This is a genomic window from Nitrospiraceae bacterium (genome assembly GCA_019637075.1).
Lineage (GTDB): Bacteria > Nitrospirota > Nitrospiria > Nitrospirales > Nitrospiraceae > JAHBWI01.
Genome location: JAHBWI010000003.1, coordinates 576,714 through 634,384, shown reverse-complemented (window position 1 = coordinate 634,384; position 57,671 = coordinate 576,714). Strand labels below are relative to the sequence as shown.

The 57,671-nt window shown below is 58.7% G+C and carries 52 protein-coding genes, 2 tRNA genes and 1 pseudogene (2 of these 55 cut by a window edge); 24 read left to right on the top strand and 31 right to left on the bottom strand.

Annotation, left to right across the window (positions count from 1 at the left end):
• The 6 genes from KF814_11005 to KF814_10980 form a co-directional block, all read left to right on the top strand.
• A protein-coding gene (locus KF814_11005) for a ferredoxin oxidoreductase (GenBank protein MBX3236672.1) crosses the window boundary here: on the top strand, positions 1–196 show its end. Its footprint begins 1,016 nt before the window's first position; only the last 196 of its 1,212 coding nucleotides appear in the window; its start codon lies off the left edge, out of view; it ends in the stop codon at positions 194–196.
• 57 nt (positions 197–253) lie between these two features.
• Complete coding sequence (locus KF814_11000; GenBank protein MBX3236671.1) at positions 254–1,156, top strand: ferredoxin oxidoreductase; 903 nt, start codon at positions 254–256, stop codon at positions 1,154–1,156.
• Between the two features lie 17 nt (positions 1,157–1,173).
• On the top strand, positions 1,174–1,881 hold the full coding sequence (locus tag KF814_10995) for a 2-oxoacid:acceptor oxidoreductase family protein (GenBank protein MBX3236670.1): 708 nt from the start codon (positions 1,174–1,176) through the stop codon (positions 1,879–1,881).
• Positions 1,882–1,906: 25 nt separating this feature from the next.
• Complete coding sequence (locus tag KF814_10990) at positions 1,907–2,185, top strand: pyruvate ferredoxin oxidoreductase (protein MBX3236669.1); 279 nt, start codon at positions 1,907–1,909, stop codon at positions 2,183–2,185.
• A gap of 85 nt (positions 2,186–2,270) precedes the next feature.
• A complete protein-coding gene (locus KF814_10985; GenBank protein ID MBX3236668.1) occupies positions 2,271–2,540 on the top strand; it encodes a hypothetical protein in 270 nt (89 codons plus the stop codon).
• Between the two features lie 64 nt (positions 2,541–2,604).
• Positions 2,605–2,680 (top strand) — tRNA-Asn (locus KF814_10980).
• On the opposite strand, the gene KF814_10975 is transcribed toward KF814_10980, so the two are convergent.
• The 4 genes and pseudogenes from KF814_10975 to KF814_10960 form a co-directional block, all read right to left on the bottom strand.
• A complete protein-coding gene (locus tag KF814_10975) occupies positions 2,639–3,307 on the bottom strand; it encodes a hypothetical protein (protein ID MBX3236667.1) in 669 nt (222 codons plus the stop codon). The two genes, KF814_10980 and KF814_10975, sit on opposite strands and share 42 nt — an antisense overlap.
• A gap of 402 nt (positions 3,308–3,709) precedes the next feature.
• Positions 3,710–4,285 (bottom strand): annotated as a pseudogene (locus tag KF814_10970) (recombinase family protein).
• On the bottom strand, positions 4,183–4,752 hold the full coding sequence (locus tag KF814_10965) for an ImmA/IrrE family metallo-endopeptidase (GenBank protein ID MBX3236666.1): 570 nt from the start codon (positions 4,750–4,752) through the stop codon (positions 4,183–4,185). Before KF814_10965 ends, KF814_10970 begins: the two are co-directional and overlap by 103 nt.
• Positions 4,749–5,159, bottom strand: coding sequence for a helix-turn-helix domain-containing protein (locus KF814_10960; GenBank protein ID MBX3236665.1), 411 nt, complete (start codon positions 5,157–5,159; stop codon positions 4,749–4,751). Before KF814_10960 ends, KF814_10965 begins: the two co-directional genes overlap by 4 nt.
• A gap of 140 nt (positions 5,160–5,299) precedes the next feature.
• Between KF814_10960 and KF814_10955 the strand changes: the two genes are divergently transcribed.
• From KF814_10955 to KF814_10935, 5 genes are all read left to right on the top strand, one after another.
• Positions 5,300–5,464: a helix-turn-helix domain-containing protein gene (locus KF814_10955; protein MBX3236664.1), complete on the top strand. Its 165-nt coding sequence runs from the start codon at positions 5,300–5,302 to the stop codon at positions 5,462–5,464.
• A 215-nt stretch (positions 5,465–5,679) separates the two neighbouring features.
• On the top strand, positions 5,680–6,399 hold the full coding sequence (locus tag KF814_10950; GenBank protein ID MBX3236663.1) for a hypothetical protein: 720 nt from the start codon (positions 5,680–5,682) through the stop codon (positions 6,397–6,399).
• A gap of 295 nt (positions 6,400–6,694) precedes the next feature.
• Entirely contained in the window at positions 6,695–7,636 is a 942-nt protein-coding gene (locus tag KF814_10945) for a chlorite dismutase family protein (protein MBX3236662.1), read from the top strand.
• A gap of 283 nt (positions 7,637–7,919) precedes the next feature.
• Entirely contained in the window at positions 7,920–8,717 is a 798-nt protein-coding gene (locus KF814_10940) for a hypothetical protein (GenBank protein ID MBX3236661.1), read from the top strand.
• A 627-nt stretch (positions 8,718–9,344) separates the two neighbouring features.
• Complete coding sequence (locus tag KF814_10935) at positions 9,345–9,995, top strand: hypothetical protein (protein ID MBX3236660.1); 651 nt, start codon at positions 9,345–9,347, stop codon at positions 9,993–9,995.
• A 1,015-nt stretch (positions 9,996–11,010) separates the two neighbouring features.
• Here KF814_10935 and KF814_10930 read toward each other — a convergent pair.
• A complete protein-coding gene (locus tag KF814_10930; protein ID MBX3236659.1) occupies positions 11,011–11,658 on the bottom strand; it encodes a class II aldolase/adducin family protein in 648 nt (215 codons plus the stop codon).
• A 169-nt stretch (positions 11,659–11,827) separates the two neighbouring features.
• On the opposite strand from KF814_10930, the gene KF814_10925 reads away from it, so the two are divergent.
• Positions 11,828–12,766 (top strand): alpha/beta fold hydrolase, encoded by a 939-nt coding sequence (locus tag KF814_10925; GenBank protein ID MBX3236658.1) that lies wholly within the window; start codon positions 11,828–11,830, stop codon positions 12,764–12,766.
• Positions 12,767–12,820: 54 nt separating this feature from the next.
• Here KF814_10925 and KF814_10920 read toward each other — a convergent pair whose 3' ends face one another.
• Both KF814_10920 and KF814_10915 read right to left on the bottom strand, forming a co-directional pair.
• Positions 12,821–15,826 carry a GAF domain-containing protein gene (locus tag KF814_10920; GenBank protein ID MBX3236657.1) on the bottom strand — a complete coding sequence of 1,002 codons (3,006 nt, stop codon included), beginning with the start codon at positions 15,824–15,826 and terminating at the stop codon, positions 12,821–12,823.
• Positions 15,827–16,104: 278 nt separating this feature from the next.
• Complete coding sequence (locus KF814_10915) at positions 16,105–17,391, bottom strand: iron-containing redox enzyme family protein (protein MBX3236656.1); 1,287 nt, start codon at positions 17,389–17,391, stop codon at positions 16,105–16,107.
• Between the two features lie 451 nt (positions 17,392–17,842).
• Between KF814_10915 and KF814_10910 the strand changes: the two genes are divergently transcribed.
• Both KF814_10910 and KF814_10905 read left to right on the top strand, forming a co-directional pair.
• Positions 17,843–18,352 (top strand): hypothetical protein, encoded by a 510-nt coding sequence (locus KF814_10910; GenBank protein MBX3236655.1) that lies wholly within the window; start codon positions 17,843–17,845, stop codon positions 18,350–18,352.
• A gap of 26 nt (positions 18,353–18,378) precedes the next feature.
• A complete protein-coding gene (locus KF814_10905) occupies positions 18,379–19,365 on the top strand; it encodes a hypothetical protein (protein MBX3236654.1) in 987 nt (328 codons plus the stop codon).
• On the opposite strand, the gene KF814_10900 is transcribed toward KF814_10905, so the two are convergent.
• The 9 genes from KF814_10900 to KF814_10860 form a co-directional block, all read right to left on the bottom strand.
• Positions 19,355–20,857: a proteasome accessory factor PafA2 family protein gene (locus KF814_10900; protein ID MBX3236653.1), complete on the bottom strand. Its 1,503-nt coding sequence runs from the start codon at positions 20,855–20,857 to the stop codon at positions 19,355–19,357. The two genes, KF814_10905 and KF814_10900, sit on opposite strands and share 11 nt — an antisense overlap.
• A gap of 24 nt (positions 20,858–20,881) precedes the next feature.
• A complete protein-coding gene (locus KF814_10895) occupies positions 20,882–21,694 on the bottom strand; it encodes a hypothetical protein (protein ID MBX3236652.1) in 813 nt (270 codons plus the stop codon).
• Positions 21,687–22,460: a proteasome subunit alpha gene (locus KF814_10890; GenBank protein MBX3236651.1), complete on the bottom strand. Its 774-nt coding sequence runs from the start codon at positions 22,458–22,460 to the stop codon at positions 21,687–21,689. The genes KF814_10895 and KF814_10890 overlap by 8 nt, the downstream gene beginning before the upstream one ends.
• 113 nt (positions 22,461–22,573) lie before the next feature.
• Complete coding sequence (locus tag KF814_10885) at positions 22,574–22,768, bottom strand: ubiquitin-like protein UBact (protein MBX3236650.1); 195 nt, start codon at positions 22,766–22,768, stop codon at positions 22,574–22,576.
• On the bottom strand, positions 22,765–24,291 hold the full coding sequence (locus KF814_10880; protein ID MBX3236649.1) for a proteasome accessory factor PafA2 family protein: 1,527 nt from the start codon (positions 24,289–24,291) through the stop codon (positions 22,765–22,767). Before KF814_10880 ends, KF814_10885 begins: the two co-directional genes overlap by 4 nt.
• Before the next feature lie 4 nt (positions 24,292–24,295).
• Positions 24,296–26,056 carry an AAA family ATPase gene (locus KF814_10875; protein MBX3236648.1) on the bottom strand — a complete coding sequence of 587 codons (1,761 nt, stop codon included), beginning with the start codon at positions 26,054–26,056 and terminating at the stop codon, positions 24,296–24,298.
• A gap of 78 nt (positions 26,057–26,134) precedes the next feature.
• Positions 26,135–27,250, bottom strand: coding sequence for a trypsin-like peptidase domain-containing protein (locus KF814_10870; protein ID MBX3236647.1), 1,116 nt, complete (start codon positions 27,248–27,250; stop codon positions 26,135–26,137).
• A gap of 4 nt (positions 27,251–27,254) precedes the next feature.
• A complete protein-coding gene (locus tag KF814_10865; protein ID MBX3236646.1) occupies positions 27,255–27,656 on the bottom strand; it encodes a secondary thiamine-phosphate synthase enzyme YjbQ in 402 nt (133 codons plus the stop codon).
• 25 nt (positions 27,657–27,681) lie between these two features.
• Positions 27,682–28,554, bottom strand: coding sequence for a hypothetical protein (locus KF814_10860; GenBank protein ID MBX3236645.1), 873 nt, complete (start codon positions 28,552–28,554; stop codon positions 27,682–27,684).
• A gap of 152 nt (positions 28,555–28,706) precedes the next feature.
• On the opposite strand from KF814_10860, the gene KF814_10855 reads away from it, so the two are divergent.
• From KF814_10855 to KF814_10845, 3 genes are read left to right on the top strand one after another with little or no spacing between them, the layout of a single operon-like run.
• The gene (locus KF814_10855; protein MBX3236644.1) at positions 28,707–29,321 is read left to right on the top strand and encodes a hypothetical protein; all 615 of its coding nucleotides are present in this window, start codon (positions 28,707–28,709) and stop codon (positions 29,319–29,321) included.
• A gap of 2 nt (positions 29,322–29,323) precedes the next feature.
• Positions 29,324–29,761, top strand: coding sequence for an HIT family protein (locus KF814_10850; protein MBX3236643.1), 438 nt, complete (start codon positions 29,324–29,326; stop codon positions 29,759–29,761).
• A complete protein-coding gene (locus KF814_10845; protein MBX3236642.1) occupies positions 29,754–30,452 on the top strand; it encodes a hypothetical protein in 699 nt (232 codons plus the stop codon). Before KF814_10850 ends, KF814_10845 begins: the two co-directional genes overlap by 8 nt.
• A 24-nt stretch (positions 30,453–30,476) precedes the next feature.
• On the opposite strand, the gene KF814_10840 is transcribed toward KF814_10845, so the two are convergent.
• Entirely contained in the window at positions 30,477–32,108 is a 1,632-nt protein-coding gene (locus KF814_10840; protein MBX3236641.1) for a GMC family oxidoreductase, read from the bottom strand.
• Positions 32,109–32,739: 631 nt separating this feature from the next.
• Entirely contained in the window at positions 32,740–32,913 is a 174-nt protein-coding gene (locus KF814_10835) for a hypothetical protein (GenBank protein ID MBX3236640.1), read from the bottom strand.
• Between the two features lie 11 nt (positions 32,914–32,924).
• Between KF814_10835 and KF814_10830 the strand changes: the two genes are divergently transcribed.
• Positions 32,925–33,983, top strand: a complete 1,059-nt coding sequence (locus tag KF814_10830) for a tetratricopeptide repeat protein (protein MBX3236639.1) — start codon at positions 32,925–32,927, stop codon at positions 33,981–33,983.
• Positions 33,984–33,995: 12 nt separating this feature from the next.
• Entirely contained in the window at positions 33,996–36,659 is a 2,664-nt protein-coding gene (locus KF814_10825; protein ID MBX3236638.1) for a sigma 54-interacting transcriptional regulator, read from the top strand.
• Between the two features lie 29 nt (positions 36,660–36,688).
• Here KF814_10825 and KF814_10820 read toward each other — a convergent pair whose 3' ends face one another.
• Positions 36,689–37,588 carry a hypothetical protein gene (locus KF814_10820; GenBank protein MBX3236637.1) on the bottom strand — a complete coding sequence of 300 codons (900 nt, stop codon included), beginning with the start codon at positions 37,586–37,588 and terminating at the stop codon, positions 36,689–36,691.
• A gap of 501 nt (positions 37,589–38,089) precedes the next feature.
• On the opposite strand from KF814_10820, the gene KF814_10815 reads away from it, so the two are divergent.
• From KF814_10815 to KF814_10805, 3 genes are all read left to right on the top strand, one after another.
• Positions 38,090–38,914 carry an OmpA family protein gene (locus KF814_10815; protein ID MBX3236636.1) on the top strand — a complete coding sequence of 275 codons (825 nt, stop codon included), beginning with the start codon at positions 38,090–38,092 and terminating at the stop codon, positions 38,912–38,914.
• 95 nt (positions 38,915–39,009) lie between these two features.
• Complete coding sequence (locus tag KF814_10810) at positions 39,010–41,169, top strand: marine proteobacterial sortase target protein (GenBank protein MBX3236635.1); 2,160 nt, start codon at positions 39,010–39,012, stop codon at positions 41,167–41,169.
• Positions 41,151–41,723: a class GN sortase gene (locus KF814_10805; GenBank protein MBX3236634.1), complete on the top strand. Its 573-nt coding sequence runs from the start codon at positions 41,151–41,153 to the stop codon at positions 41,721–41,723. Before KF814_10810 ends, KF814_10805 begins: the two co-directional genes overlap by 19 nt.
• A gap of 3 nt (positions 41,724–41,726) precedes the next feature.
• Here KF814_10805 and KF814_10800 read toward each other — a convergent pair whose 3' ends face one another.
• The 3 genes from KF814_10800 to KF814_10790 all read right to left on the bottom strand — a co-directional run bounded on the left by KF814_10800 (position 41,727) and on the right by KF814_10790 (position 46,862).
• A complete protein-coding gene (locus KF814_10800; protein MBX3236633.1) occupies positions 41,727–44,843 on the bottom strand; it encodes an efflux RND transporter permease subunit in 3,117 nt (1,038 codons plus the stop codon).
• Between the two features lie 153 nt (positions 44,844–44,996).
• Positions 44,997–45,323, bottom strand: a complete 327-nt coding sequence (locus tag KF814_10795) for a hypothetical protein (protein MBX3236632.1) — start codon at positions 45,321–45,323, stop codon at positions 44,997–44,999.
• Positions 45,324–45,533: 210 nt separating this feature from the next.
• Positions 45,534–46,862 (bottom strand): SGNH/GDSL hydrolase family protein, encoded by a 1,329-nt coding sequence (locus KF814_10790; protein MBX3236631.1) that lies wholly within the window; start codon positions 46,860–46,862, stop codon positions 45,534–45,536.
• A 388-nt stretch (positions 46,863–47,250) separates the two neighbouring features.
• Here KF814_10790 and KF814_10785 point away from each other — a divergent pair, with 388 nt between their 5' ends.
• A complete protein-coding gene (locus KF814_10785; protein MBX3236630.1) occupies positions 47,251–47,793 on the top strand; it encodes a DUF3015 domain-containing protein in 543 nt (180 codons plus the stop codon).
• Between the two features lie 166 nt (positions 47,794–47,959).
• Here the strand turns inward: KF814_10785 and KF814_10780 are convergent, their stop codons facing one another.
• The 3 genes from KF814_10780 to KF814_10770 all read right to left on the bottom strand — a co-directional run bounded on the left by KF814_10780 (position 47,960) and on the right by KF814_10770 (position 51,278).
• A complete protein-coding gene (locus KF814_10780; GenBank protein MBX3236629.1) occupies positions 47,960–48,319 on the bottom strand; it encodes a hypothetical protein in 360 nt (119 codons plus the stop codon).
• Positions 48,320–49,125: 806 nt separating this feature from the next.
• Positions 49,126–49,201, bottom strand: a tRNA-Thr gene (locus KF814_10775).
• 94 nt (positions 49,202–49,295) lie between these two features.
• The gene (locus tag KF814_10770; protein ID MBX3236628.1) at positions 49,296–51,278 is read right to left on the bottom strand and encodes a hypothetical protein; all 1,983 of its coding nucleotides are present in this window, start codon (positions 51,276–51,278) and stop codon (positions 49,296–49,298) included.
• A gap of 93 nt (positions 51,279–51,371) precedes the next feature.
• On the opposite strand from KF814_10770, the gene ubiA reads away from it, so the two are divergent.
• On the top strand, positions 51,372–52,274 hold the full coding sequence (ubiA, locus tag KF814_10765; GenBank protein ID MBX3236627.1) for a 4-hydroxybenzoate octaprenyltransferase: 903 nt from the start codon (positions 51,372–51,374) through the stop codon (positions 52,272–52,274).
• Here ubiA and KF814_10760 read toward each other — a convergent pair.
• The 6 genes from KF814_10760 to KF814_10735 form a co-directional block, all read right to left on the bottom strand.
• Entirely contained in the window at positions 52,271–53,287 is a 1,017-nt protein-coding gene (locus KF814_10760) for a cytochrome c (protein MBX3236626.1), read from the bottom strand. The genes ubiA and KF814_10760 overlap by 4 nt on opposite strands.
• A gap of 5 nt (positions 53,288–53,292) precedes the next feature.
• The gene (locus KF814_10755) at positions 53,293–54,081 is read right to left on the bottom strand and encodes a hypothetical protein (GenBank protein ID MBX3236625.1); all 789 of its coding nucleotides are present in this window, start codon (positions 54,079–54,081) and stop codon (positions 53,293–53,295) included.
• A gap of 79 nt (positions 54,082–54,160) precedes the next feature.
• Entirely contained in the window at positions 54,161–54,886 is a 726-nt protein-coding gene (locus tag KF814_10750) for a cytochrome c (protein MBX3236624.1), read from the bottom strand.
• A 29-nt stretch (positions 54,887–54,915) separates the two neighbouring features.
• Positions 54,916–55,530: a cytochrome c gene (locus tag KF814_10745; GenBank protein MBX3236623.1), complete on the bottom strand. Its 615-nt coding sequence runs from the start codon at positions 55,528–55,530 to the stop codon at positions 54,916–54,918.
• A gap of 76 nt (positions 55,531–55,606) precedes the next feature.
• Positions 55,607–57,460: a cytochrome ubiquinol oxidase subunit I gene (locus tag KF814_10740; GenBank protein ID MBX3236622.1), complete on the bottom strand. Its 1,854-nt coding sequence runs from the start codon at positions 57,458–57,460 to the stop codon at positions 55,607–55,609.
• A 28-nt stretch (positions 57,461–57,488) separates the two neighbouring features.
• Positions 57,489–57,671, bottom strand: partial view of a hypothetical protein gene (locus tag KF814_10735; GenBank protein MBX3236621.1) — the final stretch only. Its footprint extends 819 nt past the window's final position; only the last 183 of its 1,002 coding nucleotides appear in the window; its start codon lies beyond the right edge, outside the window — the gene reads right to left on this strand; the stop codon is at positions 57,489–57,491.

Genomic DNA, 57,671 nt, shown 5'->3' with positions numbered 1-57,671 from the left:
GCACATCTTCGTGCCGGAGTTCAACGTCACTGGCTGGTTGGCGAAGGAAATCAAGGCTACGATTCCAAACAGCGAGCGAGTCCACGCCGGCCCGCACGTGTGCGGCGGGATGACCATGCCGCCGGAAATCATCGTATCGGAAATCAAGACGACTCTCGGTATGCGCTCGGAGTCCCTGGCCGGACGCGGCAGCTGAGTTCACAGTAACTGACGAGAATTATCTGGGCAATAGACGCGCCTTGAGGAGGCATACATGAGCAAAGAGCGAATCAAGATTTCGCCTGACCTATATGACATCATGCCGTCGGACTATCAGGACCTGGTTCAGCATGCCACCTATGGCAAGGAAGACCGGGGCTGGAAGGACATCGGAAGCTCGAAGGAGTTGATCGAGCAGCATTCGCTGTGTGCCGGCTGCCCCGAATCCATGGCCTTCCGCTACATTCTGGCTTCCCTCCCGAATCCTGAAGATACGGTGATGGTTGGTTCCACGGGTTGCACCAGCTTGGTGTTTCCAATGGTTGCCGTCCACAATATCCATTCTCTCTTCGGCAACCAGAACGCTATCGCATCGGGCCTGAAGCGCGCCCTCTCGGTTCGCTTTCCGGACCGCGTGAAGGACGTCGTGGTGCTTGCCGGCGACGGCGCTACCGTCGACATCGGGTTGGACATGACGCTCCAAGCCTGGTTCCGTCAGGAAAAGTTCACCACCATCTGCTTCGACAACGAGCTGTACGCCAACACCGGCGGCCAAGAGAGTGGTCTGATGCAGAAGGGATTCGTGGCGAAGATGGCGCCGGTCGGTAAGCTATTCGACAAGGTGCGCCTGCCTGAAATCGCCCGTGAGTCCGGATGCCACTATGTCGTCAACTGCACCGTCAGCAAGCCGTCGCTGGTGGAAAAAGTCATTCGCAACGCCGTGTTGATCGCCCGAGAAATCGGCCCGACCTATCTCCAGCTGTACACCCCCTGCATTCTCGAAATCGGGAAGAACAGCATGGAAGGCCTGCAGGAGATGCGTGATTCGGAAAAGCCGACCGAACGTTTTGCGTACAAGGAATTCGTGAGCGAGCCGGCCAAGCAGTTCTTGGCCGAATTGGCGGCGAAGGACAAGGAACGGAAAGCCGCTGCCAAGCAGCTGGCCGGCAAAGCCTAAGGAGTTGGAGGTCGTTCATGATTAAGAAGAGACTGAATATTCGTATGTCCGGGCTCGGGGGGCAGGGAGCCGTGACGGCCGCCCACGTAATGGCTATGGCCGCAAACCGCGACGGGAAGTTCTCGATCTCCAATCCCTTCTTCGGAGCGGAAAAGCGGATGGCCCCGGCCGAAAGCTATTGCCGTATTGGGATCGAACGCATTTATGACCGCGGCGAATTGGTCTTCCCCGACGTCATCCAAGTATTTCACCCTCAGGTCATTACGATGGGCAAGAGCTATACGATGCCCTTCTACTCGGGCGTCAAAGAAGGCGGCGTAGTCATTATCAATTCCGCGCAGCAATTGCTCTCGGAAGAGGACATCCAGCGTCTCAAGGACTTGAACGTAGCGGTGTTCTACATTGCCGGAACCGAACTCGCGATCGAGATCGCCGGAACGGAATTGTCTACCAACATGACGATGATCGGATCTGTTGCCGGCATCACGAAATGCGTGTCCATGGAAGCATTGGACGGCGCGCTTCAAGAACGATTCGGCAAGAAGTTCGTTGCATCCGGTGGTACGGCGTCCCTCGACGAGGCGATCAAGAAGAAGTTCGCCAAGAAGGAGATGCTGCTCCAAAAGAACCTCGCCACCGTCAAGCGGGCCTATGAAATCGCGAGTGAATGGGCGGAAAAGAACAAGGTGGAATTGAGAGTCGGCAATCCGGCAGTCGCAGCCTAAGCGGGCAGAAAAGGAATAGAGCCGCATGTATAACGTTGCGCAAGTCATCGATGAAAAGTGCACCGCCAAGAAGGGGTGCCGCCTCTGCATCATGTATTGCCCGGAGGCGAATTGCTTGGATCTCAACAGCGCAAAGATGGTAGCGGAAGTAAACATCGATCGCTGTAAGGGCTGTGAGCTCTGCGTGGTCGTCTGCAACGCCGCTAAGCATCAGGCCATCGTCATGCAGGCAGTGAGTGCGACCGGAGAGCTCATGAGCCGCAAGGGAGAATCGGCCGGATTGGGACAGGCATACCAAGGTTAGTCACCCGCCTAGCGGGGACCGATGCAAGAAACCCCATGGCGCCTGCGCTATGGGGTTTTTTGTTGGGCAGATGAAGGGACATACAATGGAACAAGAAGACAACGTGCTCGACGAACTCCTGCGAGACATCGCCGGCCTGCTGCAGGAATACCCACGGGCAATCGAACGTCGCGCAGCGGCGATTCATGCGGGGGGGAAAGATCCAGATCTGGCGCAGAAGTTGATCAAAGCGGCGGACACGATGCGCGACAGCGGAAACCTCTACCTGACATGGGCCAAACACTTCGCCGCACTCGCCGAGGGGAACACCGATGCCAGCTCGGGCGAGGACGAAACCGAAGATTTCGATGTATAAAAAAGACTCCCCCTTCTGCTCTCAGTTTTGTTAGAATGACGACTCTTCCGATCTGCACATTCGTTCCCCGGTAGCTCAGTTGGTAGAGCAGCCGGCTGTTAACCGGCTGGTCGCAGGTTCGAGTCCTGCCCGGGGAGCCAACCTTGGCGCTGCTGCGAACTCGTTCCCACCTCAGCCAACTCAAAGATATTAAAGACCAACTTGTCGGGATAGACAAATATATCTCTGATGAGGCATCGGAGGACCTCTACCTGTTCCTTGGGTAGCAAAGCCGCAAAGACCTTCTGAAAGTCCTGAAGATTCCGCAAGACGATTTCCGCATCATATTCTCTGGTAGCCTCTTCTTGGATCTGTCGCTGTATGGCCTGATATTGAGCCTCCAACCCCTGCTGTTCCTTTTGCTGACGAAGCATCTCCTGCTCGAGTCGCTGAACCGATACCGTCCCCTGCCCCACGCCTCGGACTAAACGATCAATTTCCCGTTCTAGCTTGTCGATGCCTGCCCTTAACCGAATGGCTTCTCGCTCCAGGGGACGCACCTTTTCCTTTTGAACTCGATTCAAGTCCTCGACCGTCGTCTTCACCCATGCAGCCTGCTCGTTTAGGCTTGCGAGGTACTCGATCACCTGACGCTCGATATCATTCGCATTGAGATTTTTGACGGTACAGACTGCATTGTTGTGGTGCATGGTCTTGGTGCAGCGGTAATAGGCGATCCGATTGATCGAGTTATCCTTGCGGCGTTTCTGAGTGTAGTGCGGAGTCATGACAGACCGGCAGACACTACATTTAAGCAACCCCTTGAGAAGGAAGGTGCGCTGGATCTTGGTTTCCGCTCGCGTATGCTCGCGTGTGAGGGATTGAACCTTGTGGTACAGGGCCTCTTCGATTAATGCTTCGTGTTCGCCCGTATAGAGTTGCTCATTGAACTGAATTTGCCCGCAATACACCGGATTTCGCAAAATATAATCCAATGACATCTTGCCCCAAGGCTTGCCGGTTCTATTCCTCCACCCTCGGCGTTGGAGCTCGGTACGGAGTCGAGTCAGTGACGGATCTTGAGCGAAGTACTGAAACATGAATTGGACACACCGCGCTTCCTCGGGATGTTTAAGTAGCCGCTTGTCTTCGTTGCAGTAGCCGAACGGAACATTCCCGCCATTCCACAGACCCTTGGTCGCTCTTTGTTGCATTTTGTCTCGAGTTCGATCGGCGGTCATCTCTCGCTCAAATTGGGCGAAGTCGAGCAGAATATTTCGGAGTAATCGTCCCATGGGATGGTGCGTATCCAGGCTCTGAGTAATGGACACAAATTTGGCGCCATGCCGGTCGAACAAATCCATGAGGACGTGGAAGTCCTTCACGCATCTGGTCAAACGGTCAATTTTGTACGCCAGAACACAAGAAATCCGGCCCGTTCGGATGTCGTGCAAGAGTTCCTTTAGGGCCGGTCGGTTCATGGTGTCAGCCGAAAAACCTGCATCTTCATACACTCGATAAATGACGTACTGGTCCTGACTCTTACAGTAGGCTTCGAGCTTCTCTCGCTGAGTTTCCAGTGAACTGTATTCCGTATCAACTTGATTCCGGGTGGAGACTCTGGTGTAGAGGCCACAGATTGTTGGACTGGAACTAGCCGGCATTAGATGGCTCCTTTCACCATAGGAGACAACAGTGTCCGTTCGATCAATTGAGCCAGCATAATTCTCAGGCGATACCCGGAAAAATATAGGATTACGCGCCATGCACGGCGGGTCATGTTCCGATTCGTTATCACGTACTTGATTCCATCGGTCACCACTCGTTCTGGTGGGAGTGATTCCATCATGCACAAAATGGCATAGGTGTCCGCTTCGACATCTACGTCTCCCCCGGGGACATACGACATGAAAACTTCTCGGCCTGTGGCGGCTGTCAAATGAAGCTGGATATGGGCCATTTCGTGAGCTAAGACGAATTGCCGGTTAAACGGGGTTAAGTCTGATCGGAGCAGAATGACCGGTTGGCCGTCCACGTAGGTGGCCATGCCCTCTACACCTGAGTTGAGAGGCATCTCGGCGACCTCAATCCCATAATACAGGGCGAGTTCGTCGAGTTGATTCAACCGTGGCAAGGTTTGGTTAGCAGTGAGCGCTTGGAGTTTGTGAATAAACCGCTGAGGCTTCCTTAGCCAGTGGATGAAAGACAATACGCTCTCACCGAGTCTCCTCATGCGCGCCCCCTCTTGCGTTTCATATTGTGGATGACCGCCTGGAGTTGTTTCATCGCTTCCTTCAGATCGGCGTCTGAAACGGCCTCATGTGCGCTCAATAACGCTGGTAAGAGCATATCCGGAACGCGCTTGGCTTCGACTAACAACCGTTCCGGCGGAGCGATTTGAAGCGCATCTGCCAGCCTCAGAATAAGGGCATCATCAGGAGGCAAGCCACGTTCTCCTGATAACAACCGGGACAGGTAGGCTGGGGACACCCCTACCTCGCTGGCGACGGTTCTGAGGCTCAGGTTGACTCTGTCCATTTGCCTTTTAATGAGGTCACGGAAGCCCTGGGGGACCTGGGGCGCTTCTCGATGTAGATCACGCTTTGTCATGGTGTCGTACGTAACGCAAATGTTGCCCATTTGTCAACATATACTTGCGGGGCATCATTGACCTTTGGGCAACATGCGTATACCTTCCTCGCATGGAGAATACACTGGTCAGCAACCACATCAAGACATGGCGAGCACGCAAGGGCGCTCGTGGAATCAACAGGGCGGCGTTGGCACGCAGAATGGGCGTGAGTCGTTCGTACATCACGAAAATCGAGCAAGGGAAAAATCTTCCCACCTTGGCTCTGGCTTTGCGACTGTCGCGGTACTTCGGGTGCACCGTGAATGACCTCTTTGAGGTTCGCGTGGGCAGCATGACAGAGAAATTATTTTAGTCAAACGTTGCCCAATGGGCATTTTATGATTATCGACATGCAGTTCATCCCTCTGGATTTAGCTTTACGCGAGGAGCGGTGTCAGACCCTTCGCGCCCTTTTGCTCCAGGGTGCCCGACGATCCGCCGAAATATCGGAGGCCTTAATAGTGAGCATCGGACCCAAGGATGCCGGCCTGCCGATGTCCCCACAGGCTACTCCTCTACAGGATCACCATGGATGAACAAAACGTAACCGAATCGCCTGTCCCCTCATCGAAACCAGAATGGTCGCGCAAACAAAAGCGAGGCTATCAGCGGGTCCGTTCACTCCTATGGTTTTGGGAAGCTCATCAGTTTCAAGTGCTGTGGGTGACTTTGTCCACGGCGGAAGGAGGACAAGCGGACAAGTTAACCTATCATCACAAGCAACTGCGGCAACGGATTGAGCGCCAGCTTGGGTATCGAGGATTGGAGTACTACCAAGTGCGCACGGAAGAGGGGCACGGCGTCTTGCATATTTTCTGGGCCTGGCGCGTACCAGATGGTGAGCGCCCCCGTCGGTTCTGGATCTCGCAGGAATGGCTCTCCACGCAATGGAAAGGGCTCCATGGGGCTCCTGTGGTGTGGATCAAGGCCTATAAGGCGGGCCATCGCTCCCGCAATCGACTGAGCCGCTATGTCATCAGCCAGTATGTCCAGGATCAGTCGGGGTACGTCAATATGTGCTGGTCCTGGAAACGCTCGCTCGGGTTTCCGATGAGCGCCGTCTGGGAAGACATGCGCAAACACTGGGCCACTCGTAACGCATTTCGTCGCATCCGTGGCGAACTCGAAATTCCTCGGTTGGTACTTTTAAAGACCTGGGAAGATCTGCTCGCTGGGCAAGCCATCTGGTTGGATGGGTTCATTGTGCAATTGATTCTCGGTAAAGGCCTAATTTTCGATAAGCCATGAGAGATCATCCCTGCATCAGGAAGGCTAACGGAGCGTCGTGTTGCGGACGGCCTGGTCTTGTCTATGATCGAGCCCGGAGGGGCTGGTTGTGCGCTGAACACAGCCAAGATCTGTTATGCGAGTTCTGTCAGGCCGATCGGATGTGGGCGCGGATCTGCTACCAAGGTGAAGGTATTGCGCGCGAGGTCTTACTCTGCCAGTCGTGTGCCGGAATTACCACTCGTCGTTCACGATAAGTCTTCCTCGTTTACCAGTCCCCTGTCGTCCATGTCTATGGTCGAGAGGGGGGTTTTAGTTGTGTTTCTCCCGGTATACCGACGGCGATGCGCCAGGTTGGCCGCCACAGTTCATTTCAGCGCCCGATACTGTCTTCTTGCTTGCTGGAGAGGCATTTTCCCCTTATGATGGCGTTGGTTATGCAGTGCATGAGGCAACAGGAAAGGGGATGTCAATGCGCTATCTCTACTTGCTGATCGTTTGCTCATTGTTCGTGTGTGGGACGCTGGGTCAGGCACAGGCAGAAGCTGACCGCGACAAGCTCTTAAAGGAACCGGGCATCTATGCGACCTTTGCGGTGTACAAGGCTTCGGAACAGTGGTGGCAAATGGACTCGCCGGCGCGAGCGGCGGCGTGCGCAGAGATTAAGAAGATAGTGGAACGATATGCCGATCGTGTAACAGTCGATGTGCATCTCCTGCGCGGGTTATCTGAACGTGCGGATATCCTCTTCCGAGTGCACTCGAAAGAGATGATCCACAACCAAAATTTTCTGTTAGACCTGATGAGTAGTCAGCTTGGAAAGCAGCTGAAAAGTGTGGATACATTCAACGGAATCACGAAAACGCTGAACTACGTGCCTACTTTCCCTGATGAGCTGAAGACCGAACTGAAGACGCCGCCGCCGCAGGCGAGCACCTATGTCATAGTCGTCCCTATTCGCAAGGATGCTAAATGGTGGAACAGCGGGCAGGGTGTGCGATCAGACATGATGAAAGAGCACACCGACGCGACTGTGGCCTACTTGAAGACGGTCAAGCGCAAGCTGTATCACTCTAGCGGCCTCGATGATTGGGACTTCATCACCTATTTTGAAACCTCGAAGCTTGATGATTTCAATAATCTGGTGACAGGATTGCTGAAGGTGAAAGAGAATCAGCACAATCAGGTGTTTGGCGATCCCTTATTGCTTGGAACCATCCGCCCTTTTGACGAGATCTTGGACATCCTTAGTCGCTAGTCAACCTCTTTCAGTCCCTCGTTTTTTTACCCATCACAGCTGTGCCGAGGATGCAAGGCCGATCCGGGCCGAAAGGGCCGGACGGCCTGGGGGCTCGGGGGCGCAGCCCCCGCTTCACTTGATATATATGGTCAGAGTAGCACGGCGGCATAGAGCTTGGGGAAGGTAAGGAGAATACTAACACAAGCGCGAACCACTGGGAGGACACGTTGACAACGCCAGCGTAGAATGCTGGAATTGTGTCGAAGGCATATGGTGAAACAGAAGTTAAGTATCACACGGCATGAATACGACGGAGTATTTCAGCATAGTAAATGAGTTTTTTGGATGGGGAGATCCCGGCTCCCAGGAGACTCCAGGAATTTGGTTCATTGGAATAGAGGAAGGTGGTGCTTGGCCAAATGCCGAACTGCTTAGGGACAAAGGCTTGACGTCGGCAGGCTTGACGCCTGAGGCTACATTAACCTTGTCCCAAAGCCACATCAAAATCTATCAAGCCCGATATGAGGGTAAGGCATTTCTAGAGACAACGCCTGAAATAAAAAATAGATGGAAAAATAGCCGCTGGCAAGGGCCACGACGGATATCAAGGATCGTTTCTGAGCTGAGTCGGCGATTCGAAGAATGTCGTGACCATAACCCCGATGAACCTTGGGAATATTATGAAGTCAATATGCTTTGGGAGAAGGGTAGCTCCGTTTGCCAAGCTAACCTCTATCCCATTGGAAGGCCAAAATTACGAGGTTGGTTTCCGCATTACACACAGCTTTTTGGCCTTCATCAAGAGGAGTGGGAAAGGAACAAAATACAGATCTGTGGCCCGCGGCTTGAAAAACTGAGGGAATTGTGGAGAACTCATCAGCCACAAGCCACAATTTGTTTCGGGCTCTCATATCAACAACATTTCAAGCAGTCCCTGTTCCCACCCCCCGATTTTAAATGGGCACCAGCGGATGGTAATCGTATTCACCGATGCGAGAAAGAGCATATACTAATTGTTCACCATCTCTCGAGAGTAAGTAATAAAGTGCTCAGCTCAGTAAGAGATATTCTCAAAGACTGGCACGTAGTAATACCATGACTAACTATCTGGTTGAGAAGCGTTCCCTCCGTTAGGAGGTCGGTTCTTTTGATTCTTCGTTGGGAACATCGATAGCTGATACCGCTTTGAGCGCCAAGGACGCTCGTTGCAACAGTCTCTTCTGATTGTCTGTTTGTTCAGCAGCACTCGATCCCCACGCGATAAGATACTCTACAGCTTCACGGAGGAGCAAAATATCAAGTCTTTGACTCATACCCGCGTTACAGCAATTCATATGCCTTGCGTTCCATGATTCGGTATAGACAAAGAGGTAGACAATTTATAGACCAAACCGCCTCAATCTCGCTCGTTGGTGTGGCAATTCGGTCAACTAAGTTTGGAGACAAAGGAAGAAGCGAATCCCAGGCGGTTTAAGCCGGCTCACGTTCTCTATTTTTTTTATCCACTCGTCGCTCTCGATATTCGACATTGGTGTGAAGAAGTGGTCGCATATATGAGGCTCAATCGATAGGGAAACGATCAAAATGCTCGAAATAAGTAAGTGCCCGGGCATTGAGGTCCAAAACGGTCTTGCGTTGGCGTGAACGCTTGTAAGCGCCGAGCTTTCATTCGGAAACAGCCAGTTTCGGATCCAACCCCGGTGATGCACTATGGAGAGCATGACAAATGATTGAACATCCAGACGCTACATGGCTGTTCGCAGGCCGTGATCCCTTGGTCACGGATAAGCGGAGTATGTTACGGGAAGGGCAACACTCTGAGCACTGGTGGACCGCTCTGTTCAGCATATTGCTTCTTCACCTCGCGTCGCAGCCCACTCCACCTAAGATCGCCCTGCGGCGCCACATTCCCTTAGAACCAAGATTTCAATATCCTGAGACAGGTAGTTTGGATTATCATGGCATGAGCCTCTCATCTATTCTTGTGGAGGCAAGGCTACTTGAAGCAGTCGCCCTCAAATTATTCAACATTTCAGAGTGGCCCCTCGACTTTCAAACTCTCGAAGTCGACTTGGCTATTTCGCTTCCCGAACGAAATCGCGTTATCCTGATTGAAAACAAGACGGAGCGAAGCCGCACCAACAGCCTAGATCGATACGAGCAAGCGGTGAAATATCTGCGCGGTTTTGGTAAAAATGCGGACCTTTATGTCCTCATCTCCGGTGGTCATTGGAATGATGAGATTTGGGGGGCAATCGCTCGAAACAACCTGGAGATAATCTTATGGGAAGATGTGTTGCGCCTCCTCCACGCGATCCCCCTCTTCCGAGATGTCTTTCATAACGACTTACCTGCTTATTTCGCAGCGTACCCGTAAAACTGGAAACTGGACAAAGGTTACCTATTTAAGCAAAGGGAGTGGGAATCCTGCTCGTCCTGTGCACAGCTGCATCTCAGCCCCCATTGCCCTACTAGAGCCAAAGTTCGCGTTTCGTGCAAATCTTTGGGCAAGTCCGCCTGAGCAAACCTTAAGGGAAACTTATCTGCTATCCAGAGCGAGCCGTAGATTCAAGTGAAATGAGCTGGGTAGAGGTCCAAAACCAAATCGATGATTGCCGTCGGTGCGAACAAGGCCCGGTGCCCTACCTTCATGTGCCGTTGGGAGCCAAGCGACATCCCCTGTATTCGCCCCCTAATCCAACTCAAATCTTGTTTGTTAGCGTGGCTCCGCCTTGGGGTGGCGATTATTTCTGGGATGAAAGTACGGCTGACAAAATGCGTCAAGGTCTCTTCGAGGCTTTGCTTTGCGTCACTGGCAGAAAGTTTACTTCAGTGAGAGACTTCCACTCCGCCGAGTACTTTCTTGTCCCCGCTGCCAAATGTCCGTCGCACAAGGGGAATAAGGATCACGCTCCCCACGGGATGGCTATTGGCAACTGTGCACAGCATCTCAGATCTGAGATACAAATCGCACAGCCTAAACGAATCCTAGCGCTGGGATTATTAGCGATGAAGGCGGTTTCTAAAACTTTCGAATTGAACATCCCATCAAGGATTGAAGAGATTTGTCGACGTGTTTGGTGGGTAAAGACGGAGAGTTCTATGATTCCAATTGCTGGCACATATTTCCCGGGGAACAAAAGACACCAGGGGTTTGACAGAATTCCGGAGTCAATTAGTGAACTTCTTGCACTAGAACCTAAGCAATCGGGTTAGCGTTGTTTGGGGTTAGGTCGTCAACTTGCATGTTCATATACCAAGGTAGGGCAAATGTGGCTGTGAAGGAGCTTATGCACTGCGTGGTAAAGCAAACTTAATGGTCCGACTGGGGTACAGACCGGGGAGCCAATCAGATCCCTCCTGCCCGTCAGAAGATCATGCTGCAGCAGCCTTCAAGCCGCTTGCACTTCCCCCTGGTTTCCGTTTCGCCTCTTGACGATCCCGCTTTTTAGGACGATCTCGCAGATATGGTCGAGTCGCTCGATGTGTTCGTAGGCTGCCCAGGGATCCTGTGCGACCGCGCAGACGCCATGGTTCGTTTGCCCCACGATGTCGAACGCCAAGGTTCCATCGTGACGTAAGCCCAAACACTCTGTCGTGACATCCGCAAGTTCACGAGACAGGGCCGGCAGAAACGGCACCGTCGGTCCGACACGTGTATAGCGAGAGATTTCAGGAAATTCCTGACTGATGCGTTGTAAGTCCAGCCCCGCGTAAATCGCTGCAACGACATGGGTTGCATGGACGTGAACCACGGTACGAGTCTTCGGTGTACGTTGTTGCAGATTCCAATGCATCCACAACTCCCCCGAAGGCTTCTGTTGATCTCCCACTTTTGGCATCGAGGCTCCGGTCGCCGCATCCTGGATGATTTCCAGTTTTACGATATGCTCGGGATGCACAATAGTCTTCCTCCATCCGGACGGCGTGATATAGAGATACTTTCCACCACGCTTTCGCATGCTGATATTACCGTCCCTGGTCGTGATCCATCTGCGCTCGTAGCACCGCCGCATCACATCCCCAATCGCCGTCAACATGCTGCCTCCCTTTGTATAAGCCCCCGCTATGTATCGGCTCTTTCGGGCCGACGCTTAAGCATGATTCAGTGGCAGGCTGCTGTCCTCAAACAGGGAGATTGTATATAGTGTGCCGATGATCGACCCCTCCGGCTTCATTCCCGCCCCTGCCCTCAGAAACCGGCACGCAATGACGATACTCCCCAAGTTTTGGCCGAGGGGAAACGTGCTCGCCTCGGTGCCGACGGAACGACGGGTCTTTCAGGTCACCCCCGAGACCGGAATTCTGGGCTATTGCCATTGGCAGGCCGACCATCTTCGGGTTCCGACGATACTGCTCCTCCATGGCCTCGAAGGTTCCAGCGAGTCTCACTATATGACGGCACTCGCGGCCAAGGGGTGGCGGGCAGGAGTAAACGTCATCCGGCTCAACCAACGCACCTGCGGAGGATCCGAGGCCCTGACACCAGGACTCTACAACAGCGGGCTGAGCCAAGATTTTCGACGAGTGATTGAAATCTTAACCGAGGAAGACAGACTGAACCGCTTATGGTTCGTCGGCTATTCGATGGGTGGAAATCTCGCGTTAAAGATGGCCGGAGAAGCACGGGCATCTCTTCGGGCTCTCTTGGGCGTGATTGCCGTTTGCCCCAATATCGATCCAACCCAATGTGTCGCAGCCCTGGAGGAACCGCAGAATCGGCTATACCATGATTATTTTCTCAACCGCTTGAAGGCACGCGTCCGTCGGAAAGCCGCCATGGATTCGGGAAAATGGAATCTTGACTCGATGGAGGAGATCGACACGATCCGGACGTTTGATGATGTCTACACCGCGCCGGACGGCGGCTATCGTGACGTCACGGACTACTACGATCGATCGGGGGCCAGGCATGTCCTGTCAGACGTCCTAGTACCGACCGTGATCCTGACGGCTCAAGATGACCCCTTCATCCCCTTTTCGATGTTCTCGGTTCCTGCGATCACGGGCAATCCGTTGATCACCGTGAGCGCGACAAGGTTTGGCGGACACTGTGGGTTTTTTCAACGGAGCCGGCCTGGAGAAGATCGCTTCTGGGCAGAGAACCGGATCATTGAACTTATCTCCGCCGACACGCGTCGGTTGTAGCCGAAGTCGAGAGGGCGGTCTTGGAAAATTTCGATCCGGTCGGACTGAGGAGGGTTAGGGCGTGACCGGCTTGCTGATGGGGTCTGCTTTTCCGAAATCTAGATCCGGCGCCAGGGACGGCCCCGCCAAAATCCCGGACACCGGCATTTTTTGTTCTGCCTCGAACCCAGGCTGACGAGCTTGCCAGTCGTTCACAGGTGGGTTGGCCGGCAAGTTGACCATGAACGTAGTGCCATGACCGATTTCGCTCGACACCTCGATGTACCCGCCATGTTCTTGGATGATTTGGTGCGCGATGGTCAAACCAAGGCCGGTCCCCTCCCGCTCGCCGCTTTCATGCTTGGTCGTATAAAAGGGATCGAAAATATGTTCGAGGTCACGAGGTGAGATACCCGGCCCACTGTCCTCCACCTCAATTTGGACCCACGGCTCGTTCACCTGTTTCATCAATTTCCTGGTCTTGACCGTCAGCCTCCCGCCCTGGTCCCCCATGGCTTCCATCGCATTGATAAAGAGGTTGAGCAGCACCTGCTTGATCTGCTGGCGGTCCAACCGAACATACGACAGATCCGGCGCGAGATCCTTCTGAATCGTGATCGCCTTGCTACTGGCCTTGACCTCGATGAAGTACAGGCAGGAGGCCACGACATCGTTGAGATTCTCCTGGGTGAGTTTGGGCGTCATGTACCGGGCATAGTCGAGGATTTCATGCACCAAGCGCTCGATGCGTTCTACGTCTTCGCACACCACCTGACTGAACTGCTCCATGAATTCGACATCGTCCCGGCGATCAGGCGCCAGCTGCACGAACGTCTTGATGGACGTCAGCGGATTCCTGATCTCATGCGCAAACCCGCCGGCCATGGTTTCCAAGGACCGGAGCCGGTCTGTGCGGCGCATCAGAAGCTGCGACCGCCTGAGGTCTTCGTACAGCAAGGCATTGTCGATCGCAATTGCCGCATGCTGAGCCAACGTCTTCAGCAAACTCAACTCTTCGGAGGAATACATACCTTGATTTGTTCGGCGGCCCAGGTTGCAAAATCCGACCAGCCGCTCCTTGCTGACGAGCGGAATGCAGACTTCCGATTCCAGACTCTGCAACCGATCCAATAGGCGAAGATACTCCTCGTCGACCTTTTCGTATTCAATCTCCTCCCGTACGAGAGCCGTATCAGTCCGGATCAGCGCCTTGGGAAGTTCGCCGTCCATCTTGATGGAGGACACCAACCGATCCCTCGAATTGAATCCGTAGGAAGCCGCCAAGGCATAGATCCCCTGTTCCTTATCGAGCACATAGACCGAAGCAGTCCTGATGTTCATGACGCGAGCCAGCGTCTGCACGATTTCTTTCGTCAGCGATTTGAGTTCGAGGATCGAGACCAGTGATTTGGAGAACTGCACCAGCGTATCGTAGGCGTCATAGCGTTCCCGAAACAGGGTCTGCCCAATGGCACGTTCGACCCCCTTCTGCAAATTCGCCAACCCGCCGGCGACGATCACAAATAGGGCGAACAGCACGCCCGCCAAGAGATAGTACAACGTCCCCGTAAACATCTTGATCGTCAGCAAGATCACCAGATACGCGGGAATGAGCCCGAGCAGCTTGATCGACAACATCACCTTCGGCCGGTTAGGGACGAAAGAGACGTCCATAAGTTCGTACCTGGCGATCGTGTAGGCCACGACCGTGACGGATAGGCCTGCCATGAGATAGCCGAGGGGATAGATGCCCAGCCCGTAATTTTGCAGCAGATCGATGGAGGCGGTGAACCCAAGCGATAGGGCGGCCAAGGTATATTTCAGTTGCGAGGCCAGAAGCGGCGTCGTCCCCGCGTACAGCCGATAGCCTTCGTAGAGCCGGTACAGCGTCAACGCGCCGGTACCCAGGAGATAGGCCGCAAACACCGGGTGCAACATCCCGGCCTTGGGGTAACGACCCCAATAGTACACATAGTGGCCGTCCAGCAGCAGATCGGTCATCGTCAACATGAAAAACAGTAATCCGATTGCATAGTGCCAACGCACCAGACGGTCCTGCCTGGCCATCCCCACGAGACTTTGGGCAAAGTGATAGGCCAAAGCGGGTACGAACACGACACCCGTATAGATCACCCTTGTCCAGAACTGAGCCTCATCCTCGTGCGAAGCCGAGAAGAGCATGAAACAGCCGAATAGCCATAGACAGGACGCCCCGCACAGCGCGCTGAAGGTCACGTTGGGTAACGCGCGGGGGTTGTTGCTGAAGACCCAGAGACCGCAGATCAAGAACAGGGTGCCGGCCAGCAGGGGCGGCGTCGAATGCCCCGTCGCGCGGTTACTCAATACGGCTCCGATCGAGGTCGCCACCACGATGATGCCCAGCACGATCGCATAGGCCAGCCCCTTGTTGAGGACGACGCTGATGTCCATCAACCGGTAACGCACGATCGCGTAGGTCATGATGACCGGATACAGGACGATCGCGAAGTTTCCATAGGGATAGAGGTCGATCGAAAAGATTGGAAGGTAGTCGAGCGCGCCGAAGATATACCCGATGGAGGTAGCGAGCAGGAAATACGAGACCTGGGTCCGCTTCTGTCCGGTCCGGTGGCTTCCGGTCGCAATCAACAAGAGATGGCTGTAGGCGACCGTGGCAAGCCACCACAACACGAAATACGGAAATACGAAGCCCGGCGTGGCGTAGTAAAAGGAGAACACCGGTCGGACGTCGTTAAAAAAGAAATCGGTGAACGCCAGGGGGACGAACAGCACCCCATGAATGTAAGTAGCCGTGAAAAACCTCGTCCGCGGCAATTCACAAAACGCATGGACGAAATGCGCGAAGAGGACGGGAATCCACACCACGCCGCAGGCAAACGCCAACCTCCAGGCCAGCAACGCATCAGACGGCGTGCGGGCAAGGCCGATCCACATGCTGCCCCATCCCCACACCGCCACCGACAGCGTGAAGTAAAACCAGAGACGGTTGACCGCACGCTCCCGCCCCTTCAAATACACGAAGTATCCGAAGGCAAGGGATGTCAGGCCCGTCAACAATCCTGACAGAGCGAAAGCGTTCATGAATTGAGCCTCACATCACGGGAGGGGGTAGGCGAGAACTCAACAGCGGCAGGAGCACGCAGACGCTGGAACCGTTGGACTCGGCTCCAGGTCCGCCGGGAACGGACAACAGGGCCTGTTGCACTCGAGGACGAGCGAAACAGTGAGCTCGGACGTATCCTCTCAGTTCCCACTAGGGAACAAGCCATGAGCATACTGAGATGATTGTACGGCTTTCGCGCGAGGAACTCAAAGGGAGCCACAGATCGCGCCGCCCCGAAGGCAAGGCCGGCGCAGCCTCACCCCACCCTTGCGCGAGCCTGCGAGCGGCCGGCCCTTCTTCCCGGCAGCGGCTCTCCCTGGGCAAAATGGTCGTAACAGACGTCCAACGCCAGGCAGAGATACTCGAGGCTCCTGCGCGCCGCAAAGATCACGCGCTCTTCCAAGTCCCGGGTGGTGTACAACTTCATCACTTCCAGCGCTTGGAGCGGATGCACCTCGTCGTAACGCGCATGATTCTCCATCCATGCGTAGGCCCGTTTGTCCAGGCTGATGCCCGGCATCTCTCCATACCGAGGAAATCCCTTCACGGTCAATTTCGCAATTCCTTGTGTCACTCCCTCGATCGCATAATTGGTTGCCGCCACCGCTTCCGCCAATGATCCTTGCGTATTGATCGACCAGAGCCAATGCGTCAAGGCTTCGACTTCCAACAGCGGCTCGACCGCAAAAATCTCCGCTTCAGGAATCCCGAACCCCTGCGCCATATGGACCCACTGCGCGGCATGCCGCTTTTCAATACGGATGTTGTCGATCATGAACGTGCGCGTCTTGTGATCCGACGCCCGGGCAATCGTCAGCGCAATCCATTTGGGGAAAGTCTCGATGAAAGGATAAAGCTGAAGCAGCCAACCCTTCATTTGCGGCAGCGAGAGCGTCGCCGTGGAGGCTTCTTGGACCAAGCGGGTCTCGAGGACGGCCTCCCAGTAAGGCTTGAGCTCCCGCTTCATCTCCATCACCCACACTGGGTCGGCCCCGCCTTCCGTGGCCCGCATCTTCGGCGATGGTTCGCGCCGCGCGGGGGCATGCGTCACGGTCGTCTGTTCCAGTAGTCGAGTGGCCTCCTCCGCCAGACTGTCGTGCGTCCCGTGGATCGTCAGCAAGGCGTCCTTCTTCATCAGCGCATCTTGAAGCACTTCCTCCAGGGCTGACTGCAACATCCGCCGCTCGAACTCGCGCACCGCCGCCAGCTGAATCTCGACAACGAACTTGTGTGAATGATCCGGTCCGGCCGGGATGCAGGAAATCACCTGCCCCGACACGTTGAGGTAACACACGCCGGTCCCGACACGAAACTGAAGCGACAGGGGCGCGCCCGATCGCATGAGACAGTTCGTGGCAAACCGGATCCGCTCCGGGCTGACCGAGATGGTCACACCCTCAAACTCAGGCGCGCCACCTTGAACCCGCACGACGACAGGAATCCCGATCAGGACCGGATTCGGCCTAGCCGCTTCACTGCCTTCGTCGGCCTGAACCTCTCCGAGCTTCCCTTTTGGATAGACCGCATTTCCCTTTTTGGGCATGGCGCCCCTCCTTCGGTGAGAACCGGCAGCCTCACGAGCGGTGGCGGGAATACAACCACTGACGAGCGTCGTGGTCTACGCCGGCAGGTTGAACATGATTGCGATCTGTAAAAAAAAGATGACCCGCTACAAGAATGATCTTCCCCGCGGGGAGGATCACATTACAGGCCCGCACTGATGAGTCCGCAATGAATGTTAGCGCGAGAGACGCACATCACGGCCGACTACGTCGCGCGATGGGCTGCATGAAAGTTGTGGTGACCATGGAACTGGCCCACGCAGGGATGACGAATCGTCTCGGATACGATGTCCTTACTTAATCGAATGGAATTCGATTGTCAATGAACGAACGGCTCTATTGACTCAAATACAACCTTCTCCCACAGGAAAACACCTAGATCATCACGGCCCCGATCGTCCCAGGCCGGACGGCTCTAGGGAGATCCAGGCAGTGTGCAACTCCGAAACCGACACGCCTCACGCCGAGTCACTCTACACGCAGGATTGTCTTTCCCTGCAGCCCTGTGCTATCCAGCTCAGCAAGATGGCCTCGCGTTCACAGACACCAGCGACAGCTGGCGCCAAGCTCCTCCGGTTCGGGATCCTTTTCCTGCTGTTGACGGAGCTCGGCGGTTGCGCCAGTGCCCCTCCGGTGACGGAGGGCTATCCGATTCAATCTGCCATGCCGGGCAAGACCACAGCCCAGCTGCTGTCCTGTGCCGGTACTCCGACGCGTCAGTCGACCGAAGGTGAGATCACGCTGCTCCGGTACTATCGGGAAGCGCCGATGCTCGAGGAATCGGTGGTGGGGTCGAAAGGCAGCCATGCCGGGATCCATCACGGTTGCTGGGCCACAGTCGTGTTACGGGACGATCGCATTGAGGCGGTGCGCTACCGATTCGTCCCCAACTCCGTCGACGCATCCAACGATTGCGAAGAAATATTTGCCAATTGCCAGTAGCAGGAAGGCGAGGAACGCGGCCCGTCATGGCGACAATCGACTGCCGTAAGCCGGGGTGCAGTGGCGGCTCGTCAGGCCCTGTTGAGCCGGCTCAACACATCGGTGTGAGCACGCCACTGCAAGCCTGGATCCTCACACTGAGCTTTGCCGTCCTAACCGCCCTTCCGTTGATCCCCGGCTCTGCCTTCGGCTTGGAAAAATACGGTCGCCCACTTCCTTCGATGGAAGAAACCGACCATGAGGAGCGGGAAGAAGAAGAGAGTTTATTCGGTGGATATCTGCTGACCGCCGCATTCGTCAGAAACCCCACCTTCGCCGCCAGACCAGACAATTCCGGCCTCGTCGGCATGCGCCACATGCTGCATCTCGAGACCGATCTCTACAAACAATATCTCACGTTTTATACCGATCAGAATTTTTTCTCGGACCGGACCAACGGCTGGATCAGGCTGTCGGAGTGGGACGGCACCTACGCCTTTACCGGCATCATCGATCGTTTCTCATGGCGCCTTCAATACGAACGGGACGCCCCGCTTGATCGAAGCGGAATCATCCAGTCCTATGCGGACGCGCTGGTCACTGCGCGCTTCCAGGCTGTGCAGGACTCCTCCTGGTGGCGGAAGACCTTCCCCAACCAAAACCTCACCGCCTATGCAGGCGCCGGCTGGCTGTTCCATAACAGCAGTTATTTCGCCCGCCCCAATAACACCGGACGCGCCCTTTTCCGGTATGTCGCCCACGCCGACCTCGACCTATACAAAAACAAAGTCGTGCTGTACGGGGATATGAATTTCTTCACGGATCGCGATGCGAGCAGTGCGGTCAACCCATCGGAGTTGGATTGGATCGTGGGGATCGCGGTACGTTGGAAGGAAATGGAACTGGCGTTCTACCGGGAGGAGGATCGTCCACTCGATCAGTCGGGGTTGGTCCAGAAGTACCTGGCAGTCCAGCTCCGCTTTTCATTCGACGTGCCCAAGAGCACGCTGGAGCGGCTCGGCTTCAGGCACTAGCCGGTTGGGGCCCGCCCACGTAGCGACGTACTTCCTGCACATACGTCTTGAACGGGTCCGGCATGAAGAACGGGGCAGCCCCTCGCAGCCGGAAATTCGACCAGTTGATCACATAGTCACAAGGCATTTCCTCTTCTTCCCCGCCCGACGACTCAAAACCCGTCGAGGAGCCGGCCCCCAACAGATGGCGAATCAATTCCCCCCGGCCGAAGGCCCGCGTGTTACGAGGCGGGTTGTCCTCGGCCATCGTGATCACGCGATCGGTCGTGAGGCGAAGACCACGCCCTTCTTCTTCCAACCCAAAGTAGAGGCCCTTGGCCTGATGCAGATTGTGGTACTCGAGATCCAAGCTTTTCAGCACCGGATCATCCCACTCGGCCCCCTCGGCCTCCCGATAGGTTTCGAGGAGCCAAAGTTTCGAGGCCCAATCCACCCGTCCCACCAGTCCCTGGTAATCACCACGCAGCCCGGCCAACACCGAGGCCCACTGGTCCAACACCCAATCCGTTTCCTCATCCTGGCCACGGCAATGGCGGTCGGCCGCCATCCAAAACTGCTCCTGAATATCGATGGCCGAGATGGATTGGCCGGTTTCCAATCGCACCTCCCAGGTACGATCGGCGTCCCGCGAAATCTCCTGTAACGCATCGACGGGATCGCTGATGGCAAGACCGGCGGGCGCCTGCCCTGCCTCGATCAGTTGGAGGACCAGTCCGGTCGTGCCCATCTTCAGGGCGGTGGCGTACTCCGCCATGTTGGAATCGCCGCAGAGCAAGTGAATCCGCCGGTACTGGTTCGGATCCGCCAGCGGTTCATCCCGCGTATTGACGATCGCCCGGTTGTGCTGCACCCACTCGAAAAAATCGTTCACGATGAAATCGGCCCGCTGTGAAATCTGATACGGCAACAGCAGGCGATTGCGCGCATCGCGCAGGCCGGGACGGTGAAGCAAGAGGCCGCCGATCTGCACCCATTCGTTGGGATCGCTGGCACATCCGATGCGTCCGGCGCCCGTGAAGATTTGCCGCGTCACCAAAAAGGTGACCAGCGGGGTGAGGCCACGGCGAGAAAATGGAAACCGCCTGGAGACCAGATAGTTTTCGTGCGACCCGAAGGTCGCATCGGTCTCATGGTCGATGTTGTTCTTGATGATGGAGACGGTGTCTTCCAAGCCCAGCTCGGCCACCGCGCCCTGGATGATTCGGTCGCCGGCCCGATCGGCAGCAACCAAATCCGTGAGCGTCGTGCATTCAGGCGAGGCATATTCGAGATGCCCCATGTCGAGATACACCCGACCTGCATTGGTCAAGAAACCGCCGTTTCCCGGCGGCTCGTCATGGCCTCGATGGTGAAGGTCGAGAATCCCCCGCCGTCGGCTCTGGAAGATATGGTCCCGGATCCGCTGGGCCACCCACGAAGGCGAGTGGTCCGGCCGATCCTGATTGACCAGCAATCCATATTCAGTTTCCAGACCAAAAATACGGTTCAGCATTGGTAACGACAACCTCGATGCCGGCTATGGCTCCGATTTGAGCACGGCCGGCAACATCGCCCCCAGTTCGTCCGCCCCGAGGGCACGATAACGCGACGAGCCACGCCCGCTCCGCTCGAGGACGACGCATTCCACCGACTTTTCCGCCACCGTCCGTCGTAAGTGCGACAAAAGCCTGTCCCTGCCGGGCAGGTCCGCCGCAGTCGCGTCCGACGCGGGCGCCTCGGCGCCGGAATCGGCCGTCTCCATCTGGGCAAGCGATCCGACGGACCAGGCGCACAGGGCCGCTTCAACCGTCTGTGCCAGGGTTCCCCGGCCTGATCCCGTCTGCGCATCGAGATAGCGGCCGATGTGCCGCTGCACCGCGGTCGTGGCACCCAACGCCGCCCAGCGCCGGGTTTCCTCGAACGTCCCGTCGTAATTGATCGTCAGAAATACATCGCGTTCCGGCTTTTGCCCCAGTTCCGCCAGGAGAATCTTCACAATGAAGGGCGCTTTATAGATCTCCTCGAAGGCCTGCTTGATCACCGGCGCCAACCCGTACTTCATCAGCCTGGTTCCCGTCACGTCCGACGGCGACCGGTTGAAGCCCTCGACGTGGGCCATCTCCAGCAGCGAGAAGCGCAGCTTTTCCAAGTCGGCTGGATGGCCCATCCCTCCCAGCGCAATCCGATCATAAATTTCATACAGCTTCGGCGTGCCGCGGCTCACCGTCACGAGGACGAGGCCGTCATCGTAGGTTACTCCCACCACCGGAGCGCCTTGCTTGAATTGCTCATCCAGGTACTGGCGACGATTGCCGACCGCCTCCACCCACCGATAGGGTTCGTCATACATGGCGTGCCACCTTCGTTTCGAACAGAGCCTTGAGTTGTTGATCCTCTATCGGCCGCACACCGGCCGAGGTAATCAGTTTGATCACCGGATAAAGATTGGACTCTCGATTCACCCCTCCGGTCGCGCTGTCGAACTCCGCCGCGCTCGTCAGCAGTCGCAGCGCCTGGATGGTCGCCTGTTCTTCGTCCAGCGTGGCCAGGGGGGCCTCCCAAGTATTCATATAGTGCAGAATTCCTCGAATGGTCGGTGAGCCGGACCCCGACACCGCATACTCGACCCCTTCGAACTCGGCCCCCAGAATATCGTAGAAATAAATTTTCGCCGCGCCCTGGTCGTGATCATACCCGGCAAAGATCGGAGCCACCGCACCGGTACCCGCCAACGCCGCCGCCACGTTCTCTTTGAGGAGTTTGGACACGGCGCGCAATTTGCCCTCGAAGCTGAGTTCCTGCAATTGTGTACGCCGATAGTACTTGAACGAATGCTCCAACACCCGGACCATTTCATAGGCGGTGGCCGGCACCCCCGCAATGGCCATCACGCTGTAGCGATCGATTTCCAGTACCTTGTCTGTCCGGTCGTACATCACCATATTACCGGCTGTGGCCCGCCGATCACCGGCGACCAATACCCCGTCGCGATAGCGCAATGCCAGAATCGTCGTCGCCTGAGTCAATTCCGCGCCGGCCCCGTTGACCGTAGCCGGATTCCCAAACCGATACCCCTGTTCCTTCAAGAGCTGAAAGAAATCCCCTTGCATCCCCATCTCCTACCTCGTTGATCGTCAAACGTGCGCTGTGAGACGGCCGCCATCAAAGAGCGACTCGCTCTGCGCATCGCAGGTCGCTCGTCCCACGTCCGACGTCTCACGTTTTCCGTCTATTGTCCCGTCCGTTGCCGGTATCGCTCCGCCTGCTTGGGATCGACCTTCCGCATACGCTTGAGCAAATTGTCCTTGTCCGGCGACCCTGTCTCCGGCCGTCGCGGCCCCCCGCCTTCCTCCGATGGCGAAGGCGACTTCGGCATAGGGTCCACAGGACCTTCCCGGCGTTCCGGCAACATGCTGTATCTCATCGCAGCCCATCCTTTCGTGCGTTCCATCGGGAGACTGCATCGGGCCCGGAATCGGCCGCCTCCAGCACGGCGGCGCAGGCCCGCACGGCATCAGGATCGAACAGATCTCCCATCTCCAACGTTCGAGCGCGAAGGCCGCCCGTGAACTGAATTCTTTCCCACTGCATCCCTTTGATCTCGCTGCCGAATCGCCGCACGCACAGCCCGCGGAGCCCGCCACGGGTATCTGCAGGGCCCACCGCCATGGCCTGGGTAATGTCCGACTCCGTCGTCATGCGCCAGGTCTTTCCCTCACTCTCCAAGCCCATGAAGAGACTCCGCTCGGGATTCACATTGTGATATTCCAAGTCCAGGCTCGCCAACCAAGGATCGTCCCACCCAATCCGCTCCTCCCGCACGAACGTCTCGAGCAGCCATAGCTTCGTCACCCAATCCACCTTCCCTACGAGCGATGGGCGATCATCGGCCAGGGCTTTCAGCGTTTTCGCCCACTCTTCCAGAACCCAGGCGGCATCGGCATCGCCGTCCCAGTTCATGCGAAGCGCGGCATTGAGATACTCCTCCTGCAATTCGAGCGCGGACCGTTCCCGCCCGTCCGTCAGACGAATCATCGCCTTGAGTTCCGGGTCCCGCGACAGGTCCTTCACCGCCGCCACCGGTTGAGCCAACTCGATCACAGGAGCCGTGCCTTCACGGATCATCTCGAGCACAACTCGCGTCGTCCCGACCTTCAGCGCAGTCGCGTATTCGCACATGTTGGCGTCGCCGATAATGAGATGGAGGCGGCGGTACTTGACCCTGTCGGCATGGGGTTCATCCCGCGTATTGAGGATGGGACGGTCGTGCATCGTATCGACCCCCAATTCCGTCTCCATGAAATCAGCCCGCTGGGACAGTTGAAATCCCCCGGGCTTGAATCCAGACTCCTGCGCCTCCACACCGACCTTTCCCGCTCCCGCCACCACCTGTCGGCTCACCAGAAACGGCAAGAGCCCCGCGACCAGCCCGTCGAATGGGACGGAACGGGGCACGAGGTAGTTATCGTGACAGCCGTAACTATGGCCGTGGAAATCCGTGTTGTTTTTATAGAGCTGTACGCAGGGCCCACCGAGCTGTCGGTTGCGCCGGTCCGCCGCCCGTTGGATGAGGCGTTCCCCTGCACGATCATGGGCCACCAAATCCTTGAGCGTACGGCACTCCGGCGTAGAGTATTCGGGATGGGTATGGTCGTTGTAGAACCGCGCGCCGTTGGGCAGCACCAGATCGCTCTTCATTTCGTGAAACGAAAAGGGCCGATGCGCGTCGACCTTGGCGAACTCATCCTCTTCCTTGTCCTGCTGCAGCCCCTGGACCCGAAATCCCCTGGCATCCTCGTGCGGATCCTCACCGCCATAGTCCCAACGGCGCTGAAATCCCCCCTCCAAGTGCGCGCGCACCAGCGCCATGGATTCCTCGACGGGATCCACCACATCGAGGTCCTCGCGCGTGATGCCGTATTCCGTTTCGATGCCGAACAGACGCATGGGTTCAGATAATTTGGTTCACCAGCCGCTCTTCCGTTTGTCGACCGCGCCGGAATGATGACACCCCCACCACCTGCTCCGGATGGTGATCCAAGAGCTTCAACCACTCTTCGGCCGCGTCGTCGGGCGGGAGCATCTCGCCCTCCCGGTATTCCTGATCGACGGCGTCCAACAAGTCAGCCAGCCTCAGCCCGTTGTCCGCGGCCTCCGCTCCCTGCTCGATCGCCCGTTCGACCGCCCGCTCCTTCGCCCGTTGAACGATCGAGGACAGAATGGCGCCGCTGACCATGTCCCCCCGATACAACACCTTGTTCTGGCCATTGCGCAGACGAATCGACAGCACGCGATTCTGATCCGACTTGGCAAAAAGCCGCTCGACGATCTCCTCGATCACGGCCTTGCGCGCCGCATCGGCGTCTGACGCATGCTCCTCCAGTAAACGCCGTTCAAGCGGTAACGCAGCCGTCAGATACACGCCGAGAATTTCGGTAGCCGCGGCCCGATCCGGACGAGCCACTTTGATCTTTCGATCGATACGCCCCGGTCTGAGCACCGCCGGGTCGATCAGATCCGGTCGATTGGATGCAAGGATGATGACCACATCCTGCAGGGATTCAATCCCGTCCATTTCGGCACAGAACATCGGCACCAGGGTGTTATTGATATTGAAGGAGCGCATGGAGCGGCGCGTGCCCAGCACCGACTCGGCCTCATCGATAAAGATGAACGGCAGGGCGCCTTCTTTCCGGCGAGCCCTGGCCTTGGCGAACAGGTCACGGACGATGCGTTCCGACTCGCCCAGCCACATATTGAGGATTTCCGGTCCTTTAATGTGGAGAAAGGCACCGCTGATCACGGGCGGGCGATTCGAAACCGCCCCAGCCTGGTTCATGGCAGTCGATTCCCCGACCACCTTCGCCAGGCTGGCCGCGGCCGCCTGACCGATCAGTGTCTTGCCGCAGCCGGGAGGTCCATAGAGGAGAAATCCCTTCGGCTGGGTGAACTGGTATCGGGTGAAGGTGTCGGCATGGAGCAAGGGGTATTCGATGGCCTTGCGAATCGCATCGATGGCTTGCCGTTGGCCACCGATCTGCTCCCAGGTGATCGTCGGCACTTCATCCAAGAGATGGTTCTTGGCTTGTCGTCCTTCAAACCGCTCGATGGCGATGCGGTGGGTGGGATCGACCCGCACCTCGTCGCCCTGCTTCAATTCGATTCCGGCGAGATCGCTCGAACGCTGGAGAATGAGGGCCTGGCGCCCCATATCTTGCTCGAACCTGATCCGCCCATCCGGCAGCGCTTCAGCCACCTTGAGGACCGGCCCGTTGCGATCGTAGCCGAGAGTCTTGATAACGGTGTAGGCCTCGTTGACGAGAATCTGGGTACCGATCTTCAGGTCGCCCGCGGCAATCCGCGGATCGATGTTCGCATAGTACTCGGCTCCGCCGACTACGATCCTGGCGATGCCTTCAGCCGGCACTTCGATCAAGAGCCCTACGCGGTTGGCCGGCGCCGTCAGCTTGGCGACCACCTCATTGAGCTTCTTGAACTCCATGTCGCGCTGGCCCTGTGCGACCGACTGGGCCATGATCAGGTGGCGCAGTTTGTAGAGCAATTTCTGGCGCGGATCCTGGTCGGGAAACGATGCCAGGCACTCGTCTATCAGGTCGAGAGGATCTGCGGACGTGGAGGCGCGTCCGGCCGGCTGATCCGACCGTTCGTGATGCTCCGGTCCGGCATCCCCGGGTTGGCGATGGTCACTCATAACAATTCCTCCTCGTACTTTGAATTCCAGTCATCCTAACACAGGGGCGAGCAGCGGCGTCGCGAGGAACCGGCCGGGTCAGTTGACCGGCTGGAGGGTCACGACCACCTGTTGTCGTCGGTTGCCGCGCATGAAATCCACGGTGACCTGATCCCCGACTTTGTGCTGCTCCATAATATCCATGAGATCGTCGATGGTCTCGACCGATCGTCCGTCCACCCCCACAATCACGTCTCCGAGTTCGATGCGTCCGCCCAGCGTTTCACGCGCCCCACGAAGCCCGACGCGTTCCGCCGCGCTACCCCGCCCCACCTTGCCGATCGCGAGCCCCTGCACGCCCCACCGGCGAGCCATGGCGTCCGGCACGAGCGAGACGCCCAGCCCCGGCCTGATCAATTTGCCGTGCTTCATCAACTCGGGCACGATGCGCGCCACGGTATCCACCGGGACCGCGAAACCGATACCAGCGAAGGCCCCGCTGGGACTGACGATCTGCGTGTTGACGCCGATCAACCGGCCGACGCTATCCAGTAACGGTCCACCGGAATTTCCGGGATTGATGGCGGCGTCCGTCTGGATCACTCCTTCAATCGTGCGGTTGCTCATGGACTTGATCGTGCGGCCCAAGGCACTGACCACACCCGTAGTCAGCGTATGGTCCAGACCGAAGGGATTGCCGATCGCGAGGACTTTCTGGCCGACCCGCAGGCTCTGGGAACTGCCGATCGAAATGGGCTGGAGCGAAGAATCAGGGGCCTGGATCTGCAACACGGCGACATCATGATCAGGATCCGCACCGACGAGCTTGGCCTTGTATTCCGTGCGATCAGCCAAGGTCACCGTGATGGCATCGGCTCCGTAGACGACGTGAAAGTTGGTGACGATGTGGCCTTGCTTGCTCCAGACGAACCCGGTTCCTGATCCCTGCGGCACTTCGAAGAGGTTAAACGACCATGGATCACGCTGCATAGCCGTATTGGCAATGAACACGACCGACCGGGTGGCTCGCTCGAACACCGAAATGGTGGCCTGCTCCTCCGGACTCAGGTCCGACGACACAGCCTGTTGCGCCCGCAGAGAGCCGTCCGCCGCATCATAGGCCCCGGCCACCGGAGACAGTGCGCTCAAGGTCAGCCAGACAACCGCCGCCAGCGACCCTATCTTGGTGACGCGCTTCGCGCGAACCTCAGGCATCTGGCTACTCACCGATCACCTGCACGATGACCTCGCGCGTCCGTGCTCGCGTATCGAAATCCAGGACCACGAGTTGTTGCCACGTGCCAAGAAGCATCGCGCCCTCCGCAAAGGGAATCGTCACAGACTGGCCTTGGAGTTGCCCGCGCAGATGACTATGCCCGTTGTCTTCCCCGGCATTGCGCGTGTTGTGTTGCCACGTCGGATCGGCCGGAATGAGCCGACTCCAGATCTCCGCCGTATCGGCGCGAATGCCCGGCTCATCTTCGATGATCAGCACCGATGCCGTGGTATGCCGGATGAAGATCGTGACGATGCCGGCTCGCAGCGCGCTGTCCGCCAGGGCCTTGTGCACCGAGGCCGTAATGTTCTCGAACCTGGTTCCCCCTTGCATCGAGACCCGCAAGGGGATCGTCTTGACCGGCATCCCATTATCCTCCTGTCATTTGCCGTAAGAGACGCCGCTCCCCGCCGGTGATGGCGCGGCCACGGGCTTCCTCAAGAACGGCATCGAAGGCGCCTTCAGCCGTTAAGCCGCGTAGGGCCTCGACGACCGCGGCACTCAGGATGCCTTCGCGCTTGAGCTCATCCAGATAGGCAAAGGCGTCCGATAACTTTTCCTGCTTCCGCACATAATAGTCGCGCCCTCGCCGTTGGTTGCTGTAGGCTTCGAATTGCTCGCAAGCGACCAACACTTCTCCGAGTTGTTTCACCCACGGACGAGATCGAGCCAACTTTTCCGGGTAGTAGTAATAGAGCATGACCGTGCCCATCCACCCCGACCAGATCACCCCGAGGTCTCTGAGCGACGGTTTGACCGTTTTCAGACAGCGAGCCAAGCGGCGCGCGTATCCGAGCCGCATTTCCACCTGTTCGCAGCCCCAGCGATCCATGCAAATGCCCTCGGCCTCGAGCGCGGCCTTGTGGAGGCGGAGGAATGCTTCGGTTTCCCGGCCATAGGGCGTCTTCGGATGCCGAGCCCGCCACTCACGCGGCCTCGTGGGGACGCCGTGCGAGCGCGCCCAGGACCAGATGCGCCCGAAAAGCCGTCGGTCCAACCCCGCCCGCCCCAGATCGTGCAGCAAACAAGCAATCTGATATTGTCGAACACGCTCCGGCCCATGGCCCAATCGCTGAGCGACGGCCGCACACATCCTGGCCGTCCGCAGCGCATGGGGGCAATCGTATCCGCGAATCATTCGGCCGCGGTGGTGAGGGTGCGGATAGTCGTAGAGACGGAGTAACCTGGTCGCGAGGGCACGAGATACCAGCAGGGGTGCGCGATTGGCCTGAGGCTTCGGCATGGAGGGTTGACAGCGCGTACGTGGATCAATGCGAGGGCCAGAATATCGTCCACCAAAAGAGGGTGTCAAGGTCGCGCCGCGCCAGTTCCGCTCGCACTGAGTGCCGGGTTTTGCTATGCTGCTCGGGAAATGAGCCGGTCCGGGAGGCACCCATGAGCAGGATGCAACGCGCGGGACTCTTAGCCTTGATCGCCACGACCATCTTCATCGGTCTGGCGTCGGACGGAAGAGCAAGCTCCGTAGACCAGCTGACGGACCTCACCGGCAAGGCAAGCGCCGTCGTGACTCTCATGAGTCGCGACAATTTCTCCAGCGAATACCGATACAATGTGAGTGTGCGCAATACCTCCGGTGAAGCCTTCATCGCGGACTCGTTGGTCGTCGTGTTGGATCGCATCACGAACATTGCTGGCGAGGAACGTGAGCCGCTGAAAAACGAGTCTCTGCTCGTGCGGATGGAGATACTGGGTCAAGACGGTGAAACCGAGGACGGCAAACCGTTCTTTAGAATTCCCGCCGGGGGGCGACCGGACCTCACACCTTATACCGAAAGTCCCCCCGCGGCGGTCCGGATCCGTAATCGTGATTACGTCGCCGTCTTCACCCCGTCCTTCCGAGTGCTTGGATTGAAACGCGAGCCGCCGAAAGCGAAAGGCGGCGAGGCAACGGCGGGCTCCTCCCAACAGAAAACCAGCACCGACAAACTGATTCAGTTGCTGCTCAAGAAGGGACTCATCACGGAGGAAGAAGCGCGTACCCTGCGATAACCATGGTCACGCCGGACTGCAAAGCCTGCCTGGGTACCTGGCCTTTCGCCGATCGTTTCATTACAGAATGCGGCATCACCCACGCCTATCTCCACGATGATCAATTCTTTCCCGGTTGGACCGTGCTCGTGCTGCAACGGCATGCGACCGAACTCTTTCATCTGACATCGGCCGAACGGGCTCGACTGATCGAAGACGTGTCCGCCATGGCGGGTGTCCTGTCCGACATCTTCCAGGCGGCCAAGATCAACTACGAACTCTTGGGGAACCAGTTGCCGCATATTCACTGGCATCTGATTCCCCGCTTGCACCGCGATCCGGCCCCGCTGGAGCCGGTCTGGCGTGTGGCACATGCCCCGCTCGCGATGGAACCCAACGCTCAGGCAGCCCTCATCGAGCGTCTACGCGCGAGGTGGAACGCGCACCATCAACGTGGATAGCCGCCCCGCCGCCCCCACACTGGCCGAGTCGGATCAGCCGACGCACCGATCCGCCAACGCCTTGCCCCGCAGTTTCCTGCGCTCGCTCGTCTGGGCCCTGCCGATCCATGCCCTCTTCGCCGCCCTCCTGATGGTCGGGGCCGCGCTGTTTTATACCTGGTCTGTTTCCAAGCAAGGCCTCTGGAGCCAGGTGGGAGCATGGTCGCTGACCGCGCTCTATGCGCTACTGGGCGCCGGCGGAGGTGCCGTAGCCGGGTTTCTCCATGCCGCCGCCGCAACGGTCGAACAGCTCGAACAGACTTTGCGCGCCTGGCTGCATACGCTCCCGGCCATCACGGGATTCGATCAAGGGCAGGGCGAGTCGATTCAGAAAATACGCGCGCAATACGGCAGACTGCTGGACAAATGGTTGGGGAAGATTCTCGACCGGATCTGGATGCCGGGATGGCTCGATGCGTTCATTCGCTCGTCGGTGAGGGAAGCGATCGTGGATCGCTTCATTGCCTCATGCGAACAGCGGGGATTGGCCGTAATCGCTCCGCAGGAGTTCCGCAATTGGCTGCTCGCAGAGGGAGTCAGCCTGGGCTTTCTGCCGCTGCACAACCAACTGTTCTGGTGGCGCTATGTGATTTTGGGCCTCCTTAGTATTTTGGCCCTGCTCGTCGTGATCCTGGGCTATTGGTCGACCTGAAACAGAGCCGGGCCGGCCGGGGAACTATCTCAGCCTACCTCCCGGCTTCAACTCATCGATCAGCCGATCCGCCATCCGCAGGGCCAACGCGACCACGGTCAGCGACGGCGGACCGGCGCCGGCCGTCGGGAACACAGACCCACCCGCGACGTAGAGATTCCGCATACCGTGGACAAGACCGTACCGATCGACGACGCCGGCCCGCGGCGAATCATGCATCCGGGTAGTACCCATTTGGTGCTGATTCGACGCAAAGTCGATCTGGCTCTGCCAATCCTTTCCCTCGAGCTTCGGCCCGAGCGTCACTTTTGCCACGCCGGCCCGCTCCAGTTCCTCCGCAAAAATCGCACAGGTGCGATCCAACGTTCGCTGTGCCAACGCATCCAATCGCCATCGAACGCGAACCCGCGCGGTGCCCAATTCATCTTGTTCCTCCGACAGCGTGACGCGACTTTCCGCATCGGGAACCGGCTCGACCAGCGCGCGTAAGTGAACACGACTGACTTTCTGTCTCACGCCCAACCAGCGCGCAAGGAGAGTCTGCAACGCCTCTTTCGGGTGAGAGGCCAATCGAGTCAGCAGATCGGTCAGGCGCTCGCGCGGCCCCTCGCCGTCCACGACCCGGCGCCTGAGCCCCTCGAGCGCATTGGTGACAGCCGGATGCTCGCCCACGTATACGGAGGAGAACCAAATACTCGAATTCAGCAGGCGTTCCTCCCGCTGTAGGTCAGACGCCAAGTGACAGTACCCCGCGAAGCTGACTCCCTCTACCGCCACATCGGGATCGCACCGGTTGAATCGCTCGTCATACAGCCGGTTGTTCTTCCAACCATCGACGAACCTCACCTCACCGGCAAGCACGGACGGGTGGTCCATGAAGTAGCGTCCGACCAGGTCATAGCTATTCCCCAAACCCGCGCGTCTGGTCTTGTTCGAAGCCAGCAAGATCCTGGCATTTTCGATCGCTCCCGCGGCCAGCACGAAAATCCTGGCCGTGACCGTCATCTTGCGTCCCTTGAGAGAAAAGACGATCGCCCGCCGCGCCGCAACCGCAGCTGGGTCGGTTTCGATCTCGACGACAGTGGCATAGAGAAAGACTCGAAGGTGCGCGGCCCGGTCCAAGGCCCGATGGTAAAGAGATCCAAACGATTCCGGCGAACTGAACTGCGAGAGGCTGTCTGTCACGCGGCCGGCTGGGAGCGGGAGGCGGCGCACGTCAGCTCGCGCCAGTCGATCAACCCAGCTTCGAAGATCGTAGGAGTTGGGGCCGAGGCCCAGGGCGGTCTGCGCCTGGTCGTAGTGGGGTTTGAGGTCGTCAGGCCCGATCGGCCACCCGCTGTTGGGCACCCAATCGCGAATACGAAAATCCTGGTCGTCCAGCGGCTGGCATCGTCCGTCCCAGGCATTGGTCCCTCCACCCAGGTAGCGGCTCCGCGACCCCTCCGCCACCTCGTAGGGCACCCCCACGTTCTCGCCGCGTGAAAGATCCCTGATGGCACGGTCCGGTGAGAGCCCGCCGCTTTCAAGAAGACAGGTATCGATGCCTCGCCGGTCGAGTTCTCGAGCCAGCGTCAACCCGGCGATCCCGCCGCCGACAATGCAGACATCACTCTTGATAACGGCGCCGAACTCGACTTCCCTGGCATCAATAAACATGGAGCCCATCCAACCGCTGTGCCGTATCGCCCCGGCCGGCGCAAAATCCTCCGGCTGTCACATGAATCTGAAGGAAGACTGGATGGAACCGCGCACGACTTCACGGTGCGCCCCACGCTCCGACCGGCTGGACACCGGCAGGACCGTGAAACACGGCTAACTTGATTTAAGAATAACTACGCGTAGGCATCACCATTCAGCCATAATACGTATATCTCCTCCATAATGCAACCCACCGCTTCTCCACGAGGTCTGTACCGTCGAATACGCCCTATCTGACCTGCCTGCCACAACAGAGCCCCAGGCAAACAGATATCTTCTTCGCCATTGCCCCTTCGGAACGGCAAGCCAAGAGTTGTTGTCGTTTGCGCGTATGGTATATAAAAGGGTGTTTAGGCATTGGAGACGGCTTCCGATACCATGGTCCCCTTACGAGAGATTGCATCTGCAGGCGCATGGCTACTGACTGCCGCCCTGTGCCTCGCCCATTCATCTGCCGCGGCCCAAGACCTTCCGGCCGCCTCGGAATCGACCCAGATTCAAGAAGAACGACTCCCCTCCGAGCCCCACGAAGCTGCGATTCCCGTTGGGCCACCGCCGACGCCGCCTGCACCTCCGGCTGGCGCGGCCGTTACACCATCTGAGCCTTCGCCGGTGCCACCGCCACCGTCGGCGCCAGTCTCCCCAACCAGTCCTCCGCCACCACCGGCAGCCGCAGCCGTACCACCCCCGCCGCCTTCCGCCGCAGAGCCGGCAGCAGTGGCGGCGTCTCCGGCTGCGCCGATATCTCCGGTAGCGCTTCCACCGCTGGATGTCGTGGCCCATTCCCGGAAACTGCTGCAACTGGAACCGGATGCCCTGGAACCAAGGCTGAAGCTGGCCAACGCACTCTTCCAACTCGGGGAGACCGATGGGGCCATCGACGAATACCGAACGGCGCTTCGTTTTCACCCGACCGCTGCCCAAGCGCACGCGGAGCTTGGGACCGCGCTGATGGCCAAGCAGGAGTGGCGAAACGCCGTCAGCGAGCTCCAGGAAGCCATCAAACTCGACCCCTCGCTGACACAGGCGCACTACAGCCTCGGCACGATCCAATACACACGCGGCAACGTGCAGTCGGCCATCCAGGCCTACCAGGAAGCACTGCGTCGGAAACCGGATTTCGCAGAAGCCCATTACCGATTGGGGCTGGTGTTGAAACTGGCGGGCAAGGAAAAGGATGCCACCCAGGAACTCGAAGCCGCCGCCCTGGCCGGATTGGCCAAGGCTCAATATTTCCTCGGCAACGCCTACCGATCGGGCCAAGGCGTGGAGAAGAACCAAGTCATGGCCATCACGTGGTGGTCCCGCGCCTTTGAGCAAGGGCTGCCGGAGGCCGCCCAAGCCCTCACGCAACTCCGACGATTGGCTGCGGTGAAGGGTTCACTCCAGACGAAACAATCCAAAGCAGCCGCCGACGCCTTTCGCGACTATTGCGAACAGATTTGGCTGGATTTCCCGGATCTCGATCGCGACCGGAACGGCGCCACCGTCGGCACCACGCTGCTGAAGCTCGGCCGCACGGCCGATGCGCTCCCCGTTCTTCTCAGAGAAGCCTATGCCCTCAACGACGCGGCACACGACGCGCTGGTGCGGCTCTACGAACAAGGGCTCGACAGTCAATTACCTCCCCATGGTCAATGGATCCTCACGTTCCTCGATAACACGGCCGGTGATGGAGTCGTCCCATCCAAGGTGGCGCTCGCCCGGATCTATGGTAAGGGGCAAGGCGTTTCCGTCGATCTCCCCAAAGCCAAGGGATATCTCAAGGGGCTGCCCCGCGACGACGCGAAGCGCATCCTGGAAGAGTTCAACGCCGATAGCACCAAGCCATAGCGGGCGTTTGCCATGGGCCAGGCGACACGTGTGTTCTTCAGCACTCTGTGGTTGCAGGCGGTGACGACCGGTCTCGTCGCCACCCTGCTGGCGGCGTTGCTCTGGGCGTGGGCGCCGGCCCTCTACTCTGCCCTCGATTCCGGCCCTTACGATACCTGGCTCACACTTCGACATTCGCCTGCTGCCAGTCCCGATATCCTGCTCATCCTTCGCGACCAATCCGCTGATCAGCAATTCGGCACCGGCCTGTGGGACCGCAGTCTCGTCGCCCGCAGCATCACCGCGCTACATGACGCCGGCGCCTCAAGGATCGGCATCGATCTTCCAATCGACCGACCCAGCCCCCCGAACCTCGGTGGGGCGGTGAGCGACGCCCTCCTGATCGAAGCCATCAAGTCTGTCGGGTCTGTGGCGTATCCGCTGTACCCTCAGTCCTGGATCGGGAGCGATCCGACGCTCGAATCATCCGGCAAGGGCACACTTCCCCCGGAACCCGCGTCCATCCTTCCCGAACTCGATCCGGATCGGGTCGTGCGTCGGCTACCGCTCTCGAGCCATGTCGGCGCCCTTGATCTCCCGGCCTTTGGCGTCCTCTTGGCTATGAAATCGACGGCCGAGCATCCTAATACGGAGAGGCTTCTTGGCCCCTCTTCTACAAACCTGCTCCTGAGTGTGGTGCAGGACGGAAGCGCCACGGCATTCCGCTCGATCAGCTTTGCCGACTTCATGAAACTACTGGACGGCAAGCATGGCGACGAGCTTGATCATATGATCAGCGGCAAGATCGCCGTGCTGTTGTTGCAGCCCAGGCAAGCTCCTGCTTACCTGCTTCCCTCAGGCCAGGAAGTGTCCGACGGCCTGCTGCACGTGCATCTGCTCAATACTCTGCTGACCCGTCACTGGATTCATACCATTCCGGCCGGAGGTCGGCTGGCGGTGGCGATTGCGCTCGCTGCCGGGATCGCCTACGTGACGCTGCGACGGGCAAATGCCGCCGGGTGGCTGTTCGGCGTGGCTAGTCTGGGCATCTATACGCTCATCGTGCTGGTCTCCCTGTGGGGCATGCAGGTCGTGTTGCCGGTCGTCTTACCCTTCACAGCTTCCAGTTTAGTCTTACTGACGACAGGGCTGCTCGGTCACGTGATGGCATCACGGCGCATGGCGCTCGTGGAGCAGGACATGCTGCACATACAGCAGGATCTCAGCGCGGCGCGTGAGGCCTTGGTCTGTAGGGAGAATGCGGTCGAGTCGCTCGAAGAGGATTTGGAGTCGGCCCGAATTCAGGCATCTCAGTCTGCCACGAAAGAAGCCGAGCTATTGAAAACTTCCGCCGACCTCCACCATCGGATGCTTGAGGCGCAGCAACAGGAAACAGCTGCGCGCAGTCGCATCGATGAATTGGAACGACAGTTGGGCGGTTTGCGCACTGCGGCCGGAAGTGGTGGCCCGCTGGGGGATGTCGAGCAGGATCAACTCCGCCGCGAATGCGAGCAATTGGGCATCGTGACCAGACACCCCAGGATGCTGGGGGCATTCCGCGACATCAAGAAGGGCTCTCGGTCGGCGGTGACCGTGCTGATCCTGGGTGAGCCCGGCACGGGGAAGGAACTCTTCGCGCGGGCCGTCCATCGCTTGAGCCCTCGCGGCGCCAAAGCTTTTGTCGCCGTGAACATGGCGGCTATTTCACCCGAACTCTTCGAGAGCGAACTGTTCGGCCACGTCCGAGGCAGTTTCACCGGCGCCCTCTCCGACCGGAAGGGCTTCTTCGAACTGGCCCATCAGGGCACGATTTTTCTCGATGAGATCGGCGACCTCCGGCTCGACCATCAAAGCAAACTGCTGCGGGTGCTCCAAGACAGAACATTCTATCGAGTCGGGGCGACGACCCCCACGACCGTCGACGTTCGCATCGTGGCCGCGACCAACAAGGACCTTCAACGCGGCGTCTCCGAGGGTTGGTTCCGAGAAGACCTGTATTTTCGATTGAAAGGGCTGGTATTGACGCTCCCACCCCTGCGCGACCGTCCGGAGGACATCGGCCCGCTGGCGGAGCGTTGTCTGAACGAGCTGACGCGGGGAAGCGACCGTCCTCCGATGCAGCTGTCGCAGGAGGCGCTCGAGACCCTGGCCCATCAACCGTGGAAAGGGAACGTCCGTGAACTACGGCAGTGCCTTGAGCAGGCAGCCGCCCTGAGCGACCGACCGATCCTCACGGCCCTCGACTTGCGGCTTGATGGGACTGCGACAACGGGAGCGGTCGCCCGGCCCATGCCGCCGCTGCTTCCGGATGCGAGCGGGGACGCAGCCGTCTTGACGATACTCCGGCAACACGGGTTCGATATGCAAGCAACGGCCAAAGCTTTGGGTTGGGATCGCAGCACCGTCACCCAGCGGCTCAAGGGACTCTGCTTCCAAGCCCTCGTGCACAGTCGAGGCGATAAGGCTCAAGCGGCCGCCACGCTGGCGGGGGATTCATCCCTCACGAGAACGGTCGAACTGAAATTGCTCGATTACTACAACCACCTGCTCGAGACGATCCAACCCTTCACGGGAGCGGAGGAAGCCCTCGCGGACTGCAAACGCCGCTTCAAAAACCTGCCCGACCGCCACTTCAAGTCCGTTGAAGCCCTCGTGCGCGAACACTTTCGTCAAAGCGCCGCCGCGCCGAAGCCGTAACGTCTTACAGGCAGACAGTGGGCGGCACGTCATCGGGCTTGGCCTGAGCCACCCCGTTCGGCACGGGCCTTTGACGCCTCGACCTCGGGCAACGGTTGCCCCACTAGGCTCTTGAGATACGCCTTGTCGATGGCATCAAAGATCGCCTGACGGGCGCCCCCCTCAGGCCCCTCGACTGCGACCACAACATTGTGCACGGCCAAGCCGGCGCTCCGCCGAACACTCGGGGTACCCACTGTTTCGGTCGTGCTGCTTGCCTCCGGGAACCGGTCCACATTTATCGCGAGCCGCACGAGAAACTCTTGAGGAAAGGTCTCCAGCTTCTTCGCCTGGGCGCGCAGCTGATCGGCCTGAGCCACTACGCTCGCCTTGTGGTCGGCGACAACCTTGTTCGCTGCTGCCTCGAGCTTGCGCCCTTCCGTGTTCGCCCGCTCGACCTGAGCCTGCTGCTCGGCCGTAAATGGCGGATCTTTTCGGCTCCGCCGTGGCGCCCCATCGTAGGCGGAGCGCATCTGCGCCAATAGCTCTTTGTACCGCGCATTTTCTTCCGGTGGGAGTGTTTCTAACGCCTCGATCTGCTTCTCGATGGCCTTGCGTTCACCATATAGCCGATCGGCTTCCGCCTTGGGAAACTTGTAAAGGTAACCTCCGGCCATCGCCGGGGAAAAGGAGCCCTCCGGGTCGGCCTTGCAGAAGGACAGCTTGGGTTGCCGGGTGAAGTCGTATGCGGCACCGCGGCGTTCGCTGCTCGGGATCGGCGCAGGAAGGGCAGCCGCCAGCGCCGCCTCAGCGCGAACGGCGAAGGCCAGTTCCGCTTGGGTCGCCTCCCGTACCCCATCGACACAGTCAGCCCAAACCGTCCCGACCATCACGAACAGGCCCCCTAACGTGGACAGGGCGACCAATGAACGACCAAAGGTTCGAACCATTTTTCTCCTCCGATAATGGCCTGGGATATCCCAGGCGTCGGTCAATACCGTCGTTGCCGGCTTTCCGATCTACGCCACACTCCTCCGTGGGAGTGCCTCCGTAGAATTGTCCAGCCTGGGAAGAGTCTACCCAAATAGGTTCGACAGAACCAGAGCGATCTCTGGCCCGCTGCAAAGTGGATCACCGTAGTTCGGAATTACTTCCAGCCATGTAGGATCTGATTCATGCGGGTCTGTCCCCGCATGCCCCGCTGATCCCCGCACCCTCGGCCGATCCCCTCATGAGACTCCTCCCTCTAAGCCTTTGACTCAACGAATAAATCCTAGATTTCGTTCTTGTCACAACCTGGTCCCAGCCTTGCTCTAGCCTTCGCCCAACCGCGACGGCCGGAAGGGAGGTGAACATGGGGCCAGGTCGATCACAGAGGGAGACCACACGACAGACAGGACCACACAACCAGCACGGGATCATCCGGCTGTATATCGAAGGAGGCAGTCACCATGCAGAAATCACCGACCGCAACCGTCAGCTCAAGTTCAGTCGCTCCCACCATCGTGGGCCCGGACAAGGAAATGAAGGAGATCTATATCCTCGGGGGGTTGGTCTTCTTCCTTGCGACCGTCGTCGCGGGATTTTGGTACTACTCGCAAACAGACGAGGCCGCCCATAGTAACTGGCCGAGCGAAGCAGTGGACAACGCGCAGGTCTCCCAAGCACTGAAGAGTCAGCCGGAGATCCTTCCTGCCGTGACACCAGCTATCCCCATTGCAGCAACCGCGGTGGCCACCCGCATCAGCGACGTACTCCACGATGATATCTTCTTCGAGATCGGCCGCAAGGGCCTCACCGACGACGGCAAGGCTGCACTTCTGAAACATGCCGAATTCCTCAAACAGGAGGCCGACTGGGGCGTGCTCGTGCAGGGCTATACCGACCAGCAGGGCTCGGCGCACTACAACAAGATCCTTGGTCAGAAGCGCGCGGATGGCGTGAAGCAGCAACTGATGGCCCTCGGCGTTCCGGAAACGGCCATCCGGACCGTGAGCTTGGGTGAAGAAGGAGCCCTCTGCGTCGACCAGAGCGATGCCTGCCGGCGGATGAATCGCCGGGTGCATCTCGAACTGCGCAAGATCGGGTTGGACCATATGGTCATCCCAACCGTGGCGGCACCGGCGGATCTCGACAATCAGCCGAGTGAGGTGGACCATGCCATCCTGGGCAATGACCACACCGTCACCGGAGACAGCCTACTCTCCTCCACACCTTCGACTTTCGAGACCGTGGTACCTCCGGCTGACGTGCCGGAAAGCGACTCCGCGCACTGAGCTCTATCCAACGCCGCACCCGCGTGAGGGCGTCTCCCCTCACGCGGCCCTTGGACAGCCAAACCACCACCCTCAACCATTCGATCGAGGTCATCATGGCAGCAGTTCATCACGCACTACGTTCCCGGTTCATATCGACGCCTCCCATCCGTCTCTTTCTCCTCCTCCTCAGCATGATTACCCCAGTCTTCGCCCCAGCCCAGCCCCGGGCTGAAGAACAGATCTCCACGCATAGTCTGTCAACCATCGGCCTTCAGGAAATCGGGGAAGGCTCGCTGCTCTTTCGCACTGGGGAACCAGGCCGCTATGTGCCTGCGCCGATCCTGAAAACGGACGTGCAGATCGCAGTAACCGGCATCATCGCACGCGCCACCGTCAGGCAAGAGTTCCGTAACCCCAGCCGCAAGAAAGGCGCGTGGGTGGAGGGGATCTATGTTTTTCCGCTTCCGGAAACCGCGGCTGTCGATCACCTGCTCATGCATGTGGGCGACCGAATCATCGAAGGACATGTCAAGGAACGGGGCGAGGCGAAGCAGACCTATGAACGGGGCAAGCAGCAGGGTCAGCGCGCCAGTCTGGTCGAGCAAGAACGGCCCAACATCTTCACGACTTCGGTTGCCAACATCGGACCCGGCGAAACGATCACCGTCGAAATCCAGTACCAGGAGATCGTCCGGTATGACCAGGGTCGCTTCTCGCTACGATTCCCCATGGTGGTGGGCCATCGGTATAGCCCCGGGACGCCGGTGCTGATCGAGGGAAAGGGTCAGCAAGGGACAGGCATCACCCTCGATACGGATCGGGTACCGGATGCCTCGCGCATCACACCGCCGATCCACACCCCCGGTGATGGGCCGACGAATCCGGTAAGCCTCTCCGTAACCCTGGCTGCGGGATTTCCTGTCGATAGGGTCGAATCTCCCTACCATCCGATCCTCGTGCTTCCGGACTCCGACAACCGGCGGTTGATCACGCTACGAGAGGAGACTGTGCCGGCCGATCGAGACTTTGAGCTGACTTGGACCCCGTCCCCCTCCGCCGCGCCATCCGCGACCCTGTTCACGGAGCAGCGGGAAGGGCACACCTACGCGCTCCTGATGCTCATGCCGCCGGCCCAGACGGGAACCTCCGCCCCGCGACCGCCCCGTGACATCACCTTCATCATCGACACCTCCGGCTCCATGGCCGGCACCTCCATCGAGCAGGCAAAGGCCTCTCTGTCTTCAGCCTTGTCTCGCTTGACCACGCAGGATCGATTCAACGTGATTCAATTCAATAACGTGGTTCGGTCGCTCTTTACCGGCTTGGAGCCGGTCACACCGGAGTCGATGAAAAAGGCCGTCCGGTATACCGACCATCTCGTGGCCGACGGCGGCACCGAAATCGTACCGGCCGTCCGACAGGCCTTGAAGAGCGTGCAAGACACGTCCCGCCTGCAACAAATCGTGCTCCTGACAGACGGACAGGTCGGTAACGAAGACGAATTGTTCGAGCTCCTACAGCAGAAACTGGGAGCGAGGCGATTTTTCACGGTCGGCATCGGGTCGGCGCCCAATAGCCATCTGATGCACAAGGCTGCGGAGATGGGACGCGGCTCCTTCACCTACATCGGCAATGTGACCGAAGTCAGAGAGAAGATGGACGGGCTGTTTCGTAAACTCGAGCGGCCGGTCCTGCACGACGTGACACTGGATGTCGCGGGCTGGACGAACGCGCAGGTTTATCCGTCGCACCTGGCCGACCTCTATGAAGGAGAACCGGTTGTCCTTGCGGTGCGAGCGGAAGCGGCCCCCGCGCAGGCGACGATCCGAGGGGAAATGGGGTCTGGAGCCTGGTCAATGCCGGTCGCTCTTCGCGAAGCATCGTCCAAGGAGGGGCTCTCAGTGTATTGGGCGAGAAAGAAAATCGCGGCGCTGCTGGCCGAAGCCTTCACCGGGTCGCCGGAGGAACAGATTCGAAACGCCGTGCTTCAGGTAGCTCTCGACCATCACTTAGTCAGCAAGTACACGAGCCTCGTGGCCGTGGACGTGACGCCGGCGCGGCCGGGCGACCATCAGCTGCAGTCACATCCCCTCGGCACAAACCTGGCCCAAGGCCAGGATTATCAAGCCATCATGGGACTTCCGGCCACGGCCACGGCTGGCCCGCTGCACGCCCTGGCCGGAGCAGCCAGCCTCTTCCTGGCTTGGCTGCTGTGGGTTGCGAGACGGCACCGATCCGATTGGAGTAACGACCAATGCGATCGTCTTTGCTGACGCGCCTGCTCGCCGGCCTCCTGTGTCTTGGTTGCTGGCAACTGGGCCAGGGCGCATGGATCTACGCGAAGGCCGGGCTCGCGCAGTTCCTGCTGCAGCGAGCTTGGTCCCGTGCCCTCCAGGGTGAGGTCGATCCGAAACCCTGGCCCTGGGCGGATACGAGCCCGGTCGCGCGACTGCGCGCACCGGGCTCGGGGGTGGACATGATCGTGCTCTCGGGAGCCTACGGCCGCACGCTGGCCTTCGGACCGGGGCATCTCACGTCGAGCGCGCTCCCTCATCAAGCCGGCACCATGGTCGTCACCGGTCATCGCGATACGCACTTTCGCTTTCTTCGTGATCTCAGACCGAACGACCGGCTGGAAGTGACGGGAACCGACGGGCGGACGAGGCAGTTTACGGTCACGCAATCCCGCGTAATGGATGCCAGACAGGACAGCCTTGCCTTACAAGACACAGGTCACGAGCTCGTCCTCGTGACCTGTTACCCGTTCGACGCGCTACGCCCAGGCGGTCCTCTACGCTACGTCGTTCGGGCTGTGGAAGAGTCCTGAGGATCAGTGCGATATTGAGTGTTGATGACTCGCGCCATCTCCCGCTTCCGGCAATTGAGGCGCGCCACGCAACCGATGCAGGAGCTGATACATCACCGGCAGCACGATCAAGATCAGCGCCGCGGAGGTCAGCATCCCTCCGACCACGACACGCGCCAGCGGTTGCTGGGACTGGGCGCCGATGCCGCTGGCAATGGCGGCAGGTAAGAGTCCGATCGCCGCCGCGAGCGAGGTCATCAGCACCGGCCGCATGCGAACCTCCGCCGCTTTCATGATCGCGCTACGAATGTCATGCCCCTCGTCGAGCAGGTCCTGCATGCGGCTCACCAGGATCAAGGCGCCCTGTACTGCCACGCCGAACAATGAGATGAATCCCACCGCGGCTGAAATACTGAAGTGGGTGCCGGTCACGAGCAGCGCCAGCACGCCTCCCACCAGCGAGAACGGCACCGCCGCCAGCACCAGCAAAGCATCGCGCAATGAATTGAGCACGAAATACACCAGGAACAGAATCAAGAGAAGCGTCACGGGGACGATCCTCGCCAAGCGGCTCTTCTCATCCTGCAACTGGTCGAATTCCCCGTGCCACTCGATGCGATAGCCTTCGGGAAACTGCACCGTTTCGGCAATTCGCTTCTGCGCCTCGCCCACGGCCCCTTCCAGGTCCCGCCCCCGCACACTGAACTTGATGGGGATATAGCGCTCGTTGTTTTCCCGATAGACGATGAAGGCTCCGGTCTGTTCCGTGATCGTCGAAAGCTGCTTGAGCGGAATCCTCGCGCCTTCCGGAGTGCTCACGACGATATTGCCGATGGAGTCGATGTCGCGCCGGAACTCCGGCAGGAATCGCACGACCAGGTCGAACCACCGTTCCCCTTCATAAACCTGCGTCACCGCCTGCCCGCCCACGGCGGCTTGAATCACGTCGTTGACGTCGCCGACCTTGAGTCCATACCGCGCGCATTCTTCGCGGTTCACCTCGATCACGAGATTGGGCTGCCCCAGCAGATGCAGCACTCCGAGGTCCTTGACCCCCTCGACGCCTTTCATGACCTGCTCGAGTTGCTTGGCGAGCGCCTCCAGCGTCTTCAGGTCGCTCCCGAACAGCTTGATGGCGTTTTCGCCCTTGACGCCGGACATCGCTTCCTGGACGTTGTCCTGAATGGCTTGAGAAAAATTGAAGGTCACGCCCGGGATCACCGCAAGGCGCTGCTCGATGGCATCGATGAGCGCCTTCTTGTCGGGCACCTCCGCCCGCCATTGTTTGAACGGCTTCAGCGTCACGAGAAACTCGGCATTGAAAAAGCTCGTGGGATCGGTGCCATCGTCCGGCCGACCGAGTTGCGACGCTGCGCTGATAACTTCCGGAAATTGACGAAACACGCTCCGAATTTGGGTCACGAGGTGGCTGGCCTCCTCGAAGGATATATCGACCGGGAAGGTGGTTCGCATCCAGATATTGCCTTCTTCAAGGGCCGGCATGAATTCCCCGCCCACGAATGGGACCGCCGCTATCGCCGCCACCAACGAGAGGACCGCGATACCGATCACGACCATCTCATGCCGAAGACCCCACCCCAGCACGGCCAAATACCACCGTTTCAGGAGCTCCACGATTTTGGTATCCCGCTCCTCAACGGCAGTCGACAGCAGGAGGGAGCAGAGCGCGGGAGCCAGCGTGAAGGCCATCAGCAAGGCGCCCGACAGCGCAAATCCATATGTCAGCGACATCGGCGCGAAAACCTTGCCTGGCACCCCGGTCATGGTGAACAGGGGCAGAAACGCGATCACGATAATCGTGGTGGCGAAGAAGATCGGGCGGCCCACCTCGCGCGCCGCCCGCATCACATGCATCGGCACCGTCAGGCCGTGCGACCGCCTGTGGGAGATGTGGTAGAAAATGCTCTCCACCATGATCAGGGTCGAGTCCACGATGATGCCGAAGTCCACGGCCCCCAAGGAAATGAGGTTCGCCGATTGCTTGTTCAGCACCATCATGCCGAAGGTGAACAGGAGCGCGACCGGCACGGTCAAGGCGACGATCATCGACGTGCGGAAGTGGCCGAGAAAGATGTAAAGAATGACGGAGACCAGCACGATACCCGCGATCAAGATGTCCACGACAGTTTCGATTGTCGTGTGAATGAGCACGGTGCGGTCGTAGAAAGTCTTGATCTTGACGCCCTGCGGCAGCTTGCGCGTGTTCAGGTCGGCCACTTTCTCGTGTACTTTTTCGAGCACGGGCAAGGCCTGGGCACCCCGCTGCAGCAGCACCACACCTTCCACGACATCGTCACGGTCGTCGATCCCGACCTTGCCGAGGCGAACGCGATACCCGAGACTGGTTTTCCCCAGATTGCGGATAAAAACGGGCGTCCCTTCTTTTTCCGTCACGACCGTGTTGGCGATATCGTCAAGCTTCTTGATCAGACCCATGCCGCGGATATTGAAGCTCTGCGACCCCATCGTGAGGTAGTTTCCGCCGACGTCGGTATTGCTCTTGGCCAGCCCGTCCATGACCTGATCGAGCGTGACGTTGTAGCTCATGAGCTGCCCGGGATCGAGCTCGACGTGGTATTCCTTGGTCGTGCCGCCGAAGGTGGACACGTCGATCACGCCCGGCACGCGCTTGAACTCCCGGCGAATCTGCCAGTCTTGAGTGGTCTTCAAATCCGTGAGGCTGCTCTGCTCCCCGACCAACTCATAGCGATAGATCTCGGCGATCGCCGACCAGGGTGAAATCGTCGGCTGGATATTCTGCGGAAGCGTGACTTGCTGAAGCCGGTTCAAGACCTCCTGACGGTCGCGGAAGTAATCCGTCGAAAAATCGAAATATACCTTGATGTCGCTGAGGCCAAATATCGAGAGGGACCGGATGTCGGTCAGCCCCGGCATACCCTGCAACGCGATCTCGATCGGCAGGGTGATCGCCCGTTCCATCTGCTCGCCCGACCACCCCGGATACTGGGTGATGACTTCGATCATCGGCGGGGACGGATCGGGATAGGCCACGACATCCAGAATGTGGAAGGCATACAGGCCGCCGAACAGGAGAGCGAGTCCCAAAATACACACGAACAGGCGCTGGGTCAGGGCGAATTGGACGATGCGCTCGATCATGCCGCGATCCTCGTAGAATTCTATCGACATACCCGCACCGGCAGGGCCGAGCGGATTTCATTCCATGCGCTACCGCACCATCGACGCTCGATGCTCCGCCCGTTAGGCGAGGATCGAGTCGAGGGCGTGACTGGGCTTTCGCGTGCGGATGATCTAGAGTCGATAGACGGAGAGCCTGGCGTGCCGGAGTCTGGCGTGGGCCTGCGCATCTTCCCAGGCGGCGGCCCGAGCAAAGGCAGGTGCGGCTTGGGAGGGCAAGGGAGTCTCGATCAGGGAGTCTACAATCGTGATCGCCAGCACGGCGGTCCCTCGCAGCTCGTCGGACTCTGCTTCCATGACTTGCTGCCGTTCAGCCACCGGCCGAACCAGATCATCTTGGAGATCGAGGAGGTCGAACCAAGCCAGTGTGCCGGCAAGGATCCAGATGAGCAAGACCAGGAGAATGCGACAATGTCTCAACGGTTGCCAGATTCGCGACATGAACGGACTCAGCCTGACGGAAAAACACCGGCCTATAGGTGTGAGCCAGCGATCCAAATCCTAGCACAGTGGACCGGTAGCGACAAGAAAGCCTGGGAAGTCGAGCGGGACGGGAAAGACAGGCCACTGCTCCTGAGTGGGGTGATCCGACTCCGTATCCCATCACCATTTGTCTGATCGCGGTCCCATCCGCGGTGATAAGGGCCGGACTCAATTGGTTTGAATCAACTCTCGGGGCAAGCCCGTAGCGGCCTGCTGGTCCAGGGGAACCGACCGAGGCTTCATGCTCTTCAGATCGATATGATCGGCGATCTGTTGGGCAAGGAATCGGTGGAAGGCGGGATTGTAATGAAGTTCATCAATGATGGCCTTCTTGTCCTGTCCCCATCGTTTGAAGAGGCCGCTGAGATTGATGAATCCGGATTCCGCCTCCAGCCGTGGATAGACCCGCTGCACTTGTCCGGCCCAGACGGTGGCATCGTGCGTCAGTGGTCTCCGATAGAGACCGGGGGTGTAGTTATACAGGGCATGGGGTTGAAGGAAAAAATACGGTTCGATGCCGTAGGATCGGCAGATGGCGGTGGCGAGAACGCGGTTCTGACTGAAGCTATTCACGATATGGTCGACGCTGATCTCCCCCGCCGCCGCAACCTGTTGCGCCACGCTCCGCTGCCCCGCAAGCGACACTCGGCGTGCAATGGCGTGCGCGAGCCGGACCATGGGGATATTGTCAGTCATGGACCCGACTACCTGGGGCCAGTCGACCCCCTCGGCAAACTGCAATCGATGGAACTGTTGTTCCGCCCGACGATATAAATTGGGGACGTCACCGCTCTCCCCCCAGTTGACTCCATCCAAGAACAGCACCGCGCTCGGACGGTGCCCCGCACGAATGAGATCGACCAGCAGCACGGTTTCCTGGCTCGGATAGTAGTAGCCCCTGCCGTAGTTCAGTACGGAGACGTGAACGGCCAGGTTCAATGCTCTCGCCCGCTCATTGAGCAGCGCGGCCAAATAGCTCGGCCACGTCTGTTCGTCCGACACGTTATAGCCGAAGGTCGTGCTTCCTCCCAAGGCCAGGATCGTGACTTCCGGCAACCCTGCCGAATTCTCGGGATTGACCGTACGCCGGTGCGGGAACCCTTGTGTATCAACCTCAACCCTCACACGTTTGCCCTGAAACGGCGGCTCAGAGAACAGCACCCAGGGCTGATACGCCATCCCTTCGAGGGCGAGTTCATAGAACTCATCCAGCACCTCCGACGCATATTGCTGATCATCGAGTCCATAGCCGTTGAAATCAAACCATTCCAATTGATACGACGAGCGCTTGCCGTTGTCGATGGGAGATCCATCGGCATTGAAAAAGGGACCACTTGCCTTGTGCGTTGTGGCTTCCGCCGAGCGAGCAGGGTCGCCAAAAACGTCGATGAGCCAAAACAGACCAGCGAGGAGACAATTGAGCAGGAGCAACCCAACGATCGTGTTGAGCAGCAGAAGGGACGATGACCGGTACAGTGGGGCAATTCGAAGAATCACGCCCAACTCCACGCGAACCGGATCGACATTGCGCGTCGAGCACCCGCATGCAGCGACGAGGGGACGTGGAGAGCCCGCCGCGGCGCCCAATTGCGATCTCGACAACCGCGCAAGGATACTCGAAATATATCCCGGTCTACAAGTGAGATCCTGTGGTTCTGCGGATGCGCCCTGACCATCCGGGAAAGAGGGTCGAATGCAGGAAGGCGGGCGGACAATGCCCGCCCCCCACAGCACTCATATTGCCGAGACAAGAGGTAGCCTTGTCCCAATGGCCTTGTAGCCCCGATATTCCCAGTGCCCCCATCGATTGCACTGTTTGATTGACCTCTGACTCACTTGCGGTACTCTGAGCACATACACCCCAAACCTTGGAGGACTCGTCACTATGAGCCGACATCACATAGCGGCAGCGATCGTCATAGGCAGCATCTTGGTCGCCTACGCCGTCGACACGCAGGCCGGGGGCAACCCCGACAATGGCCCTGGCTGTGGACTAGGGAAGTTGGCCTGGATGGATTACAGCGGGCCCAAGCAGATCGCCCCTCAAGTCATGATGGCCACCACCAACGCCACGTTCGGCAGCCAAACGTTCGGGATTTCTTCCGGCACCTCAGGCTGCACGAATGATGGCGTCGTGATGAAAAGCAAGCACGTGAGTCTCACCTCCGGATCCTTCAAGAGTCTGGAGCAGGAAATGGCCCAGGGACAGGGCGAACACTTGGCCGCGTTGGCCACGCTGCTCGGGATCCAAGAACAAGATCAACCGGCGTTTTTCCGGCTGCTCCAGGAGAAATACAGCACATTGATTCCGTCCGAGCACGCGACCCCGCTCTCGATGTTGGAAGCGATCCGAGCCGCTATGGCGGAACATCCGCTGTTGAGGCAGACCGCCTTCGTCACCGATCCATCCTGGGAAGAAAACAAGTAACGAAAATCTGAGGTCGACGCCTTCGATCTACAGGCACAGGCAGCGCTTCTCTGATCTCGATCCACCCAAGCGGCTTGGGATCGGAGGAGCACTGCGAGGTCTCTCGCTTGAGGTACAACCACCGGCCTGCTTCGCGCGATGACATCAGCATGGCCTCGTCCCGGCCCTACTCGACCCGAATTACCGACAGCGCATAACCCTCCCGGGACATTGTGGCTTCTATCCTGTCTCCCGGATTGACCCGGCGCTCGACTCTCGTATGGTCGGTGAGTTCCAGCCGAATGGTCTCACCGGCTTGGTTCCTCACGAAATAGGACCGGTCGAAAATCTCAAGGGTGTCGCGGCCGTCGGAATTTTTCGCCATATGAAACTCCCCCACAACGGAGGACACCTCCCCAGTAATAGTCTGCAATACCACGGAATCAGGGCGCGATTGGCCCCAGCCTGCGGGCTCCCCGACGATCCCACTGACCTGGAGGACGCTGGGGGCAATCAGGGTAACCATGATTGTTGCCAAGGGCTTCATCTCGCCCTCCTTTCGGAGAAGACATCAACCATCTCGCATTGCGGCCTCTCTGCGGAAAAGCCGTCTCCGTTACAGTTTGACCCGTTACCGTCTTGGTCATAGCAAAGTTCGATCCCCTGCTCCATTTTCCTCAACACCACACAACCCCGTGGCATTGCGCCTTTTCAGCGCCATGAGTTTGTGAGTTCAATCCGGTACGACCTGCTGTGGGCGGCTGTGCACCGTGCGCGATGCGCGTATTCGCACGAGTGGTCGTACGAGACCCGGCCTGAAACAAGCAACTGATTGACTACTCCGTCCGGGAGTTCGACAGCGCACACTCGCACCTCGCCACACCTGCCTCGAATGATTCTTGGAAGAAACTAGGGTTCCGGACAGGTCCTAACTTCGGCCGCACCTGGTAGCAATCACGCTACAACTGAGAAATCACTCACCCATGCCCCAAACCTACCCACAACCGGAGCGCCCGACGGAACGTCTGTTCAGATGGCTGGCGCTTCTTGCCTTCATCTTCCTCATTTCTGTGTGGATCTTCGGTATCGCCAAGCTTTAGTACCTTGCCGAATGATCGTTTCTTTCCCTGGCCTGTTCTTGCAGTCGCAGCTGACCGCCTCGGCATGCAAGTTGAGCGAAGCGCACGGCGCATGGAGTGAGAACGTGACTTCCGAGACTCGAGGCGAATTACCGAGAAAGCCCGACAGGGACTGCTGGAAGCGAAGAGACGCTGGTAGCGAAGCAGATAGGCGGAAGGACTTCCACCCGTCGCCCAGAACCATCGCATCCGCTCTGGTTTTGGATTTGGTGCATGGAGCCGGCGACTGGAATCGAACCAGCGACCTGCGGTTTACGAAACCGCTGCTCTGCCAACTGAGCTACGCCGGCTTGGCGAGACCGAGAAACGAGAACAGAAACGCCATATTACTGAGGCAAGGAAAGACCTGTCAATGCTCACGCAGGTTTGTACGAGGCGTTCGGCTTATTTCAGCTTGCTCAACGGCAGCCCTCGTATCGGCGAGAATTCTCCATTGCCTGGTCGACACAGTGGTTCCTGTGAATTGTGGAACTGATTTCTCGCCGCCGAGGTGACCTGTCCATGCACGTAACTGCAAAGTTCCCCCGTAAGGACCGTTCCATTCTTGTCCAGATCGGCAGCGCCCCGTAATCCCTTCAGGAGAAAGTAGGTAAAGAGTCCGTGCTGGCCTTGCTGATGGGCGTGCGCTTCCTGCAGGATAGGATTTCCCACCATCCACATCACCGCTTGCTGGCCATCTGACTCTTCCCAGACCGGCTGGGTCGGTTTGGATGAGTCGGCACCCGGCGAGGGATCCAGGGAGAGATCCAAGAACAAGACGACTTTCTTGACCGAGGTATGGGCCAGTGCCCGCTGCACACGGGCGAGGGAAAACATACGCCCTGTGGAGACGAGCGACCCATCGTAGGGAATGATCGACACCGCCCCGGAGGTCGCGTCGACCACAGCCCGCCCAGACACATAGACATAGGCGATGGTCGGCGGCCCGCCCTGCTTCGGAAGCCACCGTTCGAAAACCTCAGCGAGATCGTCTTTCAGACCGTGGCTGTCCGTGACGACCTTGACCCTCGGCAGGGGAATTCCCAGGACAGAATGGAAGTACTGGCCCACGACCTCCGCGTCACGCGCGGCAAACTTTACGGCCGGCATGGCGGGATCACGAAAACTGCCGACACCGATGGCGATCCCCACGGCATTGGGCTGTTTCAACTTTCCAGGCGTCTTCGGCAATTGATCCACGTCAACCGATAGGACTTCCACCTCGTCGGCACGTTCCGGACTGATAGCCACCACGAATCGTTTGGGAGCCGGAAGTTCGACCCCTGCGGCAGCCCGCAGCGTGCAGATCAATTCGCCTTGCTCTGCCCCCGACACCTGACCCAACTTGCCTTCGACCGCAACCCGGCGAACCTGACCAGGCTCGATCACTCCGACCACGACCGTCGGTTTCAGTTCGCCCACGATCGCCGGATGCCCGGCCAGCACGATTTCCACCGCCTGCGCCGCCACCGTGCCCTCATTCTTCACCTCAAATTCGACGGTGAAGGGCTCCGCCTGCTCCAGAATCTGGTTGCGACTCTCATCACGGAGGATCGTCCGGAACGAGAGCTTGGTGGGTCCGGCCTGCAGCTCCGCCGGCTGAGACGGAGTGGGGACGGGGGCAGACGCAGGCACCGGCGCCGATGGGGGCTCCACCGGAACGACCGAGACCGACGGTGCGGTCGCGGCCCCTGCTGCGTGAGGCATAGCGGATTCCATGGGCGTGATCGGCGTCGCAACCGGCGCGCTGCCGCTTTTCTTCAGCTGCGCCACTTCGCGTACCTTCGACGCGGTGCCAAGCTGTTCGGCCATGCCCTCGGCCAACTTCTCAATAGCCTCCTGGACCGCTGGACCGACTCCAGTCACATCGCAGGTATCAGCCTTCGCCTCTGCTTCGCCGGTGGCAGAAGCCTGCAATCGTTTACTGTGCAGGAGATTGCCCTGTTGGTCAGTATAGGAAAACTCGACTCCCAATGTGGCAGTGGCCGGATAGGATTTGTTGCTCTTTCGTGGCACGAAGAGATCGATCTGATGAGGGCCCAGCGCGGCATCCACCCTCCCGTCCGAGGTCGACTGTAAGTCATTGACCGGCAAGACCTTCTGAAAAACTCGCTTCATCCGTTTCTCAATGGCTTGTTCCAGTTGCGGATGGATGGGCAAGCTGACGGTTTTTCCGCAGGCATCGCGATATTGGATTTCGGCCGCGACGATGCTGGCATCAAGACGAAGCTGAACCGTCAGTGGGAGATTGTAGTTCGTCGACAGGCCGCTACGTTGAGAGAAGAACTGGCACCCCGACAGCGCGATGCACAGCACTGCCGCCACGGCCGCCTTACCGAAGGCCTTCCGCCTTCTCCCGCTTTGCTGATCCATAAGATGATACGGCACGATAGTTCCTTATACCCAATCCCCAAGGCCCGAACAACCGATCCTGCTCTCGCGCCGTTGACAGGACGCAGGCCCTCCGTTATCGTCCCTGCGGTGACCAGCAACCATTCTTCGGCCGATCGGCCCGACCCACCGTTCACCTGGTCCGCCGCCGCAGACCTGATCCGGCTTCGCAATCAGTCCGGCACCTGGCTCTTACTGTTGCCCAGCCTCTGGAGCCTCGTGCTGGCCAACCAGGGGCTTCCACCGGTTTCGCTGGTCTCGACTTTTGTCGCCGGCGCATTCGTCATGCGCAGTCTTGGAGTCGTGTTCAACGATCTCGCCGATCGCAACTTCGACCGCCAGGTCTCTAGAACGCTGACACGTCCCCTCGCCTCCGGGCGGCTGTCCGTTCGCCAGGCCCTGATCATTGCCGCAGTGCTACTCGTCATCGCCGGCGGCCTGGTCCTACGGCTCAATCCTCTCACGATCTGGCTCAGCCCGATCGCCGTCGCGCTCGCCGCCTGTTATCCGCTCATGAAGCGCTGGATTCACTTGCCCCAAGCCATGCTCGGCGTCGCCTTCGGATGGGGGGCGATTATGGCCTGGGCCGCCTCACGCGACACCGTCGAGTTGCCGGCGTGGCTCCTATTCGGCGCCACCGTTTGCTGGGCGGTGGCGTACGATACGATCTACGCGCTCCAGGATCGGGACGATGACCGTCGCGTCGGAGTGAAATCCTCGGCCCTGTGGTTCGGGAATCACGTGCCGATGGCGGTGGCCCTTTGTCTGACCGGAATGCTGGGATGCCTCGTGTTCGCCGGGCTCGTGAGTGGGTTGGGCTACACGTATTACGCGCTGCTGCTCGTTTCGGCGGGTATCTTCGCCCTACAGCTCCAGAAACTGCAAAGGCCTCTGACTCCGCCAGAGGCCTTTGCGATGTTCTATCAACACATTTATGCCGGCGCCGCCATCCTAGTTGGACTGTGGCTCGGCAGTATTGCCGCCGTCGGTTAGCCTTCTGTCTCGACCTTATCGATGGGCTTGTCTGGCTTCGGTGCGCGCAAGGTCTTGAGGTACAAGCTCACGGCCTTGGCATCCGCGTCCGTGAATCCCAGCGCGGGCATCCGGGTGTCTGGCTTCATGGCTTGAGGATTCCGCAACCAGCGATAGACCCACGTCGGATTCAAACGGAACCCGGCGCGGTCCAATGCGGGACCGACCTTGCCGCCTTCGTCGCCGATCTTGTGGCAACCGTTGCAGCCATACTTGTTCACATACAGCCGCTTGCCGACTTCCGCCAATTTGTTTTCGGCATCCGCCTTCATCGTGAGGTCCGGTCTGGTGATGTTCACGCCTTTGCCGGGGCGAGTCGTAAAGTTCTTCAGGTTTTCCGCCGCGGCGTCCGCTGCCTTCTTGGCTTGGCCCATTACCGCGACTTCTTTGGCAAAGGCATTGTCGTCGACGTCGACGTTCTTTTTCTCGGCTTCCTCGGTGGCCTTCTTTTCGGCTTCCTCTGCCACGCGCTTGGCTTCTTCAAATTTTTGCTCAGCGGCCTTGTTGGCCTCTTCCAATTCCTTCTTTCGGCCGTCGACCTTAAACTCCAGCTTCATGCCATGCAGGCTTCGGACATAGCCCACGATCGCCCAGATTTCTTCTTCCGAGAGGGTATATTTGAACGTCGGCATGGTCGGCACCGCGAACTCGTCGTCGCCGATCTTGTCGCCGTTTGGGCTGGTGTCCTTCATGTCACGGGAAATCGTGTTGAAGATATCCTCGTCTTTGAAGGTCCCCATTTCCGATTTGTTGGACAGATCCTTCGGTTTCGGGTCGGTCATGGAGGACCAGTTGAAGCCCTCATTCTGCCGTCCGTGCTCGCCGTGACAGTGCATGCAATAGTGGGCATAGAGCTTTTGCCCCTTTGCCGATTGCTCGTTCTGGAACATCGAGCAACCCGCGCCGATCACACCGAAGAGACCGATGAGTCCCGCTACCGTTCCTGCAACGCGTATCCGTCCCCACGCCCTCATGCTCGCTACCCTTTCTTTAGTCGTCTCACGAGGACTAACTCGAAACCTACCGCCAATGCCACTGCAAGCAGGGCGTAGATGTACGGTGAATAGTCGGGTGGCGGTTCCGCACGGAAGTACCACCACGAGGAGATCGCCTTTTCCGAGCCCTTTTCCTTGGGCTGCCCGCTTTCGAGTTTCTTGCCGTCCCACACCGCAAAGGCGATGCTGATGAAGTCTCCGGGCTTGATCTGGGTGTCCTCAGTCGGATGCTCCGTGGCCAGCGGACGTGAGAACACCACTTTCCACGTGCCGGACTGATAGACGCCTTTGGCGTTCACATCTTGATGGGATTGGGGTTTCAAGGTGCCGAAGCCCTTCGCGGACATGTCGACACCTTTCCCATCCTTGTTCTTCCAGTACCAGATATTGACCGGGCCACCTTCGACCTGAAACATCGGTTGGCCGTGGGCGAAGTGGGCCTTCGTGTCACCGACCATGAATTCAAGCGCGGCGGCGTCGTCCGGATCTTCCGTTGGATCGGAATACTCCACCATGATCGCGACGTTCTTGCCGTCGTGTAATCCGCGCACCTTGACGGTCTTCGCCGTCACTTCAGTAATTCGCACCGGCCAATGTACCTGGGGGGACATCGGGAATTCCGCCGGCTGCGCCGTTGCCCACGCCGCAGCCGTTGGGTCGTCGGTCGGCAAACTGCCCTTGACGAGATTGGCCCGCACAGCCACGCTCTCCTGACTGTGCGCAGGCATGGTTCCCCATACCAGGCCCAGCCCGACGAGGGCCAGTACCCCCATTATCGATCGCTGTCCCCTTCTCCTCGCTCGTGCCATACGTTCCCCTTAATTACGCGACGCGGTGCCGATGAACGGCTGCCTACTCGGTTTCGTCCCAGGTACGGGGCTTCTGACCGGCGCCGTCATACTCACCCATGATCACTTTCCAAATGTCCTCGTCGGACATTTCCAATTCCCAGCGCGGCATCGCAGACTTCCACGGCATGCCTTCCACCGGCAGACCAACGCCGCCCTTCTTGATGCGCCAGAAGAGGAAGCTCTCCTGCAACATCGCGATCGTCGTCGGATCCTTAAAATTGGCCGGAGGAGGATTGAACCCTGCAGCCGCAAAGCCTTTGCCGTCAAAATTCCCGTGGCAAGGGGCGCAGCGTGACGCATACAGACCCTTGCCGTACATGATGTTTTCCGGCGTTTTCGGCACGGGATTCGACAAACCGCTGTATTCGCCCGGAGGTGCCGGGTGAATGGTGCGGTTTTCGGCCGGAGGCGCATCGCTCGGTGCCGTGCTGCCGTAGGTCTGCCATCCGATCAGGAGGGGGAACAAGGCCAGCACCAAATAGCGAGGCGCTTGCATGGCCGCGCCCGCTTCGCCCGACAGAAAGCGGAAAATCGGACCGAAGAAGGCGTCCTTCGACGCGCCGCTCAGGGTGGCGAAAATTACCACGCCGGTAAGCGTGAGCATGAGGTATACAAAAATCAGGCTCGAGGGCAACGGCGCGGAGTGCGGCAGATTCGGAACGACAAACTTCAAAAACAGATAGACAATGACCGTCAGGATTACCGGTCTGACAAGTACGCCACCCATATCGCCTCCTACACGTCTCCCAGGATCGACTAACGGGCCTGCGCCACTGATACCATACCGGCGTCAGCAGCCTTCACCGGAGTCGCTCCCGGCATTTCCAGGTCCGACGGATTCACGCTGATCGGCTCACCGCTCATCTGCTGGAGGAATGCGATGACCGACAGAATTTCGTTTCTCGACAACCCGATCGGGTTCTTATTGATGTACGGCATCCGGGCCGGATATTCCTTCGGCGCGCCTTCGTGACGATAGTCCAGGTAAATGTACGCCTGTGGTTCAGTCAAACTCTCGAAGAGGAACTCGCGCGACAACTTGGATCCGATGCCCTTCAAATCAGGACAGCGCGCCGATTCGCTCGGTCCGATGGAATGACAGAGCGCGCATTGGCCCTTGCTGAAGAAAATTTTCTGTCCGATCGAAGCCATGTCGGTCGGCGTCTTGATGTCGGCGATGTTGATGCTTTCCTCCGCGGGAGGCAGCGAGGCCATCTGAGGCACCGCGAGAGCCACCAGGGAGAAGAGTCCCAGGACAATGGCTACGAAGCCGATCACCCGAAGGAATTGCGCCTTGACGAACAGCAGAATGACCGTTCCGAGGCCGATCACACAGAGACCGATTAGCTGCAGTTTAACGACTTCGCTCATAGAGTCCCCGACTATTGAGTGTATAGTTGTGAGTTTTCCAACTCAGAACTAGTAATTCATCACCGTGCGACCGTCATCATCCCTGGGACGGATTGTCTGGTGATCCACCGGCCATTTGCGGCAACGCACCCTGCGGCACCGCACCCTTGGTCGCCTGCCCGCCTGCCGCCGCCTTGGCCTTGTCTCCCATTGTGGCCACCCAGAAAATGAAGGCCACCAGCAGACAAAACAGGAACGTGCATAGCGCCATGAACGCGGCAGCGTACCCGAGAGCCGGTGAATAGGCATAGGGAGAGGAGTCACGCATGACACCGTAGATGTGCCAGTGGACCCGTGAGGAGGACCGTGCATAGCCCATCAACGTCATCAGAAGAATGACCATGATTGCGTTGAGGACCAAGGAATAGCCCGCGCGCGGCGGCATTTTCCCCCACACCATTTCGGTGGTGGTTTTGGCACTCTTCAACAGCAATGCCGTCAGTGGCGTAATCGTCAACATCACGAACAGGACGATACCGACCTGGGAGGTCGAGAAGTAGTTGATGCGGATGATTGCCGGGACGAAATATCCCCACACACCGAGCACAATGACGGCAATACCCGCGAGCACCAGTACGGCGCCCATGACGGCCTTGGCGGCCTTCGCCCATCCAGCCGTATCTTCCTTGCCGGCGCGCCAATACATGATGAAACTCATGAACGTCACGAGAATCATCAGGTTGGACACCGTCATCTTGGCCGACATAACTCCGAATACACCCAGGAGCGGGTGGTGCGTGCCGCCCATCTTCCGGGCTTCTTCCAAGCTGGCCACAAGGGAGTGCGGCGTCATCCACACGCCGAGACAGAGGAGGAGGATGACCAACATCGCCATGATCGGCTTGCGATATTGCACTTCCGATCCTGGGATGCGATGCGTAATGCCGAGCCAGAAATAATAGTTGGCGCTGAGGAACAGGACTCCGATGAGCATGGCCTGCAGGATAAACAGCCAGGAGAGGAATCCGCCCATGAGCGTAATGCCCATCTGCTGGTTGTATTGATAGATTTCCCGCATCAGCCAGTAGCCGGCAAACGGGAGGGGCAACAGACCGAACACGCCGATGAAGTTGCCGACGTAACCCATCCAATCGTAGTGGTAACGCTCTTCGGTCGTCTTCGCGGACAGATAGCGAATACCGGCATAGGCGCCGCAGATATACCCACCCAATACGACGTTGGCGATGATCCGGTGAATGTTCACAGGCCACCAGGTCGGATTCCACGTTGCGGCCCAGGCGCGCTGGAAATCGGTTCCTTCCGCAATCACGACGGGGCTCGCCTGGAAGGTCGCCCATGAATTCGGCACGATCATGATGAAGAAAGCAAAGACGTTCAGCAGGAAACCCAGGAACACGTGAAGATTCTTCTTGCCGCCTTCGGCCATCGCATCCCAGCCGTACCAATAGAGGTACAGGGTCGCGGTTTCGATGAGGAACAGCATGCAGTAGAGCAGGAATGACGGAAAGAAAATGTCCGTCAGGTAGTTCATCAACTTGGGATAGAAGGCCACGAGGAGGAACAATAGGATACCGCCGAAGAGCGCCGTCGTCGCATAAGACGAGGTCAACAGCTTCGTGAACTCCTTAGCCAACTTGTCGTACCGCTTGTCACCGGACTTCCAGGCCACGACTTCGCACAGCCAGGCGAAAATCGGCACCCCGAGCACGAACCCCGCGAGGAGCAAGTGAAGCTGCGCGACAATCCAGACCAAATTCCGGCTGCCGATACCGGGAATGTCTCGGTACTCGGTCTGCCCGCTTCCACCTTCCGCGTAGCCGGCATCGGGCATTCCCAGCAGCCCGAAGACTGCCGCGATTCCCGCAAAGAGGGCCACACGACCCAGCAGCTGATTCCACCGTTTCGTATGAGCCCGAGCCTGGTGCACCATGGTTGTCACCTCGTCCTTAACCTTCATATCACTTACCTGCCGGCTTTCCCCCAGGGGCTGGTTGTGCTTTGGCATCCGCCTTCGGCGCACTATCCTTGGCAGCTGCCTTCTCTTTGCCCGGCGCCTTATCCTTCTGCTTTTCTTCTTCGGCAGCCTTCGCTTCGAGGGCCGCGATCTTCATTTCGGAATCTTTGAAGGACTTTTCGTCCTT

Excerpts from the sequence above, each read along its gene's own strand:
- KF814_10935 (MBX3236660.1), top strand. The coding sequence starts at position 9,345 with ATGATTGAACATCCAGACGCTACATGGCTGTTCGCAGGCCGTGATCCC.
- KF814_10740 (MBX3236622.1), bottom strand. The coding sequence starts at position 57,460 with ATGGTGCACCAGGCTCGGGCTCATACGAAACGGTGGAATCAGCTGCTG.
- KF814_10885 (MBX3236650.1), bottom strand. The coding sequence starts at position 22,768 with ATGAGATACAGCATGTTGCCGGAACGCCGGGAAGGTCCTGTGGACCCT.
- KF814_10995 (MBX3236670.1), top strand. The coding sequence starts at position 1,174 with ATGATTAAGAAGAGACTGAATATTCGTATGTCCGGGCTCGGGGGGCAG.
- KF814_10895 (MBX3236652.1), bottom strand. The coding sequence starts at position 21,694 with ATGTATGACGAACCCTATCGGTGGGTGGAGGCGGTCGGCAATCGTCGC.
- KF814_10815 (MBX3236636.1), top strand. The coding sequence starts at position 38,090 with ATGCAGAAATCACCGACCGCAACCGTCAGCTCAAGTTCAGTCGCTCCC.
- KF814_10850 (MBX3236643.1), top strand. The coding sequence starts at position 29,324 with ATGGTCACGCCGGACTGCAAAGCCTGCCTGGGTACCTGGCCTTTCGCC.
- KF814_10870 (MBX3236647.1), bottom strand. The coding sequence starts at position 27,250 with ATGCCTGAGGTTCGCGCGAAGCGCGTCACCAAGATAGGGTCGCTGGCG.
- KF814_10780 (MBX3236629.1), bottom strand. The coding sequence starts at position 48,319 with ATGAAGCCCTTGGCAACAATCATGGTTACCCTGATTGCCCCCAGCGTC.
- KF814_10900 (MBX3236653.1), bottom strand. The coding sequence starts at position 20,857 with ATGCTGAACCGTATTTTTGGTCTGGAAACTGAATATGGATTGCTGGTC.
- KF814_10915 (MBX3236656.1), bottom strand. The coding sequence starts at position 17,391 with ATGCCCAAAAAGGGAAATGCGGTCTATCCAAAAGGGAAGCTCGGAGAG.
- KF814_10805 (MBX3236634.1), top strand. The coding sequence starts at position 41,151 with ATGCGATCGTCTTTGCTGACGCGCCTGCTCGCCGGCCTCCTGTGTCTT.
- KF814_10755 (MBX3236625.1), bottom strand. The coding sequence starts at position 54,081 with ATGGGGGTACTGGCCCTCGTCGGGCTGGGCCTGGTATGGGGAACCATG.
- KF814_10820 (MBX3236637.1), bottom strand. The coding sequence starts at position 37,588 with ATGGTTCGAACCTTTGGTCGTTCATTGGTCGCCCTGTCCACGTTAGGG.
- KF814_10905 (MBX3236654.1), top strand. The coding sequence starts at position 18,379 with ATGGCGACAATCGACTGCCGTAAGCCGGGGTGCAGTGGCGGCTCGTCA.
- KF814_10810 (MBX3236635.1), top strand. The coding sequence starts at position 39,010 with ATGGCAGCAGTTCATCACGCACTACGTTCCCGGTTCATATCGACGCCT.
- KF814_10875 (MBX3236648.1), bottom strand. The coding sequence starts at position 26,056 with ATGAGTGACCATCGCCAACCCGGGGATGCCGGACCGGAGCATCACGAA.
- KF814_10745 (MBX3236623.1), bottom strand. The coding sequence starts at position 55,530 with ATGAGCGAAGTCGTTAAACTGCAGCTAATCGGTCTCTGTGTGATCGGC.
- KF814_10925 (MBX3236658.1), top strand. The coding sequence starts at position 11,828 with ATGACGATACTCCCCAAGTTTTGGCCGAGGGGAAACGTGCTCGCCTCG.
- KF814_10760 (MBX3236626.1), bottom strand. The coding sequence starts at position 53,287 with ATGAGGGCGTGGGGACGGATACGCGTTGCAGGAACGGTAGCGGGACTC.
- KF814_10985 (MBX3236668.1), top strand. The coding sequence starts at position 2,271 with ATGGAACAAGAAGACAACGTGCTCGACGAACTCCTGCGAGACATCGCC.
- KF814_10940 (MBX3236661.1), top strand. The coding sequence starts at position 7,920 with ATGAATACGACGGAGTATTTCAGCATAGTAAATGAGTTTTTTGGATGG.
- KF814_10950 (MBX3236663.1), top strand. The coding sequence starts at position 5,680 with ATGGATGAACAAAACGTAACCGAATCGCCTGTCCCCTCATCGAAACCA.
- KF814_10855 (MBX3236644.1), top strand. The coding sequence starts at position 28,707 with ATGAGCAGGATGCAACGCGCGGGACTCTTAGCCTTGATCGCCACGACC.
- KF814_10860 (MBX3236645.1), bottom strand. The coding sequence starts at position 28,554 with ATGCCGAAGCCTCAGGCCAATCGCGCACCCCTGCTGGTATCTCGTGCC.
- KF814_10960 (MBX3236665.1), bottom strand. The coding sequence starts at position 5,159 with ATGGGCAACATTTGCGTTACGTACGACACCATGACAAAGCGTGATCTA.
- KF814_11000 (MBX3236671.1), top strand. The coding sequence starts at position 254 with ATGAGCAAAGAGCGAATCAAGATTTCGCCTGACCTATATGACATCATG.
- KF814_10930 (MBX3236659.1), bottom strand. The coding sequence starts at position 11,658 with ATGTTGACGGCGATTGGGGATGTGATGCGGCGGTGCTACGAGCGCAGA.
- KF814_10890 (MBX3236651.1), bottom strand. The coding sequence starts at position 22,460 with ATGGGGATGCAAGGGGATTTCTTTCAGCTCTTGAAGGAACAGGGGTAT.
- KF814_10920 (MBX3236657.1), bottom strand. The coding sequence starts at position 15,826 with ATGAACGCTTTCGCTCTGTCAGGATTGTTGACGGGCCTGACATCCCTT.
- KF814_10750 (MBX3236624.1), bottom strand. The coding sequence starts at position 54,886 with ATGGGTGGCGTACTTGTCAGACCGGTAATCCTGACGGTCATTGTCTAT.
- KF814_10990 (MBX3236669.1), top strand. The coding sequence starts at position 1,907 with ATGTATAACGTTGCGCAAGTCATCGATGAAAAGTGCACCGCCAAGAAG.
- KF814_10965 (MBX3236666.1), bottom strand. The coding sequence starts at position 4,752 with ATGAGGAGACTCGGTGAGAGCGTATTGTCTTTCATCCACTGGCTAAGG.
- KF814_10975 (MBX3236667.1), bottom strand. The coding sequence starts at position 3,307 with ATGACTCCGCACTACACTCAGAAACGCCGCAAGGATAACTCGATCAAT.
- KF814_10825 (MBX3236638.1), top strand. The coding sequence starts at position 33,996 with ATGGGCCAGGCGACACGTGTGTTCTTCAGCACTCTGTGGTTGCAGGCG.
- KF814_10880 (MBX3236649.1), bottom strand. The coding sequence starts at position 24,291 with ATGCGTCTGTTCGGCATCGAAACGGAATACGGCATCACGCGCGAGGAC.
- KF814_10800 (MBX3236633.1), bottom strand. The coding sequence starts at position 44,843 with ATGATCGAGCGCATCGTCCAATTCGCCCTGACCCAGCGCCTGTTCGTG.
- KF814_10785 (MBX3236630.1), top strand. The coding sequence starts at position 47,251 with ATGAGCCGACATCACATAGCGGCAGCGATCGTCATAGGCAGCATCTTG.
- KF814_10795 (MBX3236632.1), bottom strand. The coding sequence starts at position 45,323 with ATGTCGCGAATCTGGCAACCGTTGAGACATTGTCGCATTCTCCTGGTC.
- KF814_10840 (MBX3236641.1), bottom strand. The coding sequence starts at position 32,108 with ATGTTTATTGATGCCAGGGAAGTCGAGTTCGGCGCCGTTATCAAGAGT.